Below are 57,671 nucleotides of genomic sequence, written 5' to 3' on the forward strand. Positions count from 1 at the left end.
AGCGGCACCACGACTCCGGGGCGTCACGAGCCGACGAAGGACGGCGTGGTGGGAGGCATTTCCGCAGATGGAGGCGCTGGGGAGGACGAGTGTGCCGCTTTGTGACACGGCATGGAACAGCACTTCGCCCACTAGATGCATGTAATTGCAAACGCAATCTACTATTCAGTAGTACGAGAGCGAGGGGCAATGAACATGGGGAACAGGCGGCTGATGGCCGCTTCGGCTCTGCTGATGACGGCGGCGCTGGTCACAGGCTGTGGAGAGGCCGAGGCAGTGCCTCCGGCGGGGCAGATGGTGGTGATCGCCGGGGACCGGCAGGGAATGTCATCCATCGTGGACGAGTCGAGCCGCGATCCGGAGATCGTCATCGCGTCGCTGCGCGAGCAGTTGATGGATCGTTTCGACCGGGACATGACGGTGTCCGTCATCCCGGCCGACGGGGATCCGCAGACGGCGCAGACCGAGATCTATGAGCTGGACACCGACAATCCGACCCAGCGCGCGGGGTCCCGGGAGAAGCGACTGGAGGACCTCAGCGAGAACCTGGCGGATCTCCAGGCTTCCTCCGGTGAGTCGGACGTCCTGAGCGCTCTCGACCTCGGAGGCCGACCTACCGCCGATTCCGAGAACAAGGTTCTCTACGTCTATGACAGCGGGGTGTCCACCGCCGGCCCCCTGGCCATGCAGAACGGACTGCTCGGCCCGCAGACCGACGTCGCCGAGATCGTGGGGCAGCTCCAGGACGCCGGCAACGTTCCGCACCTGGACGGCGTGGAGGTGCACTGGTGGGGCATGGGCCAGGTCCTGGACCCGCAGGCCACCGTGCCGGTGTGGGCCAGGACCAAGCTGCAGGAGCTGTGGACGGCCGTCGTCGAGGCCGGTGGAGGATCGGTCGTCTTCCACGACGACACCGTGCAAGCCACCGCCCCGTCCGGCGCCCTACCGGACGTCACCCCGGTGACGTTCAGCGACATGGTGGCGAAGCCGGTGTCCGTGGCTGTCCCCGAGTCCCAGGTCTCCTTCCACCCCGACACCGCGGACTTCGCCGACCCCGCGGCCGCAGAACAGACGCTCACCGAGCTGGTCTCCTCCCTGGAGTCGTCCTCGGCCAAGTCCCTGTGGGTGACGGGGTGCACGGCGAACCCCGAGGGTGTCTCTGCTGAGCAGATGCAGCGACTGTCCGAGCAACGGGCACGCACGATTGCCGAGTCGCTGAAGAGCGCCGGGCTGAACACAGAACTGCACGTGCAGGGCCTGGGCCCCGCATGTCCGGGGCGCACTCCGGAGGTCGCCGGGAACCCTGGCTTGGACGCGGCGCAGGCCAAGAACCGCCGGGTGCTGATCACCTCCACCGAGCTCTCCCCCGCAGCCCTCCAGGACTGACGGATCGCCTCCCTCCACCACGCATCAGACAGGGAACCGCCCTGTTGCGGAACCGTGACCACCCTCCGGCTTGATCAGGCTGAGCCGGTGAGCCACACCTACAACACGCCTTCGGCAACGACTCGGCGACCCCTGACAGGGAAAGGATCCCCGCGATGAGCACTGCTCCCCCTGACGAGTTGCGCGCCGACGCGGCCGGGTCCCACACCGTCCCCGGTCCGGACATCCCGGAGCGACCCAACCACGCCCAGTTCACCGACGCCTGTTTCCAGGACGGCCTCACGGACGCCGCTCGCGGCATTTTCGACAAGTACTCCTTCACGTCGCAGGCCCCCACCACCTTCGAGCACCGTTGCTCCAGCTGGCTGGGCTTCGCCCTGGGCAAGGCGATCGATCAGCGGCACGAGGACCTGTACACGGCTCGGGACATCACGGCCCGGGCCGAAGCCGATCTCGTGCGGGCGCAGGGCCGGCTCCGTCACACCGAGGAGGAGCTCGTCGAGGTCGAAGGCAGGATCGACGAGACCCGTGCCATCCTCGACGACCCCGGTCACCCCCTCTACGAGCCGCTCGCCGAGATGCTGTCCTCCACCGAACCAGTGGACCAGAAGGCCGCCAAGAAGTCGCGGAAGAACCTGCGCCCGGCGTTCCACACCGTGCGTCGCATCGCACTGTGGTTCTGGACCCGCCCGTACCTGTACACGCTCCTGTGGCTGGCCCTGGTCGGCGGCGAAGTCGGGCTCATCTACGGGGTCACCCAGCTCCTCGGCGACAGCCAGCTGACGGGGCAGCTGATGGCTTTGTCCGTGGCAGGGCTTGCGGTGGCGATCGCCTCGTTCGCCATTCCCCCGCTGCTGGACCCTCAGGCCCGCCGCTCCCACAAGACACTCGGCACGATCGCGGTGACCCTCTACGTGGTCACGATCGTGGCGCTGGGATGGTTGCGCTATCTCACCACCCGTCCCGATGTGCTGGACCTGGCTGAGGACGCGGCCGATCGATCCGTCGTGGACATCGTCCTGCCCTGGTTCGGCGATGCGCTGCTGTACTCGATGTGGACGGCTCTGCCCCTGGCGCTGACCCTCGCCATCACACTCCTCGAGAACCGCTGGCCCACGAAGCGGTCCACCGGCAACCACCCGAGCGAAGCCGAGCTGGACCGGCTTCGAGCAGAAAACGCGGAGCGGGCCGAGGCCGAGAAGCGAGCCTCGGAGACCGAGCACCAGCTGCAGCACCAGCGCGCCCAACTCATCACCCACCTCAGGGGGCTGCGGCTGCGCCGGCAGGTCCTCCAGGATTCGGTCGTCGCCCTCCGGGCCGAGGAGACGCACGCGAGGGCCACCCGGGAGAACGTCATGCTCAACGAGCTGGCCATCGACCAGCGGACCCGTGCCCACCTGCAGTCGTTGCCGGAGATGATCCGGGAAGGATTCCTGCGCTACCTCCAGGGTCTGGAGCAGGCCATGGCCGACCCCACCGTGACCGCTCACCTCCACGAGGCCGCGGAGACGTACATGGCCCGCTATGAGCGGGTTGCGGCGACCAAGGTGGCCGAGTACCTGACCTACCTGGACGAGAACCCGCTGGCACCGCCCGCCATGGCCGGGAACCGCTGAGCGCCGCCATGAACGACATCCTCTCGTCCGGCGTGAGCACCGCGATCCTGGTGGTCACAGCACTCCTCCTCCTGGCGTTGATCGTCCTCCTCGTGCGCTGGCTGGCCGCCCGCAACGGGGAGGATTCCGACACCGAGACCTCTCCCTGCCCCGCCTGCCCCGGCAATCTCGTCGACTGCTCGCACTGCGGGGGCCAGTGGCGGGAACGGCAGTGCGTCGAGTGCCGGCTGGGTCAGACCTGCACCCACTGCAACCTGTCGTGGGCCTACTACCTCAAGAACGAAAGGACAGCGTGATGGGTCGCTTCCTGGTGCCGTCCGGTCATCTGCTGGCGGGCGCTCCCCCCATGGCCTCCCGTGTGGGCTTCTGGCAACGCCGATCCGCTGTGCGCGCAGGCAAGCGCAGCGCGGCGACGACCGTGCCCGACACCGAAGGCCACCACCCGGCCACCCGCGCGATGGCAGCGGAGATCGCCGAGATCGAGGCGTGGATCCACACCTCGCTGATCAAGGCGGTGGAAGGTCTCGACCGACGGATCGCCCCCGCCGAAGCGCAGATCCGCCTGATCACGGACGACCTCCCGCCCGAGCCTTCCGCTGAGCCCCCCGTGGCCCGCGCCCCGATGACCGCCGCCGAGCAGGAGAATGTGCGCGAGCAGGAGAACATGCGCAGTCAGCAGAAAGAACGCCGCGCCGCTGCCCTCGAGGAACTGAACCAGCTTCAGCGGGAGGTCGCCGAACTCAGTCAGCAGCGCGAGCACCTGCACTCCACCGCGGCCGGCGTCCTCTTCTCCTGGATCGCCCGCTTCGACCGGCTGGCCGCATACCACCGTGCAGGGTTCGTCCGAGCGCTGACCCGCCGCTTCTTCGCCCCGCCGCTGACGGTCAAGGACCCCGGGAACCTGCCCATGCCCTCGTACCAGCCCAAGCATGCGTGGTTCGCGGGTGGGCAGCTCCCGGTGACCGTCACCGAGGTCCATCCCGAGCAGCAGCCCACGCTGCGTTGGGCCCACCTTCCCTGGAACCTGGACCGCCTGAATGTGCCGGCGTCCAGGAATCTTTGACCGGAACTGTCTCGTAGTGGAAGCAGAAGTACCCGCTGGTTCTCCTCACGAGGACGAACTGCACGTCCCGATCGAGCACTCACCATGTGCTCTTCGCCAAAGACAGGAACATTGGGGTGGTCCCCCCAAATGCGCTGACCAATACCGCTCACCAGGATTTCACTGAGCATGTGACGGACATGCTCACGACCAAGCGGCTGCGGCTACTGTTCTTGTCGTGCACACAAGCGTAGAGCGACCTGGTGGTGTCGATATAGGGACTGCCGCACCGATAGGTGACAGGCTGACCTACTTGTGCGGCAGCCCCATCCTCAACACTGCGCTACACAATGCGCACTCTGGTTCTGCTGAACAACCCGTCATGGCGGAGGGGCGCCCATTTCGATGGTCACAATTGTCTTACCGTAAACGCCGACACCGAAGAGCGCCTCACCGCGCGGATGCACCACAACCTGCCCTCAAAGGGGTGCCGTGCCGCAGTATGGATGAGGTCGAGGATCTTCAGAAGCGCTGGATCGAATACCACGAACCTGCACTCGCCATCCATGGCACGAAGCACAAATTCCAGCTCGTCCCACGAGAACTAACGTGACTACCCCGGGCTTCCTTGAAATTTTAACGGGAGTCGGGGCAGTCCCGACCTTTTCCTGGGCCCTGAGACCTGAGACCTGAGACCTCACTGACCACATAATGTGCATGCCTCCACCTTTTCAGTGTCTTGCCCGAGATGGAGGGGTCTGCCAGTGTGGAACGTCAGAGTTCCGGAGCGTCAACAACCGGGTCTTTCCGCCAAGGAGCCTTATCGCCGCGGGGGCGAAAAAAGTATTAAAGGTGACGAGAATGGCGGGGACTTGCACTCGTGCAGGTCAGTCTAAGCGCAAAATGTTGATTAACACCACGCCCGACGTAAGCAAAATTGATAACTATTTCACAAAGGATCCCATGACCGATCTGCCCTATTTCGAAGTGATCACCAGCGGCGTAGCCCTTGTGGCCCTGCTCGTCGCCTGGCACCAGCTGCGCGCCGCCCTGTATGTGCGACGGCGGGAATTTGAAGACATCTATGTCCAGAGGTACTGGCAGATTTCAGATAGGATGGATGTTACAACCCGCATGTCCACCTTTACGCAAACTCCCGCATGGACTGACGAAGACATGGAGGGCGTCAAGGGCAAACTGGTATGGGATTATTTGTCGCTTTGTGAGGACGAAGTCGATCTGCGTCGGGCTGGACACATCACAGATGAAACCTGGGCTATATGGCGAACGTCAATCTCAGGAGCGGCCGGACGCTTCCCCTACACAGCAATGTTCGAGGCCATGGAAGAACGCTTTGAAGCCCATGGGGTGCCAGAAAATGAAAGACCTTTCACCAATCTGAGAATGGCATGGAAGGCCGGAAATGATGTTGTAGATCCTCTTGAACTAGGCAGGATGCGCCGCTGGGGAGCAAGCCTGAGGCAATTTGGCGGCCCCACAGACCAAACCCTCGGGCGCTACTAGTTTCCATGGCACATCATCAACCAGTCCCCTGAAGACAACAGCGCACATCAAAGAGAACCGCAGGCCACAAATTTAAATTTGAGGAACTCATGAAAGGTCCATCTGCTCGACGTCGTAGTCCCGGGCACCGACGCCCGGCTCCAGAGCCTCTAGCGAGCGGGACAATTCGGAGATTTTCTTAATACTCACCCATAATGCTTCCCTCAAGGACACCAAATCGTAGCAGTACCCTGCAGGACGTTGACTGCTGCTCTCCAAATATCTATTGCAGGCGCGCGTCATGCGTGACAAATGCGGTTGAACGGGAGATTCCGGACGCACTTGCTCTCGGGCGAGACCAATTTGGTCACGAAGATCGAGGATGCTGGAGCTTACATACTGGAAGTCTTCCAGCCCTCCTGCCCCCGACATTAGTTGTGGGCCAACGATCGGCTCCACAGCTCTTTTTTCATGGATGACTGCTATCAGTTTTTGAAGCGCAAGCCTCTCCTTCACCCGCCTTTGCACCACATATGTACCGAAGGCTATGGCGACAGTGAGAGCTGCCCCAATGACGGTGACAAGAAGATCTGGCCAAAACGTGTTCCACATACGAGCATGATGGCATGCGTTCACCCCCGGGAGTGCCTCGCGACGCGATCAACGAAAGGTCGAGAGCGGATCCGCAAGACAGCTTGGGACTCACGCGGACAGGATCGTTGAGTCGAGAATAAATATGGAGCCACTCGAAATCCATCTTGCCCACTTGACCTGCCGTTCAGTTCAATGCGACTCCTCTGAGTTCCGCTCGGCCAACGAAGCATCAATAGTCGTAGCAGTGGCCTTGATTATCGATTTTGCGAGGAGATAGTTTCCGCTGCCACCAATTGCAGCCCCAAACCCCATGGGAGCGGCTCGCCCCAGAACGAGAATGCCGCGTTGCGTCCCGTACCGCGTCACGAAGTAGGGTCCGAGAATCTTGTTGGCCGAGCGAATCGCAGGCAGCGGCACAGCATCGGCTGCGAGCTTCCCCCAATGCAGCCCTGTGCGCTCGGCCACCTTGGTCACGATGGATGAGGAGCTTCCACCCAGCAGCACCATCATGACGAGCGCCTTTTGGTGCTCGAAATTGTCGATGTCCAAACCGCGTAGACGAGCCACCGACAGCACATGGGTGGCAGCAGCGGTGAGGAAGAAACTCGCGTCGCCCGCCGCGGCGGCCACGGATGCCGCAGTGCCCACGCCCGGAACGGTTGCAGTGGCTCCGATAGCTGCGCCGCTACTGGTGACGGAAGAGAGGAAAGTACGCTCCAGCTTTTTCAGCAGGACAGCATCATCGGCGTCAGGGTACTGCCGACGAAGGCGGTCGATCCGCAAGGCTACGAGTTTCTCAGCCTGCCCCAGTACAGTGTCGAGAGTCCGCATCAGCGCACCGCCGCCGTCTTCTGCGGAAGACATTTTCTTCGAATCGGACAAGACACATCACCGTCTTTCTATGGTGTGGCCACCATAGATCTATTTGCTCATGGAAAGCGGCTAAATGCGGCTTCCCGCGAGTCAGGCATCGTCTCAAGTGTCGATCGGGCCCAGGTCCAGCCGCATCCAGTCCAAATCTCGTGACTGGGCGTCCTTGCCGATGACCTGCAGGAATTCCTCCTGCCGCGGCTGGCCCAGAGCCATGCGATAGAGGCCCAGAGCGCGGCGCAGGTTCTTGTGCTTGACCCGTTCCCCGCTCAGCGGCGCCTGGGGGACGTAGCGCTCGATCTTCGCTCCGTCCTCGGTCTGGCACACCCAGAACGGGTAGATCTCGCTCTCCCCCTCCGGCCGCGCCTGCTCGCCGGCCGCGAAGAGTGCGTCCCATGGATTGTCCGCATCGGGATTCTCGAGGACAGATGCGGCGAACTCCTTCGCCACGTTCTTGCGCACGGCATGCCCCTTGTACCGGTGCACGCGTCCTTCGCGCTGCTCCATGTCGACCGGATTGTTGGGCAGGTTCCAGTGCACGACGGCGTGGCAGTACCGGTGGAAGTCCAGGCCCTCCTGGCCGATGCTCGTGGAGGCCAGCACGAACGGCCAGAACGGCGAGTTGAAGCCGTCCCGGAGGCTGGTGTCCGCGCGGACGCCCTGGTCGCTCTCCACGCGGCCGAAGCGGGCAGCAGCGTCCGCACGCAGGCGTCGGCGCTCCACCACGTGCGAATCTCCGTCAGCGACGATCTCGTCGAAGGAGATCGAACCGCCCGTCTGCGCGGCGTCCCACAGGGCGGCGGTCAGTCGCTCCAAGCGTTTCCGGACTGCGGCGTTCCCAATGCGCGAGGACTCGTCCATGACGTGGAAGTACTCGTCCAGCACGGCCTGCAGGTTGCCCTCCACGCAGGCCGCCAGCACGTTGCGCCACTGCGGCGCGGACGCGCCGGCCCATCCGCGGACCAGGGGTGCCACGCTGCGCCCGTCCAGCAGGGTCCGCATGGCCATTCCGACGAGAACGGAGTCCCACACCACGTCCGGGAACTTGCCCTCGGGCACGGTCTTGTAGAGGGCGCGGTAGGCCACTGTGGCAGGAGCGGCGAGCGCGAGGTCGGTCAGCACGTCGGCCAGGTCGTCGGGGCGAGCGCCGAGGCCGGCGAGGAACTCCTCGTCGACCTCCTTGGCCCGGGCGATGTGCAGGGCGAGAGCGGACTCCTTGCCGTCGTGCTCCTCACTGCCGCGGCTGTTGTAGTCGAGAGACTTCCAGCCCCACGAGAAGTGCTTCGGGGCCCGGGTCTTCTCGAGGAACAGCGGCGCCGCCCAGTACCACTGCTCGCTCCCTCGGCCCTCGGCGTGTCCTGGGGGCAACTCAGCCAGCAGGCTTTCGACCTTGGCCCGCACCACGGCGCGGATGTCGTCGAGCGGCGCCTGTGTCGTGCCGAGGTCCCGAGCGGCGACCACGGGGTCGCCCGCGGCGCCGAGCACGGTGAGGGGCAGCACGAGCGGCAGCATCGGCATGCTGGCGAGACGGCCGTCCGGGGACTTCCGCCAGCGCAGCAGGTAGCTGTGCCGGTCGGAGTAGGCGTGGGCGTCCTCGGGCCGGTGGTGCTTGCGCTCGACGTGGTAGCTGGTCATCGCCGCGATGGATTTCGGGGCGACGTTCCACGCCGAGAAGATTAGCCGCTTGGTCAGCCCTGTCGTCGTCGCCCGATGGAAGGGACTAGTCTCCGGCACGGTGTAGTACGGGAGGGAGGCGGGGATCCAGGGGACGTCGGCGAAGCCGTAGGCGTCCAGGTCGGACAGCAGCCACCGCAGCCGGCCGTTGGCGGGATCGACCGGGGCGTAGCGCTCGATCTCCTCGCCGCGCAGCCGCTGCGCGGCGGCGAGCGTCCGCTCCGCGAAACCGGTCGCGTCCGTCTCGACGTGCAGGAGCGCCTTCTGCTTGAGGTCGTAGCCGTCCATGAACTGCAGGACGTAGGGCGCCACCCGCCAGTACTCCAGGACGTCGCGGTGACTGCCCACCTCCTGGGCGACCTCGTGCAGCCGGCGCAGGGCACGGACGTCGTCGGCCGTGGGCCGCGCCGGCGGCAGCGGCTTCTCGACGAGCATGCCGTCCCGGTCCGGGGTTGCCGCCAGGCGCTCGGTACGGCACATCACCGCGCGCAGCAGCTCGGTGACGTGCGCGGCGGCAGCGGTGCCGTCCTCCACGTCGTCGGACAGGGCCGCGTCCCGCATCCTGCGGAGGCCGGTCTGCAGAGCGGTGACCGAGCCGACGTCGGTTGAGCCCTCCTCGGCCCGCTCCACCGCGAGCGCGTCCCGCGATGCCCCGGTGAGGAAGCGGTAGGTCTTGAGGAAGTCGCCGTAGTGATCGTCGCCCATGCCCTCCTCCGGGACCGAGTACATGCTGTAGGGCGTGGCCGAGAGCAACACCACGCGGGCGCTCTCGTGGTTGAACACGGCGTCGGCGAGCTCGGACATCTCCGTGTCCTCGTGCAGGAGACTCTTGAAGCGCTGGAACTCGTCGAGGATCACGAGATCCGGTTCGAGCGCGTCGACGGAGGCCTGCGCGACCAGCCGGCGCAGCTCCCCGATCAGGCGGTAGCGACGGTGCGAGAGCGGCCAGTCCGGATTGCCGGTCGCCGATGCGAACTCGGCGGCGGCCTCTTCGAACCGGTGGCCCAGTCCCGGGTCCCGGAGAACGGCGAGCCGGAAGCGCTCAAGGATCTCGGCGTCGATGGTATCGGGGTCGAAGCCGGCCACCTCGGCCGCGTAGTTCTGCGGCCGTTTCGTGCCGCGGAAGAGGGCGAGCCACTCTGACTGCTGCACCACGTGCTCGCCGAGGACCTGGGCGAGCATGTGCTGGACCAGCACCCGCTCCTCGCTGCGCCCGCCGGACTGGCTGATGTTGAAGGAAGTGCCCGGGGTGAGGCTCAGCAGGTTGACCTTGTTCACGGCGAGGTTGCGCACCTGCGTGGGGAGCATGGTCAGCCGGTCCACTTTGGAGATGCCGTAGTCGGCGACGTCCAGCGTCCGGATGTTCTGGGCGGCGATCTGCTGGCTGGAGCAGATGTAGACGATGTCGATCCGGTCGACGTCCGGCGACTCCCAGAGGTGGTCGATGGTCTTGGCGATGAGGCCACGGGCGACGAGCGTCTTGCCGAGGCCGACCTCATCGGCCACCAGGAAGCGGCGGCTGGAGTCCTCGTCCTCCCACAGCCGGCGATGGGCATACTCCACGGTGCGGCGCTGGAAGTCCTTGAGCCCGTTCAGCTCCCGTTCCACGTCGGGACGGCGCGGCCCTGCGCTCATGAGCTGGTCACCGCCTCGCGCACCACGGTGATGAGCTCCTCCAGCCCGTCCGGCAGCAGGTGCAGGGCCTCCACGGTCCTGAGCTCGCCGACGAGCCGGTCGATGCGGCCGAGCGCGTCGGCGTCGCCGTGCACGGCGGCCCGCATGAGGGGCTCGAACAGGACCACGTCGGCGCCGTGCCCGGTGCCGCCGGCCCCGAAGAACGCCGCCGCGCCGTTGGTGCCGCCGAAGCGCAGCGCCTGGGAGAGCGTGACGTCGCCGAGCAGGAACGCCAGGTAGCGCAGCACGTCCTCCGGGGTCTTCAGCAGCTCGGCGAGCACGCGCGCGGACCGGTCCTCCGGGGCGCCGTGCAGATCCGCGACCAGCACCGCGGAGCGCTCGACGACGACGCCCCCCGCCATCGTGCGACTGCGCACGCACAGCAATGGCGTGATCCGTGAGGCGTCGACTCGCGTCCACGTCAGCTCCTCACTCAGCGTCCGCTCCTGGGCGGGCAACGAGAGCAGGCGGACGGTCGTCGTGACGCCCTCCGGCTCCTCGACCGCGCCGCTGAGGGAGGCGTCCAGCATGTACGTGCCCTCGGCGTCCTCGGTGCAGTCGAGGCGCAGCCCCGCCCCGGCGAGCGCAGCATGGAAGCGCTCGAGCTCCCGCTCGGCTCGCTGCCGGGCGACCGCGGCCTCGTCCGGCGGCTTCGTGTCGTACGGCTGGCAAACCGCGGACAGGCCGAGGTTGCCGTGCGCGCCGGTCCAGATCTCGTCGATGAGCCCCTTGCGGCCCGTCAGCCGGACGCCGAACTCGGCGTTGCGGCCGAAGCCGCCGCGGGTGGCGTTGGCCGAGCCTGAGTACAGGGTGGTGCTGTGGCCCCGTTCCACGAGGTAGATCTTGGCGTGCAGTCCGGCCAGCCGGCCGGCCGCCGTGGGTCCTGCGCTGCGCTCCCCAGCCTCGTCCTCGGTGCCGTCCAGGTCCGCCGAGGGGTTTAGGACGAAGGTCTCGGCTCGGTCTCCCAGGTCGCCGAAAACGTCAAGGCTCTCGGCGCGGGAGAGCAGCCGGACCTCCCCGCACCGGGCGACGAGGTCAGTGAGCGAGCTGTCGAGGAAGGGGGAGATCACCAGGGCACGAGTGGCGCGGTCCTGGGCGTGGACGCCGCCGGTCACGTCGTCCCACAAGGACCGGGAGCGCACCGTGCGCTCGCCCGTGCGGGCCACCCACGTCGCGTCCTTGAACCCGGCCGGCGCTGAGAAGGACACCCCGCGCAGCGAATCGATCAGATCAGTGAGCTCCGCTGTCCGTTTGTTGCTCAGGCCGGGGGCCACGGCCCAGGAGGCGGTGGTGGCCAGGTAGTCCGCCAGCTCTCCGCCGGGCAGCAGGTTCTCCCGTGGGTCGTCGGACTCGTCGAGGACGAGGATGGTGTCCCAGGAGTTGTCGAAGGTGAGGTTGCGGCTGAGCACGAGCACCCGGTGGACACACTTCTCCTCGGCGTCGCGGAAGCGCAGCACCCAGACCTTGGGGTGGAACACGCCCCCGGTCTCGGGCACGGCCACCTGAACGAGGGAGTCCTCCAGGTAGGTCAGCATCGGCCGGTACTTGGCCGGCACCGAGATGCCGCCCGCCTGCACGAACACGGTCAGCCGGTCCGCGTAGCGGCGCACCGACTCCAGCAGCGCCACGGGATCGACGCCCTGGTCCGGGTCCCCGGGCCCTTCCTCGCTCCCCCGCTGGTCGATCGCGGCGAAGGTCAGCGGTACGAGCAGCAGGGCCACGAGGTCCAGGGAGTAGGTCGTGGTGACGGCGCGGTCCAGCTCCATCCCCGGCGGCGGCTCGAGCGCGTCGGTGAGGAGCTTGCGGTCCTCGGGTCCCAGACTCACGCGGGGACCTCCACGAGGGCGCCGGCCTGGATGTCGTCGAGAATCCGCCGGGCGGTCGGCCAGTTGTACTGCAACTGTGCCAGCGCCGACGCGCCGCTCCAGGCGTTGAGCGCGCTCGGGTTCACGAGCCGGGCGCGCGGGCCCTTGAGCGACCGCTCGCGGTGGGCGATGAGCTCGCGGGCGCCGTCGTCGTCGACGATCCCCGACCGGGAGACGACGAGCTCGTGCCACCGGTCCACGAACGTTCGCGTGGGGCGGCTGATGCGGGCACCTGCTCCGGAGAGCAGTCGCCAGAAGGCATCGAGGCTCCAGTTCCGCATACCGTCCGGGCCATCGACGGCGGCGCGCCACTCGACGAGATCCGCGCGGTACCGCTCGGTGCGCTCCGCGTCCTCAGAAGCCTCGGCAAGCTGGAGGTTGTAAAGCAGCGCGGCTCCGCGGTTGAGCACGGAGAACGCCCGGCCGTGCTCGACCCACTCGGCCATCGCGGCCGGGAACTCACCGGCCCGCGGGTGCTCCCAGACGAAGTCCTTGGCGGTCCCGACCTCGACCTCCTCGCGCAGGAACCAGGCGTAGAGACTCTCCGGGTGCGAGGTCATGATCCGCCCGCGCAGGTAGTCCGCCTCGGCAGGGGTGAGGGCGAAGCTCGTTCCCTGCGGCCAGTCCCGCGGACGGAGGAGGAGCGCGTGGGGATCGATGCCGGGGCGAAGCATCGAAGGCCCGTGCTCGTCGTCGGCCTCGCGCGGCGCCCGGCGGGTCTCGGCGGTGTGGGCGACCCCGTCCCGGAGCAGGCCGGCGATCGAGGCACGGCTGGTGGTGATGCCGTAGCTGCGCAGCGCCGCCCAATACATGGCCGAGGGCATCCGCCGCAGATCGGCCCGGGCCTGGCCGCCGATCAGCCCCTGCCGGTCGTCGCTGTCGGCCAGCACGTCGATGAGCCGGACCTCGCCCCGGCGCAGTTCCGCGACGGCCGTGTCGGCGTCCCTGGCCGCCATGGCGTCGGCGACGAGCCACGGGATGAACAGCAGGTACCGGGCTCGGGTGTGCAGGACCGAGGAGCCAGGGAACAGCTGTTGGGTGATGGCGTCGCGGATGCTGCCGACGCCGAGCTCGTCGACGGTGGTCCTGTCCCGGAACGCGTCGAGGACGGCCATGGCCTGGTCGCGCTGGCGGGAATCGGTGTCGAGCCAGGAGAGGAAGGAGGTCATGAGTGGCGCTCCTCGGACTGCATCCGCAGAAAAATGTCGTCAGCCAAGGGCATGCAGTGGTAGCGGCCCATCATGGACGTTCCTTTCCGGAGCAGACCTATTGCCGTGGTTCTTGCTGCGTCCCTGACCAGTGGGTGGTGAACGGCGAACTCCAGGAATGACGCGTCGGAGTGGATGCTCTGCACTTCCCCCACAGTTCGATAGGACGTCTCGACCACGTCGAGAGTGGACGGCAGACGAAGACCTGGAGCCACATTGAGAAATCCGTCGAGATAGACCTTGCCGTTCTCGGTCGTCTCGCCGATCACCAGCGTCTCGACGTTGTTGACGGTGACCGCCGCGATCCGCCGCCAAGTGGAAGTGCGACCAGTGCTCGGCATGGCGCTGACGCACCAATACTTCTTCTCCGTCATATCCGGCGCGGGGATCACCTGCCGGATGTATGCGGCGAGGACATTGAGGATGACTTCGTAGTGCGGATGGGCTGCCAGTGTCGCGAAGTTCTTGCCCGAGCGGTCGCGGCCCTCCGCCGCCATGCACCGGTCGGTGAAATCGGCATGCGGGTCGACACCGTCGAGCCACTCCTCCTGCTGCGGCCGAGTGATCAGCAGGTCCACGGCGGCGTCACCCATGGGAAGGCCGACCAGTGCAGAGTTCCGCAGCTTCACGGCCTCGCGCTCCTTGGACTGAACGACCTGGCGTTCCGTCGTGTCGAGGTGCTCAGCCGATACGGGCGCGAAATCGAGCGCGACGATCGGATAGGCCCACGACCGCACGTGTGTGCGGAAGCGTGTGAGGACGTTGCGGGCCTGCCCCACGTACTCGTAGCCGTCGGCGAAGTGCAGGACGTAGATCCCGCACCGAGAGGCGCCGGTGGAGAACACATTGCTCACCGCGGACAGGGAGTCGATGCCACGGACGTCGATGCGGGTCATGGGCAGGGTGGAAGCCACCCGTGTCACGGCTCGGTCGGATTCGTCCGATGTTCCACTCTCACATGCCCTCGAAGAAGTCCTCGTCGACGTCGACGATCTCGTAGGTCTGCTTCACCTGGACGCCCACCTTGTACTTCAGCATCAGCTTCACCAGCCGTGCGCCGTCGATGAGGATGGGCCGGGACGGGACCATCCCGGCATACTCTTTCGCCCCCTGGGTGAAGGTGCTCGTGGTGATGAAGATGCCTTTCGACGCACCGCGGCCGTGCAGAGCACCGACGAACGCCTGGATGGCCTCACGGCCGACGTTGTTGCCGTCGGCATAGCGCTTGGCCTGGACGTAGATCTGGTCCAAGCCCAGCGGGTCCTGGTCGATCACCCCGTCCACACCGCCGTCGCCGCTGCCGCCGATCCTCTGACCGCGGGCCTCCGCGCCGCCGTATCCCATCTTGAGAAGCACGCGCACGACGGCCTCCTCGAAGAAGTCGGGATGACTGTCTCTCAATCTCATGAGGAGCTCGTCCCCGACCTCTGTATTGAGCTGGTCGACGCCCTGGTCGATCTTTTCCAACGGATCGAGAGCCTCCACGTCCCGCACGACTACGGTTCCTGCATCTTCAGTGGACTCGGTTCGCCAGTACGGCATGAAGAAAGTGTTCGCGGTGCTGTAGTTCATCCCCTCGGGATGTTCCACGAGCCATGCCCGCCCTGCGTCATTGATGGCATAGTGCGCCCGCTTGGGGCGGTCGATCAGGCCGGCCTTGGAGAGGTGGCTCAACGTCCAGCCCATCCTCTGCGCGTAGCGCAGGCCACCGGTGTTGAGACGCTCGGCTCGGGCTGCGTCACTCAGCTGGGCTATTTCCGCGGCACGGTCGATGAGCTCTCTGCGGTGGTAGGTCTCACCGTCGCTGAGCACCTCAAGCATCGGCTTCAGGAACTCGGGCCAGGTTGGCACCTCAGTCTGCACAGAGTGGCCATTCATATCCACGGTGTTTCCCCTCTATCCCTCCGAAAACTCTCGGTGTGAGAACGTATCGACCGGCGTTGCCTCACGGCGACTCTCTCACGCCTGACGCCGAGCGGCGTGGCGACACCTGGCCATCAGCGGCTTGCTTGACCGCCGAGTCCTCAAGACGCGACGCTGGAAATGCCCCGAGGATCCAGCACATCAGTTCGAGACAGTTCCCCGATCCGCGAACTTCTGCATCGAGATGAGAATTGTCCGTCTCCATCCACGCTGAGCGGATGAGGTCTTGTCCCCCGAATGCGGGACTCCGTGGCTCGTGCGGGGGCCTCGGCGCTGCCGTTGGGTCGAATAAGTCAAAGCACGGTCCGGACGAATACCTCGTTGTCGTGTCACGTTGAGCGCAATCGACACAGATGCTTAAGACTCGAACTCATGAGAATTCCTTCCCGCCGCCTACCCGCTGCCGTGCTCCTGGCCTGTGTTCTAGGGGTGAGCGCGTGCGCCGGCGGCCCGGTGGACGACGGTCCCAGTCTTGACGAGCCTTCTCCCGCGAGCTCAAGCGCTTCCACCACCGCAGTCACCCCGACTCCCCCGCAGGGTTCAGCGAGCGCACTCGCCTCCCCCGCTGCTGACCCCTCTCCCTCGGGTCAGGCAGAGCTGGCGGTGGCGTTGCCGCAGACCTTCACGTCCCCGGACGGGTCATTGAGTTTCCAATACCCAGCGGGCTGGACTGTCGAAGTCCCCGAGGGCAACTCTGAGGAGATCAGTCAATGGAACCTCACCGACGCCGAGGGCCTGCAAGTGCTGTCCCTGACGGTGCGGCCGAATGAGGACATGTACAAGGTCAGCCCGCCGCTGACACCAACGGTCATTCCCCAGGGGCAGATCCCAGGAGCGGTGGATCAGATCGGCACGCCGACGGTCGCTGCGGTAGCGACTTCGCCCGGCCACAGTCGAGGGAGCGACGCCAGCGTGCTCTACGGGATGACCTCGGCCACCGGGGCTGACCCGGTCTTCGGCGACATCCGATGGGGCAACGGTTTCCTGCTGTCCTTCAGCGGGCACCAGATGCTGGGCCCGAACGATCAGGTGGATATGCCGGCTGAGGCCGAGAATTTCGCGGCGAGCACGCGGTTCCGCACCCAAATCCTGCCCGTCCTCCAGTCCCTCACCGCCACTCCTGTCCCCGGGAAGACAGGCGGAGAAGGTATTGCCGCTGCACCAGATCCAGCCGTCGGAGCTGCCTGTGCAGGGGTCCAGTACGCCTATGTGAACCTCCAAGGCGTCACGTGTCAGGAAGCCAAGGCAATCCTGCAGGTGGTTTCCGACACCGGCGAACCCATCGGTACTCGGGGCCGGCGCACCGCTGAGTACCACTGCTTCTGGTCCAGCGCGGGGGAACGAGACGCCGGACTGGCTGACGTGCTCTGCCGCGACCGAGCTGACGGCTCGGACCTGTTCGACGCCTATTACCGCTGATGCCTGACCTGGTGCAGGCCCCGGTGTCGCACGGTCTTGCACCAATCTCCGATGCCATGAGACTGAACAGTAGGTTTCTTCCCTAGACTGCTGATGGCCGCACCCCCCACCCCTGGAGATCGTCATGCCCGACCAAGTGCTGGACATCGCCCCCGGCGCGATCGTCGTCGTCCGGGACGAGCAGTGGCTGGTCTCCTCGGTGGAGCAGACGGCGGACGGCGACCTGCTGACGGTTCGGGGCGTGAGCGAGCTGGTCGAGGGCACAACCGCGCAGTTCTACACGAGCATCGACACAGTGACGACGACGGACCCGGCGAACACCCGCGTGGTCGCCGATGAGAGCTCGCACTACGTCCGGTCCCGCCTGTGGCTGGAGTCCACGCTGCGCAAGACCTCCCTGCCGATCTCGGACCCGCGCCCCGTGATGGCCCCCCAGGCGCTGGCGGACCCGCTGTCCTATCAGCGCGAGGCCGTCGTGAAGGCCCTGGAGCCGGACCGGCTGCGCAGCCGTCTCCTGATTGCGGACGCCGTGGGACTGGGCAAGACGCTCGAGATCGGCATGATCCTCTCCGAGCTGATGCGCCGCGGCCGGGGACGCCGCATCCTCATCGTCACGCCACGCCACGTGCTGGAGCAGATGCAGCACGAGATGTGGACGCGCTTCGCCATCCCGTTCGTGCGCCTGGACTCGGAGGGCGTCCAGCAGGTCAAGCAGAAGCTGCCGGCCACCCGGAACCCGTTCACGTACTTCGAGAAGGTCATCATCTCGATCGACACCCTCAAGCAGGACCGGTTCGTCCACGACCTGCGGCGGCACCACTGGGACGCGGTGGTCATCGACGAGTCGCACAACGTGACGAACCAGTCCACGCAGAACAACCAGCTAGCCCACACGCTGGCCCCGAACACGGAGGCCTTGATCCTGGCCTCGGCCACCCCGCACAACGGCCGCAACGAGTCCTTCGCGCAGCTGCTGACCTTGTTGGAGCCCACGAGCGTGGGCGCGGACGGCAGCATCAGCACGGCCGCGGTGGGCAACCTCATGATCCGCCGCCACCGCTACTCGGAGTCGGTCAAGAACGAGGTCGGCGACAAGTGGGCCGAGCGGAAGCCGCCCCGGCACGTCCTCGCGGAGCCCAGCCCGGAGGAACTGGAGGTCGCGCACGAGATCGCTGCCACCTGGACGCACCCGAAGGGCTCCGCCCCGGTCACGGGCGCGGGCTCCCGCCTCTTCCCGTGGACCTTGGCCAAGGCGTTCCTCTCCTCCCCGGTGGCCCTGGCGGAGACCATCGCCGCCCGACTGAACACCCTCGAGGGCAACGTCGCCGCCGGTGCCGAGCGCGAGGCCCTCGTCCGTCTCCGCGAGTTCAACGCCGCCTGTCTGTCCCAGGACGGCGGCACCCCGCGCTCCGGCAAGTACAACGAACTGCTGAACCAGTTGCGGGAGAAGAAGATCGGCCCGCGCTCCCCCGAGCGCGTGGTGGTCTTCGCCGAGCGCGTGCCGACCCTGCGCTGGCTGCGCGACAACCTCCTGCGGGACCTGAAGCTCAAGGACGACCAGGTCCGCATCCTCCACGGCGCGCTCACCGACGTGGAGCAGCAGGAAATCGTGGAGTCCTTCAAGCAGTCCACGAGCCCCATCCGCGTCCTGGTCACCGGCGACGTGGCCTCCGAGGGCGTGAACCTCCACCAGCAGTGCCACGAGCTGATCCACTTCGACATCCCGTGGTCGCTGATCCGCATCGAGCAGCGCAACGGCCGCATCGACCGCTACGGGCAGGAGCACCCGCCGCAGATCACCACCCTGCTCCTCGACCTGCAGGGCGTGGAGGGCTTCACGGGCGACGTGCGCGTGCTGACCCGTCTGATCGAGCGCGAGCGCGAGGCGCACGAGAAGCTCGGGGACGCCGCCTCACTGATGGGCGAGTACTCGGGCACCGCGGAGGAGGCCGCAATCATCGAGGTGCTGCGCGGCGCCAAGGACTTTGACGAGGCGGTCCCGGCCCCGGAGCAGGCGCTCGCGCAGCAGGAGGACTGGCTCTCCCTCCTGCTCCGAGCCGACACCCAGAAGGACACGCCGAAGAACGACGACGCCCTCCGGGCCGCGCCCTCCGGCGGGCGCCCAGCGCCGGTGCGCACCGCACTCTTCGGCTCGGACGTGGACTACCTGCTGGCCGGGCTGACGGAGCTCTACGGCGAGCCGAGCCGGGAGCGTGCCGGCGGCGGTGTGGGTCTGCGCATCGAGCACAACAACGCGGGACGGATCCAGCTGGTCTCCTTCGAGCCGAGCGCGGACCTGCGCCAGCGCCTGGCCGCGCTGCCCCAGTCCTACCTCAAGGAGCGGCGGGTGCTGGACCGGATGCAGCTGACCCCGGACCGTGCGACGGCGGAGGCCCGCCTGAGCGCGGCGCTCAACGACACGAACGGCAGCTCCTGGCCGGACACCCACTTCCTCTCGCCCATGCACCCGGTGCTGGACTGGGTGGCCGACCGGTCGCTGGCCCACCTGGGCCGGGAGGAGATCTTCGCGGTGCAGGGCGACGTCGCCGTCCCGACCGTCGTGGTGCAAGGCATCGTCACGAACCGCCGCGGCCAGAACATCGCGGTGGCGCACCTGACCGTGCAGTTCATGGGCGCGGTCCCCGTGCCGCAGGCCTACGACGACCCGGCGGACCTGTTCGGCGACCTGGGCCTGGGGCCGGAAACCGTCGGTGTGCCGGTGCAGGACCCGCAGCAGTACGGGCAGCTGATCCCGCAGGTCGTCGAAACGGCCCAGTCCTTCGTCGACGAGATGATGGCGCACAGCGCCCGGCAGCAGGCGGAGGAGCGGGCACAGGCGTGGGTGGACCGCATGGACCGGTGGGAGCACGGCGCCGAGGGGGTGGCGGCCCAGACGCAGCTGTTCCGCCGCTCCCGCTCCGCGGTGGAGGCGGAGCGCCGCCTGGCCCGGGAGATGCTCCCCGACCGGACCTACGTACGTCCACTGCTCGTCGTCGTGCCCACAGGAGGGAAGTGAGCCATGCCCACCAGTGATGCCCTGGTCGTTGTCAACGACTGGATCAGCGAGTTCTACTTCACGGCCGACGAGACCTCCGGGACCTTCCTGGCTGCGGCCAGGAACCTCGTCAAGCAGTGGAAGGAGGACGCCGAGGACTCCCCAGCGGAGCAGAGCCCGCTCGAGCGCTTCACCAGCTCCCGGCAGTCGCTCCTCTCCCAGCTGATCGACCTCCACGCCCGCGCCGCGGAGCTGGAGCCGAACGCCACGGACCGGCAGCGCCGTGAGGTGCTGGCCCGCTCGTCGGCGGCGGTCGCGGAGCGGCTCCGCACGGTGCTGGGCTTCGGAACAAACCCGAAACGCAGCACGGGAGCACTCCACCGGTATGCGGGGCTCGACCTAGCAGAGCCCACCGTCGCACTTATCGATGCCGTGGCCGCCGAGACCCCGGAGGAGCTGCTGACCAAGAACCGCGGCCTCCTCACCGAGGACGTGGTCCTCCACCCCGACGACGCCGCCCCGGGCGACCCCATCTCCTCCGTTGCCGAGCTGCTGTCTGCCCTGGTCTCCGAGGAGCAGCCGCCGCGCTACATGCTGGTGCTGGCCGGCCGCACCACCGTACTCACCAGCGAGGACGCCTGGCCGCAGGGCCGCTACCTGGCGATCGACCTGCAGACCGTCGCCGAGCGCGGCGACGCCCGGTCCGGAGGAGAGATCCAACGGGCGCTGGCGTGCCTGTCAGCGCCCTCCCTGGCACCGAACCCGACCGGGACGATCTGGTGGGACGCCCGGCGCGAGGAGTCGGTGCGCAACGCCGTGGGCGTGTCCAAGGACCTGCGCGACGGCGTGCGGGAGTCCATCGAGATCATCGCCAACGAGGTGGTGGCCCGGCGCAAGGCCCAGGGACTGCCGCCGCTGCCGGACGACCAGGCCCAGCCGCTCGCGGTGCAGTCGCTGCGCTACCTCTACCGCATCCTGTTCCTGCTGTACGCGGAGGCCAGCCCGGAGCTCGGCGTGGTGCCCACGGGCGATCCGGAGTACGCGGCCGGCTACTCGGTGGACCGCCTGCGCGAGCTGACCCTCAAGCCGCTGACCTCCCGCTCGGAGGGCGGCACGCACTTCTACGAGTCCCTCCAGGTGCTCTTCGACCTGGTGGAGACCGGTCATCCTCAGGAGGAGACGGCGCAGGAGCAGGCTGACGAAGCCGCGCGCGAGGGTCTGGTGTTCGAGCCGCTGCGCTCGGACCTCTTCCGCCCGAACCGCACGCAGTTCATCAACGAGGTGAAGCTCGGCAACAAGGCCCTCCAGCAGGTGCTGCAGCGCCTGCTCCTGACCAAGGAGCGCCGCGGCCGGGACCGCGGCTTCATCAGCTACGTGGCGCTGGGCATCAACCAGCTCGGCGCGGTCTACGAGTCCCTGATGAGCTACACCGGTTCCTTCGCCAACGGCACACTGGTGGAGGTCGCCCGGCGCGGTGACCCGTCCGACGGTTCGTGGGTGGTCCCGGAGGAGCGCCTGGACGAGGACCTGCGCGAGCACCTGGTGCTGGTCCACGACGAGCTGGGCCGCGAGGTGCCCCGCACCTACCGCCACGGCGAGTTCGTCTTCCGCCTCTCGGGGCGGCAGCGCCAGCAGTCGGCCTCCTACTACTCCCCCGCCGTGCTCACCGAGTTCACGGTCCAGCAGGGCCTGGCGGAGTTGCTGGCCGACGACCCGCCGTCCCACGAGATCCTGGGCATGTCCGTGTGCGAGCCGGCGCTGGGCTCCGGGGCGTTCGCCATCGAGGCCGTGCGGCAGCTGGCGAAGGCCTACCTGGACAAGCGCGAGGAGGAACTGGGCGAAAGGGTCGATCCCGAGGACTACGCCGCCGAGCTGCAGAAGGTCAAGGCCTACATCGCCCTGCACAACGTTTACGGCGTGGACCTGAACCCCACCGCCGTGGAGCTGGCCGAGGTCTCCTTGTGGCTGGACACCATGGCCCGCGGCCTCAAGGCACCGTGGTTCGGGCTGCGGCTGCGTGCTGGCAACTCCCTGGTCGGTGCCCGGCACGCGGTCTACGACGCCGGGGTGGTGCAGAAGTCGCTGCCGAAGCACCGCATGCAGGCCCCCGCCCGCCACGTCCCGCTGGAGCGCGGCGTGGCCGGTTCGGGCGGGATTTTCCACTTCCTGCTGCCCGCCGAGGGCTGGGGTGCGGCTGGCGTGAACAGCGAGATCAAGAAGGTGGCCCCCGCGGAAGCCAAGGCCCTGCGCGACTGGGCCGCCCGGGTCCAGAAGAAACCGTCCAAGACGCAGCTCAACGAGTTGCTCTCGCTGACGGAGCGGATCGACGACCTGTGGCAGCTGGCCCGCCGCCGCATGGTCGAGGCTGAGAAGCAGTCCCGCCGCTCGATCGACGTGTGGGGCGCCGCGTTGGAGCCGGGCGGGGCGGTGACCCGCGAGGAGATCGAGGCTTCCCTGCGCGACCCGAACTCCGCCTATCGCCGCCTGCGTCTGGTCATGGATGCCTGGTGCGCGATGTGGTTCTGGCCGGTCACCCAGGACCCGGACCGCCCGGCTCCGCCGGAGTTCGAGGAGTGGCTCGGGGTGCTCCGCCGGATCGTGGGGCAGAAGTTCGCCGGACGCCGCGGACGGCAGGACGAGCACTTCGGCCAGAGCGACTCCGAGTGGGAGACGCTCGAGGGCATCGAGGCGATGTTCCCGGCGGAGAACGCCGCGAGCATCGACCAGCTGCTCGAGGGGGTCCCGTGGCTGCGCACCGCGCAGGCGATCGCCAAGGAGCAGCGCTTCTTCCACTGGGAGCTGGACTTCGCGGCGGTGTTCGCCCGTGGCGGTTTCGATCTCCAGGTCGGCAACCCTCCGTGGGTGCGACCTGACTTGGATGTAGCCGCTCTCCTCGGTGAGAGCGATCCCTGGTGGACACTCACCGACAAGCCCTCCGAGGCAGCCAAAAAGGGCCGCAGGGCTTGGTCTCTGAAACTGCCCGGGGCATCGGAGGTTTTGTTGTTGGGCGCACGGGACGCCACGGGACTGTCTGAGTACGTAGGTGCCGTCAGTGAATATCCCGAGCTGGAGGGAACCCGCCCAGATCTGTACCGAGCCTTCATGTCTCAAACCTGGCGCCATGCTTCGGGGCAAGGACACACTGCCCTCATCCACCCCCCGAGCCACCTGACCGACGCCAAGGGATACACGCTTCGCCGTCACACCTACCGCCATCTGCGACGCCACTGGAATTTCTTGAATGAGCTCCAACTATTTAAAGAAGTCGACCACCACCAGACCTACGGCGTCAATGTGTACGGATTTGAGCGTTCTCCCGCATTCTTGAACGCAGTCTCGATGTACCACCCGTCCACTGCGACCGGCTCGCTGGCCCACAACGGCGACGGTTCGGAACCGGGTTTTAAGAACGAGGACGGAAAGTGGGATCTGCGTGCGCACGCGTCCCGTATCGAGCACGTTGACCGGGATGTGCTCAGCACCTGGCATGCGCTGATGGAATCCGGGTCCTCGGAAATACCCGTGGACGAGACCCGCATCGTTTTCACCGTTAATCACTCCGCCAGTGATGTACTCCAACGATTGACAGCGACGCACACGCTCCGCGAGTGCAATCCGCAGTTCAGCACTGGCTGGAACGAAACGAACGGACGCCGTGACGGCTACTTCGAATCTCGGTGGGGACCAGCCGCCTCATGGGACGACGTCATCCTGCAGGGCCCCTATTTCCACGTGGGCACTCCGTTCTATTCCTCCCGCAACGAGACCATGCGCGGCAACCATGACTATTCGCCGGTGGACCTTGAGTTACTACCCTCCGACGCTCTGCCGATCACCGAGTACAAGCCGATCCACGAGACAGATGTCGACGGGTCGGTGTCCACCGCTCGCTATGACCGCGACTACGGTTCCTGGGAGATTCCGGACCCATACCATCCTGGTGAAATACGGCGGGTTTCCGTGCGAAGCCAGTACCGCGTCATGTGGCGCACCATGGCCGCCACAACCGGAGAGCGCACACTGATTCCGGCCCTCTTCCCGCCTGGCCCCGCGACCGTGGACGCCGTCAGTTGCCAGGGATATTCAGCACATAAGCTCAGCACCCTTTCTCTGGCAACGGCAAGTATGAGTTCACTGCTCTCTGACTTTCTGATCAGATCCACCGTTGGAAAGCACATCCGGCGACCGGAGTCGACTCGCCTCCCTCGCATTCCCGACGGCCACCCACTGGCCTCAGCCGCCATCCTCCGGATTCTGCGACTGAACTGCCTCACCGAGGCTTATGCACCCCTTTGGGAAGAGTGCTGGGACCCGGCCATGGCGCAGGACTCCTGGACCGGCGGCCGAGAGCGCCCGAACCGGCCGCACCTGGGCGATGTCGCTGGTCAGTGGTGTGCTGAAACGCCGTTGCGCGTCGATGAGGACCGTCGTCGTGCGCTGGTGGAGATCGACGCGATCATGGCGCACGTGACCGGGGTGCCGATCGACGAGCTCTGCACGATCTACCGCACCCAGTTCGGGGTGCTCTACACCTACGACCGCGGGGAGGACAAGCGCGCCAAGATCTACGACGCGAACGGGCGTCTCATCCCCTCGGCGGTGCGCACCGCGTGGAACAAGGCGGGGCGGCCGGGAACCGGCCTGCGGGAGGCCGACCGGACGTACACGACCTCGTCCGGCCGGGAGGTCGTTGCGGCCGAGCCGTTCCGCATCCTCGACCGTGAGGCGGATCTGCGGGAGGCCTATGCGGTCTTCGCCGAACGCCTGGCGAGCACGGGCGGCCGGGCATGAGCGAGCTGCTGCCCACCCTGCAGGCGGAAGCCACCCAGTCCGCGCTGGTCGAGTACATCACCACGGCGATCGAGTTCTCGGACCAGTACGCCCGGGACGCCTTCAGCTCCTTCCTGCAGTACCCCGAGCACGGGATCTTCCGGGGCCCGTTCCTGCGCACGCGCCTGCCGTTCGCGGCGGACGAGAGCGACCCTTCGTTGGCGGTGTTGCCGGAATGGTTCACGCCGTACGCGCACCAGGCGGCGGCGTTCCGGCGGCTGACCACCTCGCCGGAGGTCACTGGGGACCGGGATCGGGCCGGGCTGCGGATCCCGGAGCCCACAATTGTCACGACCGGCACGGGCTCCGGCAAGACCGAGTCCTTCCTCTACTCGCTGCTGGACTACGCGGTGCGGGCCCGGAAGGCGGGTGTGCACGGGATCAAGGCGATCATCCTCTACCCCATGAACGCCCTGGCCAACGACCAGGCGGGACGCCTGGCACGGATGATCCACGAGGACCCCGCCCTGAAGGGCGTGACGGCCGCGCTGTACACCGGGGAGCACTCCGGGGCACCGCGCACGGCGATGAGCGCCGACGGGCTCATCGAGGACCGGCACACCATCCGTTCCTCCGTGCCGGACATCGTGCTCACCAACTACAAGATGCTGGACCAGCTGCTGCTGCGGAAGCCCGACCGGCCGCTGTGGGAGCACTCCGCCGAGTCGCTGCGCTACCTGGTGCTGGACGAGTTCCACACCTACAACGGCGCCCAGGGCACGGACGTCGCCCTGCTGATCCGGCGCCTACGGCTGCTCCTGGAGCGGCTGGCCCCGCAGCGCACGCACCTGGTCCCCGTGGCCACTTCCGCCACGCTGGGCGACGACCGGGACATCGCCCCCGTCGCCGAGTTCGCCACGACGATCTTCGGCGTGGACTTCGGCACGGACGCCGTGGTCACCGAACGGCGCGTGGGGCAGGAGACGCTGCAGGAGCAGGCCCGCGCCCGTCTGGACCTCGCCGGCCTGGAGGCCGAGGAGCGGCCGACCGCCGGGCAGCTGCAGCCCGTCCTCGATTTGCTCCCCGGCAGCAACGACGGTCTTCTGCCGGACTCGAGCGAACTGACGTCCGCCGTCGTCGACGTCCTGTGGACCGGCGCGGGCGGCGAGCGCGTGTCGGAGCTCCGGGGGACCGATGACGCCGCTGTCCGGGACCTGTTCCTCGCCCACCCCCTCGTGGGGCGGCTCCTGGAGCGCACCGCTACGGCGACGACCACGGCGGAGCTGGCCCAGGCACTGGTCCCCCACCTGGACGCGCTCGGCACCGGGGGACGGCTCGTCGAAGCGCTGTGCGCCGCGCTGTCCCATGTGCGGTCGCGGGCCGAGCGCAACAGCTTCCCGAACGTCGAGGCCCACCTGTGGACCCGCGAAGTCTCCCGCGTGGACCGGGCGGCCTCGCCCGTGCCGGCCTTCGCGTGGAGCGACGACCGCACCACGCACGACGGCAGCTTCCTGCCGGCGATCTACTGCCGCCACTGCGGCCGCTCCGGTTGGGGCCTGGCGCTGACCGGCATGGACGACCTGATCGTCAAGCCCCAGCGCATCCGTCAAGAGCACGTCCGGCGCACCGGGCGCTTCCGCACCCTCATCTCCGGGACCGGCGCGGACCCGGGCGACGACGACCGCCTGCGCTACCTGGACCCCGAGCGGCGGAGCCTGGAGAGCCGCCCGCCGTCAGACGAGACCGCCGACGTCGACAGCCTCCCCGTGCTCATGCACGTGGGGATCGAGGCGGAGGGACACTCCAAGGACGACACCTGCCCGGCGTGCCAGGAGAAGGATGGCATCCGGTTCGTCGGCGCCAGCACCGCGACGCTGCTGTCCGTGGCGCTGTCCAGCTTGTTCGGCACGGCAGGGCTGGACCCAAACGAGAAGAAGTCGCTGGTCTTCACCGACTCCGTCCAGGACGCCGCCCACCGGGCAGGCTTCGTGGAGGCGCGCTCCCACTCGCTGGCCCTGCGCTCGGCGATCGAGTCCTCGCTGGACGACCGGCCGCGGCCGGTGCGGGAGATCGCCGAGCGCATGATGGCCGCCGCCGGCTCCCCTGAGGACCGGTACCGGCTGCTGCACCCCTCGATCGCGGAGAACACCTCGGTGCGCGGGTACTGGGACGACACCCAGCCCGCCCGGCAGCGGCGGCGAGCGCAGGAAAACGTCGCCACGCGGCTCGAGTTCGACCTGGAGCTGGAGGCCGGCCTGGTCGGCTCCTACGGGCGCACCCTGGCCACCACGGGCACCGCGGCCGCCTCCGTGGACGTCTCGGCGGAGGACGCGCTCGCGGTCGGACAGCGGGTGCTGGAGCGGATCGCCCAGCAGATCAGCTCCGAGACCGTGAAGAGCGGCCCGGCGGGCGACCATCGCACCGAGCTGTGGGTCCGCGGGGTGCTCGAGCGCCTGCGGGCCGACGGGGCGATCGCGCACGAGTGGCTGGTGCCCTACCGCAGGAAGGGCGGGCTGCGGTACCAGATCTGGGGCGGCCGCCGACCCAAGGACGTCATGCCGGCCTTTCCTCCCGCGCGACGGTCCCCTCGCTTCCCAACCACGGGCCGGCTAAACGCCCGGAGCCTTTTCACCGATCCGAGCAACCGGCAGAGCTGGTTCGTGGACTGGACCGCACGGTGCCTGGGCACGGACTTCCGCACCGCCGGCCACCTCATGAAACCGCTGTTCACGGCGCTGACCGAGGCCGGTCTCACGGACACCGTCTCGGTGTCCGAGCACGGCCGCACCACCGCCGAGAGCTACGGGTTGCGGCCAGAGCGTGTGGTGATGGCGCGGGTCCCGGAACCGGCGCGCGCCCTGCGCTGCTCCGCCTGCGGGGAGACCGTCACGGGCGTTCCGACAACGCTGGAGGCCTTCACCGGTGGCCCGTGCACGGCCTACCGCTGCAAGGGCGGCCTGCGCTGGGCCGAGCTGCGGAAGAGCTACTACCGCAGCCTCTACACCGGGGACATGCGCCGGGTGATCGCCCGCGAACACACCTCCCTGCTGCAGACGGACACACGCCTCGAGTACGAGAACGCCTTCAAGGCGAGCGAGTCCACGCCGGGCGCCCCCAACGTCCTGGTGGCCACCCCCACGCTGGAGATGGGCATCGACATCGGCGATCTCTCGACGGTCGTCCTGGCCTCCATCCCGGACACCGTGGCCTCCTACCTCCAGCGCGTGGGACGCGCCGGGCGCCTGACCGGCAACTCCCTGGACCTGGCCTTCATGTCCACGCGCGGCCGGGGCTCGGCGTACATCGAGCCCGAGTTCATGGTCAACGGCTCGGTCCGTCCTCCGGCGGCCTATCTCTCCGCGGAGGAGATCCTCCACCGCCAGTACATCGCCTTCCTCATGGACCGCATGGCCGGCGACGACGGGATGCCCGTGCCCGCCCGCGGCGCCTCCGTCATGCGCTCGAGCACCCCCGGGACCTTCCTGGGCGAGATGCTCGCCGACGCACAGGCGCATGCGCAGGAGCGGCTCGACGAGTTCCTCTCCGCCTTCACGATCAGCGAGGACCCCCGCCGGGGCATCACCCGGGACGCCGCCGAAACCCTGCGCGGCTGGGCCACCTGGCCAGCGGACGGCCCCAGCGGACTCGAGTCCGCCGTCGGCAAGGCCGTCCAACGGTGGTTGCACGAGAAGGACGCCCTGCGCCACCGGCGCCAGAAGCTCACCGAGTTGCTCAAGGACATCGCCGAGGGCCGGCTCGTCATCACCGCCGACGACGACTCCACGGCCCAACAGCTCCGCGGCCAGCAGGAACTGCTCGACGCCCAGGAGCGCAAGCTCGGGGAGGTCGAGGACCCCGAGGCCCGCGCGCGGGAGGAGAAGCGCCTCGCCGGCGGCCAGATGCGGCTGCGCGCCGAGGAGTCCCGGATGAGCCACGAGCACTGGATCGGCGTGCTCGAGCGCTTCGGGCTGCTGCCGAACTTCACGCTTCTCGACGACGCCGTGAGCCTGGACGTCACCCTGATCTACCAGGACGACGACAACCAGTGGCAGCACATCCCGGCCGACTACGAGCGCTCGGGCTTCACCGCTCTCACCGAGCTCGCGCCCGGCAACCACTTCTACGCCGGCGGCCACGAGCTCACGATCGACGCCGTGGACCTCGGCACCGACGGCGCCGGCGTGGGCCACCGGGCCTTCTGCCCCGACTGCGGGCACAGCCAGGACATCTCCGCCGCGGAGCGGCCGACCGTCTGCCCCCGGTGCGGGCACCCGGGCATCGCCGACGAGGGGCAGCACCTGCGCGTCGTCGAACTGACCAAGGTGTACTCAACGATGGAGCTGCACCGGGCCAAGATCGGCGACTCCTCCGAGGACCGCACCAGCCTGCACTTCGAGACCCTGACCGTGCCCGACTTCACCGCCGCCGAGACCCGCGCCCGCTGGTCGATCGAGGGCACCGGCGTGGGCACCGCCTTCCACCGCGGCACCCGGCTGACCCGGCTCAACGTGGGCCGTCCCCGGGAGGGAGCGCGCGAAGCCGTGCTCGGCGGGCAGAAGCAGCGCATCGGTGGTTTCACGATCTGCGCCGAGTGCGGTCACCTGGACGAGGACCTGCAGACCAACACGCCGCAGGAGCACCAGGCCTGGTGCTCCCAGCGCCGAGCCGAGAACCCCGAGGCCGTGTCCGCCGTGCTCTCCCGGGAGCTCGTCACCGAGACCGTGCTGATCAGCCTGCCGCCCTCCATCGGCGAGGACAGCACCGGACGCTCGCTATGGAGCTTCTACGCCGCCCTAATGCTGGGGCTGCGGGAACGCTTCGGCGGGGAGATCGGCCATCTGCAGATGGAGGTCGTGCCGGACACCGCCCGCCGCAACGCCGCCTCCCTGCTGCTGTTCGACTCCGTGCCCGGCGGCACCGGCTACCTGGCGGAGCTGGCCTCACCCCAGTCGCTGTGGAGCCTGTTCCGCGCAGCCCTCGAGCGACTGGTCGACTGCCCCTGCCGGAACGAGGAGCGGTCCGCGTGCTTCCGGTGCCTCATGCCGCACGTGCGGGCCAGCCACCGGGAGAGCCTCGGCCGGGCCCGCGCCGTCGAGATTCTCACCACGGTGCTCGACTCGTCCGCGCCGTCGGAGGAGATGACCTGGCGGGTCGCGGAGGGGGACGCTCCCGTGGAGGACGACTTCGAGTCGCACCTGGAGTCACGCTTCCGCCGCGTCTTCCGCGCCGCCGTGGCGGAGATCCCCGGTGCTCAGGTCGTGGACACCGTCGGCGACGGCGGCGCGGGCTTCTCCGCCGTCGTCGGGGACGTCAAGTACTCCTACACCCCGCAGGTCACCCTGGAGCACACCCAGCCCGACGCCGTGCTCAGCTGGCCCGGCCAGCACGGCATCCGCGGTGTCGCGATCTACCTGGACGGCAAGGCCTTCCATGCCACCGCTCAGCACAACCGGGTCGGCGACGACGCCCGGAAACGGGCCGGGCTCCGCGAGCAGGGCTATCTGGTCTTCGCAGTGACGGACCGGGATCTGACCGCGTTCGAGGCCCAGCGCCGGGGGGACGCCGCCGAGGACAGCGTGCTCGACGGCCTCCTGACCCCCCGATATGCCGACACGGTGATCGCGCAGGGGGTGATGGACACCGAGGACCTGGACTACGTCTGCGCGAATCCCGTCGCGCAGCTGCTGACGCTCATCGAGAGCCCAGCGCGAAACCCGCTCAAGCGGCAGCAGATGGTCTCCCAGTTCCTGAATCTGCTCCTCTTCGACGGGACGCCCCGGCAGGTCAGCACCGAGGACCTCGGACGCCAGACGCTCGGCGTCCTGGACGCCCCGGAGGGCGGGCCGCGGCCCGACGTTCCGGCGGGACCGGCCGCACCGGGATTCGTCCGCCGCCTCGGCCCGCTGGTCCTCCTGGGCACGGTCGAGGCACCCGTCAACCGGCTGGCGATCGCGCTGGACGACCGGGAGGAGGCGCTGCGCTCCGAGGAGTTCGACCTCGCCTGGCGGAGATGGCTCGCCCTCGCCAACCTGCGCCAGTCCCTGGAACCGGCCTCGACCACGCACATCGAGACGCGCAGCTCCCTGTCGGAGTGGATCGACGAGCACGCGGTCGAACGGGACTCGTGGGTGGACCTCCTGGTCCAGGCGGGGCAGCAGCCGGTCGGCGGACCGGACCGTCGTTCCACCGGCTCTCCTGGCTCTCCGAAACCCTCGGGCGCGGTGGATGTCGTCCCCGTGCCGAACACCGTCCGGTTGAGCTCCGAGTGGACGGACCTCATGGACGACGCCCTCACGCCCGAGGAGCGGCAGGTGCTCGAGATCGCCGGACGAGAGGGCATGCCCCTGCCCGAGGTCGGCGAGGAGATCGCCGGCATCCCGGTGGACCTGGCGTGGCCGGGCCTCGGCATCGCCTGGCTCAGCGAGGCGGCCAATGTCGAGGAGTTCGCCCGCGAAGCCCCCGGAACGTGGACGGTGCTCGGACCCGATGTCCGGAGCGCCCAGCATGTCCTCCAGCAGCTGCCGGGGACCGACGAGCAAGGAATGGTGAACCCGTGACAGCCCAGCCCAAGCAGCTCATCATGGACCGAGGCTTCCCGTCGAGCTACGACCGGTCGATCGCCGGCAAGGTCACCGCGACCATCGAGAAGCTCTTCAAGGACACCAGCACCAACGGTCTGCACGTCGAGCCGATCCAGAACTGCGCCGACAAGCGGGTGCGCACCGCGCGGGTGGACGACTTCCACCGCATGGTGCTCTTCGATCTGGGCGCCTGGATGCTGCTCTACGGCGTCTACCCGCACGATCGCGCCTACGTCGTCGCCGCCAAGGCCTACGCCCGGGTGAACCCCACGAGCGGTGCGGCCGAGATCCGCCAGGCCGAGGGCTCCGACGCGAACGCCAAGGACCGGTACACCGACTCGGAGCTCAAGGCACTCGTGGAGGCCCGCGCCGCCGACCTGCTCGCCGAGCGGCAGAGCGCCGACCTCAAGCCGCCGATGCCGGCGGCCGAGGAAGCCCGCCCGGATCCCTCGGTCCTGAGCGTCAATCCGCTGGCCGGCTACACGGCAGAGCAACTGACCGACGAGCTCGGCATCGACGGCCCCGTGGCCGAGTACGCGGTGGGCGCCCCGTCCGAGGAGGAGCTGCTCACCGCCCTGGGGCGCGTCGGCGGCTGGCAGGGCGATGCCCTGATGGACCTGGCCAGCGGTACGTCGCTGGACGAGGTGCGCGCAACGTACTCGATCGCTCAGGGCAGCGAGCCGACCGGCGGCACGGAGATCGGCATGCCGTCCGGGACCGAGGCAGTGGTCCGCGCCGCCACCGCCGAGCGGGCCGCTTCCCAGTTCCACCTCATCGAGGACGACGAGGCCCTCGCGCGGGCGCTGGCCAGTGGGAACTTCGACGCATGGCGTCTGTTCCTGCACCCCGACCAGCAGGAGTACGTGGACAAGGAGACCTCCGGCCCGTTCCGGCTCTCCGGCGGCGCCGGCACCGGCAAGACCGTGGTCCTGGTCCATCGCGCAGTGCGTCTGGCTCGCCAGAACCCCCAGGCACGGATCCTCGTCGTGACCTTCACCCGCAACCTCGTGGAGATGATCCGCGAGCAGGTCCGATCCCTGGGGCCGGACGTGCGGATGGCCGCAGGTCTCGGACAGCCCGGCATCAGCGTGCTCACCCTGGACCAAGTGGCCCACCGCGTGCTGGAGGATGCCGCCGGTTCCGAACGGCTTCCCTCCGCCATGAAGTCGGTGCTCGGATGGGGCATCCGGCGCATGCCCGACTACCGCAGCGCCGGCGCCTACGGAGCCAGTCCGTGGGAGGAGGCGATCGACGCAGCCGGCGCCGAGCTGCCCGAGAACCTCCGCAGCGTCCACTTCTTCCAGTCGGAGTACCAGGAGATCGTCCTGCCGGGGCAGATCACCGAAGAGATCGGCTACCTGCGGGCTCCGCGCCCGGGACGGGGGACCCGCCTCGGCCGTAACCAGCGCCGCGCCGTCTGGCAGGCCATCTCCCAGTACCGGGACGATGGTCTGGCCGCCCAGGCAATCGACTGGGACGAGGCCGCCGCCGTAGCCGCTGCGCTGCTTACCGGTGACTCCGGCGCGCCCCTGGCCGATCACGTGCTCATCGACGAGGGTCAGGACTTCACCCCCACGCGGTGGAAGCTGGCCCGGGCCGTCGTGGCCGAGAGACCGGATGACCTGTTCATCGCCGAAGACTCGAACCAGCGCATCTACGGCAATCGCATCGTGCTCGGGCACTACGGGATCAAGATCGTGGGCCGCTCCCGGCGCCTGCGGCTGAACTACCGCACCACGGAGCAGAACCTGCAGCTCGCCCTGAAAGTGCTCGCCGGGGGCTCCTATGATCTCGACGAGACCGAAGGCGACCACGAGGTGCACGCTACGGAGCGCGACCGCGACCGGTACATTTCTAGCCGCAGCGGCCCTCGGCCGCTCCTACTGCCAGCCGAGGACCTGGGGCAGGAGTACGACCGGGTGGCCGAGCTGCTCAAGACCTGGACCACCGAAGTGGAGGACAGCGGGCTGAAGGCCGGCACGCTGGGTGTCCTTACCCGCACCAAGAAGGAGCGCGACGCCTTCGTACGAGCGATGGGCGAGCGCGGCGTGGCTGTCGCGCCCGTGGACACCCGCGACGCCCCCAAGGGGACGCCAGCCGTCATGACACTGCACCGGGCCAAGGGCACCGAGTTCTCCCGCGTGGTGCTCTTCGGCGTGAGCGAGGGGTCAATTCCCAAGTTTTTCGCCGGTAGCACCTATGACGACCAGGCCCGGGAGCAGAGTAGTCTGCGGGAGCGCTCACTGCTGTACGTAGGCGCCACGCGGGCACGGGACATACTGGCGATCTCGTGGTGCAAGAAGGCGAGCCCTTACCTGCCGTCCATTGACTGAGTCTGCATAGCGCCAAAACGTACAACACTGCTGTTGTGCAACTCGCATTTCCACCCGAGGGAGCAATGGCCCACCGTTGCGCAGCGTAGAGAGACAACGAAGCCAGAAGTGATTGCCTCATACATCATGTTCACATGAAGTTCACACCTTAACTTTCGCCAATGTCCGTGCGAACCTCCCACCCGGACGGACTAGAGTGACGCACAGCACAGACAGCCAGTCGCGAGGGAGACCATTGTGAGCGAACTCAGCTCGTCCGAAGTACAGGAATGGCTTTTAGGTGACTGGCGCGCCTCATCCAGCAGAATTTGCCTCATTGAAGGATTTAGCGGAATAGGTAAGACCACCCTAGCGCAGAGCGTTGCCAAATCATGGTCACCCCATAGTTTGGTAGTTTCAATCGAAGAATCAGCAAACACCCTTGACGACGTTTTGTTCGAAGTTGCGTCAAACTTAGAAGAAAGGGGCTGCAAGACGATTGCCGACGCTAGCGAAGGAGACTACCGAGCTGGCCTTATAGCACATTTAAATAGCGATGAGCTAATAATTTTTGATCATATTGAGAATGCGTTTGACCAAGAACGCAAACAACTAAATGCGGAAATAATAGAATATTTGAAACGCATTGAAAAACGTCCCGGCGTGGGGAAAATTCTCCTTCTTTCATCTCTCCGGCTCGACCTTCAAGACCAACTTCCCCATCTACAAGTCACCCGCATGGCGCCCTTCTCAAACCAGGAGGCAAAAACATTCCTAAATGATGCACTTCAAAAATCCGGTCATGCAACCAACATTCCCGCCAGCGAAATACCCGAGGTTGTCGAATGGCTTGGATGCAATCCCCGCGCCATGAAGGCATTCATCGCATGCCTAGATTCTCACGATTTTGAGGAGCTCAAACAAGACGAACCAGATACGTGGGCCCTCCGGCATCTACCAGCTACAGATCAGCTGATCAAAAGACTGGAAGTCATTTTCCTCAAAATGACCATAGATAAATTAAGTCCTGAAGCAAGAACGCTCCTGGAATCAGCATCCGTCCTGCGCAAGCCATTCAAGGCGGACACCCTTCAATCTATTACGCCAAATGGAATAGGGATTGAAATGGCTAGAATGGAATTGTCGAGGCTGTTTATACTTGAAAAACAGCGCGGAATGTTGACACTTAATCCAGTATCACGCCATTTGGCTTACGCATCTTTAAGGCAGAACCCCCGCCGATTAACTAGATGCCATTCGACGGCTGGGGATTACTACAAGAAACGGGCTGCAAACACCACGGGCGCTCGCGGAACAATTATCGCCGGTAAAGCGTTTGTAGAAGCAAGGCACCACTTTCGCATTAGCGAACGCATGCGCGATTTGGAAGACCTGGCTGGGGATTTTCGCCGGATAATTGCCCCCAACTACGCAAAAACCACCGAGATTCCCACATCAAAGGATGACTTAAATGAATACATTCTTGTCATTCAATCGGTTCTTAGTACCGAGCGGGGTGGCTACCATGCCCTTAGGCTGAAATTCGCGGAGGCATTGATTTCCAGGAATCAACCTGGAGATAGGGTTCTAGCACTGCGAAACCTGACAATCGCCACAGAACGATCGCGCGCCTTGAGAGCATGGGTGAGGCGCGTCGACCTAGCCGCCGAACTCGATGGGGTACTAGGCCGACGGCGCATCGTTGACGAAGCCTTCGATAGATTGCCAGTGCAGGATGCATGCGAAGTTGCCATTAAAACCGCGGAAAAATTTGTGTACTCCGAATTGAAGCAGGAGGCGATTGACGTAGTTCATAAGGCGCTTCGCGCATCCTCAAAAGAACAACTGCAGCGCCTCACTACAGCTCTTTCATTTGTCAGACTTCAATTTGGCCAACCGAAAGAAGCCATTAAAGATCTTATCGACGGATACGAGAGGTTGGGAGATGAACCTTTTCGCGCGTATAAGCTATTTGAAGAAGGAATATTTATATCCCTTCAACAGCGCGATATTGACTCTTTGAATCGATTTAGGAACCTCGTTCTGGCACGCGGAATTAACGATCATCAGGTTGCGCTTGTCGACATGCTTTCACGCCAATCCTGCGGTGACTATTCTGGGGCTGCCCGCTTCGGTAAGGGACATGAGGAATATCCCTCGGTTGTCTTTCAACTTGCCTTTTCACTGCTTTGCTCAGGGGACGCTCAGGGAGCAGTAAAAACTTTGTCCCAATCTGGTAATTTGTCAGCAAACAACAATGATGTAAAGTGTTGGCTTTTCGCCCTGATTTATTTATGCCTGGACAATGAGGAGAAGGCCGAAAAATACCTAAACCATTGTCGCAAAAATCGCGTCCCTATGACACACGAGCGCGTAGATATTAAGGTCCTTAAGCTATGGAATGAAATTCCGAGGCGGATTCAGCCTTATCCCGCTTTTTACTTTCCCACCTTGCCTCCAATACTGACCGGATTAGATCACGACCTGAGGCGCACAGATGTCGGCGGATCCGCTTTGGAATTTTTGAGTTTGTCAGACTTCGAGTTCACACGGCATCCGCATCAAGAATTGCAAGAACATGCTCAGGCAAATAGTTTATTGCCTTCCCAGCCATCGATTGCCGTGCATGTTAGTAATAACCAACAAGTAGGAGATTATCAAATGGGTGATACGTACAATGTGGAAAATGGTGGCGTGGTAGGAAAAAACGCCTTTAATGCCGGGAATGTCAACATGAACGCGCATCAACAAGCCTTTTCGCTAACCAGCCCCGAATTACTTGAGGAAGTTCGCCGTGTTATTGACGTGACGCAATCAAATGGAAATGCTGATTCTGGACATCTGTCTACACTGTATGGGGCGGTTGAATCTATTGAAAATGGGGACGAAAAGGGCGTGCGCGACCGATTGAGAAGTGGCGGCAAGTGGCTCGCGGCACAGTCTTCGATGGTTGGAACCGGCTTGCTCACCGCGATTATGCAAGATGTCTTAGGAATTCAGGCTTAGATACAAGGGGACATCACGCGGCTGACACGGGTTCGGTTTCATAAAGCTGAGAATTGCCGACGCCAAAGACCGCCAGGGTCGCCAGCAGCGCTCAAAGCGGGTCACAGTCGTTGAAGAACTGGGCTGCGAAGAACGGCGCGAAGAGGGCGTAGAAGTTCCAGACGAACCACAAGGTGGCGTCGCCGATGTTGACGGTCACCACGTCGCGCCAGCGGCGGACGGACCGCGCCGGGCGGTGTTGCCGAGAGCGTGGAAACGGTGGAACGTCGCCTCGCCAGACAGTGTGATGTGCGACCAGCGCCCATTGACGGTGTCTGGTTCGGTCTGGGTCCGCCGCTGGTAGCGCCCCGCCGCGATACTTGTTCGCTGTCGCACGCGAAAGAGCCCGGCGATCCCGTGGATTTCGCCCTGCAGCATTAGCATGTAAAGACATCGGGTTCACACCGCTGAGGGTCAACAACAGTGCTCATCGCTGGGTCACTCTGTTGGAACCTCCGTGGGTTTGTCCAAAGTCTGGCAACCGAGCTGGACGCTGAACCCACCCGGGAGGATTCGACATGCCCAAAGCTCCCATCGACGGTATCGACACCGACGATGCCAATGACGCCGACCGGAAAGTCGTCGAGGATGAACGAGCCAAGCTCAAGGACTTCGTCACGGGGCTGAGCCCGGACGACATCAAGTCGGGCGGATGGTTCACCAAACTCAGCGCTCAGGCCCTGAGCTCCTACACCGACAAGGTCGACTGGCAGTACTTTCAGGAGCGGTACGAGGGCGTGCCCGCGGACGCCATCGTCGATCAGCGGATCAAGATGGCGACCCGATACGCCGCTCTCGAAGGCGGGATCTCCGCCGGCGCCTACTCGGCGGCCATCATCGCCACCCTCGGGAGCCTTGGTGGCGCCTCGGCGGCGACTGTCCCGGCCGCCGTCACGACCATGATGGTCGATGTCGTGTACATCACCCGGCTTCAGCTCCGCCTGGCCTACGACGTCGCGGTCCTCTACCGGGTTCCGCTCGACCTGTCCGACCCGAATGACTTGTGGAAGCTCATTCGGGTGGCCTTCACGATCAAGAGCGGGGAAGCCGTGAGTGGGGGCGTGGTCAAGGCGGTCCCGGCCGTCATGCGGCCGGTGATCAAGCGCTTCTATTCCAAAGGAGTTCTGGCCGCTGGGAAGGGGCTTCCGGTGGTCGGCAAGTTCCTTCTGCAGCGCAACGTCATCAAGATCGGCATTCCGCTCGTTGGCGTTCCGCTCGCGGTGGTGCTGAACCGCTACACGACGTTGGTCGCGGGGCGGCACGCGCAAGCTGTCTTCCGGAACGAGGCGCGGGTGATCGAACTCGCCGGGAATCTGAGCGAGCGGAGTCGGCACCCGCAGCTGATGCTGTGGGTCGCGTGGCTCGTCATCAACGCGGACCGCAAGATCGACGACGACGAGGCCCTGTTGATCCGTCACCTGGTGAGGCTGGTCCGGGATCAACATCAGGTGGTCGATGAGCAGCTCGCTCGCCTCGTAGATGTCGACCCCGCCGAGGTCTGGCGACGCCTGGATGCCGAGCAAGGGGATCTGAGCGACATTGTCGACGTGGCCGAGCGGGTGGCAACCGTGGACGGTGCCGTCAACACGCGCGAGAAAGCGGTCATCTCCGAGCTTCAAGATCGGTGCGACCGAGTCCGAGGGTCCATCCGACATATGGTTCGCCCATGACCCGCCCCGACCCCGCCGTCCTGCTGGCCGACCTGCGCCAGGAGGGGGACCTGCTCGCGGAGCTGCTTCGCTCTCTTTCCGCCGAGGACTGGGCCCTCCCCACCCCGGCGGAGGGGTGGACCATCCGCCACCAGGTCGCCCATCTCACCTGGACGGAGCGGACCGTGCTCAGCGCGATCGAGGACCCCGCGGTCTTCGCCCGGCTGCGGGAGCGGTTCCGGGAGGAGGCCGACGTCGTCGACCGCGGCGCCCAGGAGGGTGCGGCACGACCCCCGGCCGAGATCCTGGCGTCCTGGCAGGAGAGCCGGCGCCGCGTGCTCGAGCGGCTCGCCGCCGTGCCGGAGGGCGAGCGCATCCCGTGGATCGGCCCGCCCATGGGCGCGCCCATGATGGCCAGCGCCCGGATCATGGAGACCTTCGCCCACGGCCAGGACGTCCGCGACGCTCTCGGAGTGTCCCCGGTGGCCTCGCACCGGTTGCGGCACGTCGCTCACCTGGGCGTGGCCACCCGCGACTACACCTTCAAGCAGCGCCGGCTGGACCCGCCGGCCGAGCCGTTCCGCGTCGAGCTCACCCATGAGGACGAGACCTGGACCTGGGGACCGGCCGAGGCGGGTCAGCGCGTCCACGGCCCGGCCCTGGACTTCGCCCTGCTCGCCACCCGGCGCCGGCACCGCCAGGACGGGAGGTTTGTTGCGGAAGGCCCTGACGCCGACGCCTGGCTCGACATCGTCCAGGCCTTCGCCGGCCGACCGGGTCCGGGGCGGGCCCCGCTGTCGCAGACGGAATGAGGCACCGGCAACGCTCCCAGGAGCACATCGGCTTAGGTTGCCCCACACGAGGAGCCGCACGGCACGTCGCCCGCGCCGTGCGCGGCACAGGCTTCAGAGACTGATCTGCACAAAGTCACAATCCGGGTTGACTGAGTCTTGTCAAAATCCCCACATCCCGGCCCACCTGGGCAGACGTCCTTCATACTGGATGTTCGTCCATGCTCTGCATCACACCTGGGGGATCACCATGTCCGAGCCTGATCGCACGTCGCGCTTCTCGTCGGGGATCTCCCGTCGCCGCGCCCTGGGCCTCGCGTCCGCACTCGGGCTGACGCCGCTGGCCGTCACCGCAGGCGCTTCGGGCAGCGCGGCGTCGTCCGGCGCACCGAACGCCTCCGCCGCTGCTTCCGCGGCGGCATCCGCCCCCGGCCGCGCCCCGGGGCGGGCCCCACTGACCACCGATGCCAAGAACCGGGTCGTGCTGCTGGGCACCAGCGGCGGCCCGCCGTGGTGGAACGACTCCCACCGCGAGGGCGTGGCCTCCGCGGTCGTGGTCGGCGACAAGTACTACCTCATCGACGCCGGGGACGGGGTCGGCAAGCAGATCAAGAAGGCCAAGCTGGGCACCTGGGACAAGGACATGCGCGGCCCCCTCGACGCCCTGGAAGCCGTGTTCCTCACCCACCTGCACTCGGACCACATCTCCGACCTCTACAACATCTTCGGCACCGGCCTGCAGAACGGGGTCACCGTGCCCGACCGGGTGCTGCAGGTCTTCGGCCCCGGCAACCGCGGGGCGCTTCCGGTCAACTACAAGGGCGAGCAGATCCCGCCCGATCAGGTCGTCAACCCGGCCAACCCGACCCCGGGCACCCGGGAGACGATCGAGGCGATGATGAAGACCTTCGCCACGGATTTCAACGACCGGATCATCGACTCCGGCTACCCCCCGCCCCGGGAGTTCTTCGTCGGCCGCGACATCGCCCTGCCGGCCGAGCTGGCCGACGACCCCAACGGTGACCCGCACCCGCGGATGCGCCCCATCGACGTCTACGAGGACGACCGGGTCAAGGTCACCGCCACCCTGGTCCAGCACGCCCCGGTCTTCCCGGCGTTTGCCTACCGCTTCGACACCGACACCGGCTCCGTGACCTTCTCCGGGGACACCAGCCCGAGCGAGAACCTCGTGGAACTGGCGCAGGGCTCGGACATCCTCGTGCATGAGGCCATCGCCGAGGAGTGGGTCGGCCAGCACCACCCCGCCCCGCGCGACGCGGCCTCCGAGGCCGAGTACCAGCACCTGATCGGAGCGCACACCACCATCGAGGACGTCGGAGGCGTGGCCGAACGCGCCGGGGTGAAGACCCTGGTGCTCAACCACCTCGTGCCCGGCAACTGGCCGGTTGAGAAGTGGGAGAAGGCCGGGGAGAACTTCTCCGGGGAACTGATCATCAGCGAGGACTTCGACGCCATCCCCATCGGCTGACCGGAACACCACACTGGGCGGATCGTCCGCCGCTATCCCGGAGCCCGCACCACCGGCTCCGGGAGCTGGCGGGTCCCCGACGTCGACGACGCGCCGCACGTCGGCGCCACACTTCCTCGGCATCGGTGCTCCCCCTGGAGGAGGGAGGGCTGATTGGTAACACTGTGGCCATGGGGACATCACAGCGCACGACGGGAAAACCGACGACCCACAGCGAGGGCACGGTTCGTGCAGAGGCTTCGCCGGCCCTGTTCTGGGCCTGGAAACAGCAGCGCATCTGGTCGCGCACGTCCGACCGGCTGAAGAAGCAGCTGGACCTCTTCAGAGCCGCCGCCCTGCTGCTGGGGATCCTCGCCGCCGTCCTGGCGGTCGCGGCGACGCAGGTGATGGGCGATCAGCCGGTGCTCGGACGAAGCCTCGGGGCGGGGACGGCAATCAGTGCCGGTCTGGCCACGCTGGTCCAGCGCGGCGTGACCACCGACCGGATTCGGTCCTGGACGAGGGCCCGGTCGGTCTCCGAGGCCCTCAAGACCGAGGTGTACTCCTACCTCGCCGGCGGCACCCGGTACACCGACTCGGGCCAGCGGGACCGGATCCTGCACCAGCGGTCCCGGGACCTCGTCAACAAGGTGGAGGGTCTCCTGGGACTGACGGTCGCGGTCGCCCCGGACGAGAAGCGGGTCCCTGCTGTGACGGGCATCGAGGACTACATCACCGACCGGGTCGAGCAGCAGATCGAGGGCTACTACCGGCGCAAGGCCGCGATCTACATGCGCCGGGTCTGGTGGTTGCGGGCAACGGCGAGCGCGCTCGGCGCCGTCGCCGTCGCCCTCTCCGCCGTGGCCACCTGGTTCGAGCTGCCGCCCGTGTCCGCCTGGGTGCCGGTGGCCACGACCATCGGGACGGCCGTGGTGGCTCACATCGCCGCGAGCCGCTACGACCACCTGATCATCGAGTTCCAGCGCACCGCCTACCGCCTGGAGCTGCTCCAGCAGGCCCGTGCGTGCACGCCCGGCGACGACGCGACGTTCGTCGACGACTGCGAGGACGCCATCTCCGTGGAGAACCAGGGGTGGATGGCGCGCTGGAACGACGATTGAGGCCGTCCGCCCGATCGGGCGGCAGGAACGGTCAGCTGCCGCCGGGGTGCCGCGCCGAGGACCAGCGCGCCAGTCCCTGCACGACGAGCGTGGCGATGGTCCCGGGCCGGTGGGTCGCCGACAGCTGCCGGCGGTCGTGCTCGCTCAGTCCGTCATCGCCCGCGTCGTGGCGTGCCTGCTCGGTGAGAGCGGCCAGTGCCTCGGCGACCTCGTCGTCGTCGCTCCCGGCCGGGAACCCGTCCGGCGCCCATGCCAGGTCGTCGTGGCCGAGGGCGCGGACGACGGCCGCCGCCGCTCCCCCGAACCCCGCCGAGACGTACAGGGGCTGGTCTGCAGCCACGGAGCACAGGGCCTCCTCCACGATTCCGGGCATGGCTCCCTGGAAGCCTAGTAGCTTCCCGCCCACGAGCACCCGTGCATCGGTCTCGGCCGTGACGTGCGTCCGCATGGCCGACAGCGCCGCGGCGCGGTCCTGCGCGGACAGCTCGGCGGGGAGCTCGCCCTCCTGCCGGGCCTTCTCCCGTTCCAGCACGGTCATGGGCTGCCCGTCGAGGCCCAGCAGCACGAGCTCCGCCGACGTCCCGAGCCGGCGGTCCATGGCGTCGACATCGGCGTCGGACATCGTGGCGTGCTCGCTGAGCGGGGCGCAGATGGTCAGGGCCTGCCGGTTGTCGCTGTACTTGAGGACTTCGTCCAGCAGCACCTGGGTGAAGCCCTCGGCCCGGGGCCAGCCCCCGTAGGTGATGCTGCCACCGGCGAGGAACACCGCCCGCGCGATCTCCGCGACGGCCTGCTCGCAGTGGGCCTCGGTCAGACCGAGCTGGGAGAGGTCACTGCTGTTCGACACCGACAGGGCGATGTGCAGGCCCTTCAACGCGTCACGCGAGACGAGCGGATTCTTGCTCATGACGGCAGTTCCCCGCCCCGGGAGGCGAACGTCCTGGGGGTGAAGATCTCGACCTCGTCGGCGAAGCCGGCCAGCCGGCACATGTCCACCAGCACGTCGTGCTCACGGGGTCCCAGCGGCGGGTCCGGGTGGATGATCCAGATCTGCCGGTCGTCCGGTCTCTCCGCCTTGTGCTTCTGCAGCCACGGACCGGTGGTGACGGGCTCCGGCGAGTGCACCGGCAGCCAGTCGAAGCCGCCGTCCCGCAGGTAGACGCTCTGGTACTCCCACAGCCTGTGCTTGAGGGCCTCGGCCACGATCCGGTTGAGGGCGCGGACGATCCCGGGCCGGGGGTCGTCCACGAGGCAGGCCACCGTGGGCACGTGGTCCATGAGGAAGGAGCCGCGCTCCTCCCCATCCCGCAGGGCGTGGAGGCCGACGACGGGGACGTCGTGCTCCTTGGCGGCCAGCACCTCGCGCTGGGTCCACTCCCGCTCCGCGTACCGGTCCGTGCGCACCATGAGCAGAGCACCTCGTCCCGCCGCCGTCAGGAGCCGTTTGCGCCAGTCCGTGCCCGGTTGCAGGTCCGTGGCGTCGAAGAACCTGCTGAGGTGCGTCTCGGCGATCACGGCCTGGACCTCGTCGTAGATCCGTGCTCCCTCGGGCTCCGCCGCGAGGTCCCCGTGCTTGGTGTGGCTGACGAAGACGGTGATCTGCTCGGACTGCTCCGAGGCGGGCGTCATGGCCTGGGCGATGCCCTGCGAGAGCTCACGGCAGAGCACGTCGGGATCATGCACGCTCCGCCGGTCGAGAGTCTGCGCCCACCCACCGGTTCCGTAGAGCTCCGTGTGGGCGAGATCGACGCCGTCGGTGCGCACCGGGAAGACTCCGACGTCGGACCGACGGCCTGCGTCGAAGATGGCCCGCAAGTACTCCCGCCACTCCTCGTGCGCGGCGAAGGCCCTGAGCAGGTGAACGCCCAGAACCGGCACCACAGCGATGAACTGCGCTCGCGGCAATCCGTACGGCCACGGCTCCGTGATCCCCAGGGGGCGAGGCGGCCCGGTCTTGGACGCCCACCCCGTGCTGCGGTTGTACACCTCGACGGCGCCTCCGGCGAGACCGGAGAAGATGCGGCTGTGGAAATGATCCATCAGCGCATCCGACACGGTCCGACCGTCCCGGTCGCCGGGATGCCAGACGACGAAGATCTCCAGGATGGGAGGCAACGGCATGAACCCACCGTACGTCGCTGTCGAGCGATTCGGCGGACATGGCGAAACCTTACTGCGACGTGGGCGGATACCGGCAGGGTGGTGACAGCGGCAGGACGGATCTGAGGAGGAGGCCGAAGTGGGCGGCCTCCACAACATCTTCATCAGCCACCGCCACCAGGACGACGCCCTGGTGGCGGCGCTCAAGGAACTGATCTCGTCCCCCCGGTGCCGCCTCAGGGACTTCTCCGTCATCGCGCCGCTCGCCCTGGGCGCGCTCGCGGACGAGCAGATCATGGCGGTCCTGGCGCCGCGCATCGCACGGGCCGGAAAGGTGCTCGTGATCGTCCATCCGAAGACGCGTTTCCACCGGTGGGTCGACTGGGAGATCGAGCACGCCCGCATCTACCGGTCGAAACGCATCATCGGGGTCTGGGCCCCGGGTGCCTCAGGATGCGACCTCCCCGCACCCCTCGACCGCCATGCGCACGCCGTCGTGGAGTGGAACGCGCAGGAGGTCGTCGCCGCCTTGGAGGGGCGGGACAACTGGCCACGCAGCGCCCGGCCCTGACACTGATGCACCGAATGGAGAGCCGAGAATCCGGTGTTTGTTGGCGGAACGAAGCCGACGATGCTCGGCCCGCCTCATACCATCCACAGTGAGGCACGAATCTCCGGATCACGCTTGTTGTCCGACTTCTGCTGCTCCACGGCCCTGATCGTGAAGTTGCCGTTCTCGTCGGGCACCACATGCGCGTTGGGCAGAAACGTCGACGTCTCAGCGCTCACCCAGCTCCCGTTCTTCTGCTTGCGGTCGGTGCTCATCTGGACGAGGCACCCACCTGGAACGTTCATCGCCTTGGTGCTTTTTATCCAGCTCGAGCTCTGCGCCTTGAACAACAGATGGAACTGGTCAGGATTGCCATGCGTCTCGAGGTTCTTGTCGTTCTTCTGGACGTCTTCGGTCTTGGTGATCATCAACTTCCCCATATGACCGAAATCCATGGAGAGCATGTTGCCCTTGAAAAGGAAGAAGAAAAGGACGGTCAGTATTACAACTACTGACACGATGCCGATTGGCGCGATACTTTCTATCTGGCCCATATCAAGACCCCCTCAGTCGGCGGGCAGGACCCGAACACCGTGAAGCTGCACAGTGGCGCAACGGCCCATCACCCTGGTTCCGCCCCATGCCACCAGCCTACTCGCGGGGCCTCAGCGGGGAACATCAGGACAGGCACATCGACGTTTTGAGAAGTCGGTCGCCTCCCACGAAGACGGCGCAAGAGACTCACCGCCTTCGTGCGCGCACCCGGACACGCCCGCGCCTCGGCCCCCTGCCGCTCCTCCCTCATACGGAAAACTGTTCATCGTTTTCGGTCTCGACGGCTGAACACATATGGCGTCCCATCGGTATGAAGCCCATGGCTCCAACGAGAAGACGTTTTCTCCCCTCGGCAAGAGAAGCTGCTGGCCTCGCTGAACGACGGAGCCAGGGAACTGAGGACTTCAATCGCCCACGACCGAGAGTGGTCTGGCGCCTCAGCCCTGTGCGGCCGGCCCCACCGTCGCGTCCAGCGGCCGGTCCTCCCGCATCCGGGTGGTCAGCTCCGTGAAGAACGCCCTCAGCCGGGCCACCGCCTCCGGACCGGAACCCTCACGCAGCAGCTGCAGCATGTCCTGCCAGCCCTCGACCCAGAGCGGCACCAGGTGGCCTGAGGGGTAGAGCGTGATCCGCCGCAGCGAGCGCAGCATGACCTGCTCCGCCATGGCGGTCAGTTCGTCGTTGTCGGCGGCCGCCAGCAGCACGCGCACGGCGTCGATCAGACCGGTGCGGGACTCCTCGACGTGGTACTGCCCCACCTCTTGGGTGAAGCGGGTGACGGTGTCGGCGAGCGCGTCGAGCCGGCCGTCGTCGAGGTGGGGCACGGCGCGCTCGAGCGCGGCCACGGTGACGACCCCGAGCACGTCCATCAGCTCGATCGCCTGCCGCTGGGTGAGCACGGCGACGTGCCGGCGCTTGTTGGCGGTGCTGACCACCAGGCCCTCGCCGATGAGCTCGGTGATGGCCTCGCGCACCGGCGTGATGCTCACGTCCAGGCGTGCGGCGATCTCGGCGTCACGGATCGGGGCGCCGGGAGCGAGCGCGCCGGAGAGGATCTCCTCCCGCAGGTGCTCCGCGACCGCTTCTCGCCGGGTGGCCGGCATCTCGAACGCCACAGTTGTCGTGTCCCTCCGTCTCGCCGGTCCGGACGTCGCCGCTGCTGCCGCAACAACAACGGGCGGTCGGCCGGTGCTGCCCCCAGCGTAGCCACCGGGGAGCAAGAAACATTCGGGCACCCCCTAGAAACAATGCATTGTGCAGTCTAGCGTCAGTGTGACCTGCATCACTCAGAACGAGCGGTGCCGGAATCGTTCCGTCGATGAGGAGACCAACATGTCCCTGGACCACGCCACCCTCGCCTTTCTGGCCGCCTCCGCCGAGGCCGCCGGGCCCGACGCCAAGCCCATGTGGCAGATGAGCCCCGCCGAGGCCCGCACCACCGCCGCCGCCATGAACGAGATGTTCGGGACGGGCCCCGAGATGCACCGCACCGAGGACCACGTCCTGGACGCCTCCGACGGCGGCAGCTTCCGCGTCCGGGTGCACGTGCCGCGGGAGTCCCCGACCGGCGTGTTCGTCTACCTCCACGGCGGCGGCTGGGTCTTGCAGGACATCGACGGCTACGACACCCTGGGCCGGCAGCTGGCCGAGAAGTCGGGCTGCGCCGTCGTCCTCGTGGACTACCGCAAGGCCCCGGAGCATCCCTTCCCCGCCGCGGTGGAGGACTCCTGGACCGCAATGACCTGGGCGGGCGAGCACCTGGCGGAGATCGCCGGGGCGCAGGTCCCGCTCTACGTCGGCGGGGACAGCGCCGGCGGCAACCTCTCGGCCGTCATGGCCCTGCGGGCGCGGGAGAACGGCGGGCCGGCGATCGCCAAGCAGGTGCTGATCTACCCGGTCACCGACGCCGACTTCACCCGCCCCTCCTACACCGAGGAGGAGAACCAGACGCTGCTGACCACCGAGTTCATGACCTGGTTCTGGGACCAGTACGTGCCCGACGCCGACCAGCGCAAACACCCGGACGCCGCGCCGTTCCACGCGGAGGACCTCTCCGGGCTGCCCCCGGCCCTGGTCATCACCGCCGCCCACGACGTGCTGCGGGACGAGGGCGAGGCCTACGCCGAGAAGCTCCAGGAGGCGGGAGTGGAGGTCCACCAGCGCCGCTGGGAGGGCCAGATGCACGGCTTCTTCTCCATGGTCAACGTGCTGCCGGCCAGCGCCGAGGCCCTGGACTTCGTGGTGGAGTCGATCGCCACGGACGTCCAGGCCGAGCTGGAGGAGGCGGGCGAGCGATGAGCACGGTGCGCGAGCTGGACGTCGTCGTCGTCGGCGCCGGGTTCTCCGGCCTCTACCTCCTCCACCGCCTGCGCGAGCAGGGACGGTCCGTGGCCGTCGTCGAGAAGGGCGACGGCGTGGGCGGCACGTGGTACTGGAACCGCTACCCCGGGGCCCGGTGCGACGTGGAGAGCCCCTACTACTCCTACTCCTTCTCCCGGGAGCTGGAGCAGGAGTGGGAGTGGACCGAGCGCTACCCCACCCAGCCCGAGATCCTGCGCTACCTCAACCACGTGGCCGACCGCTTCGACCTGCGCCGCGACATCCAGCTCGACACCGAGGTGGTCTCCGCCGTCTACGACGACGCCACGGCACGGTGGGCCGTCACCACCCGCTCGACCGCCGACGGCGCGGAGGAGACGATCAGCGCCCGGTACTGCATCATGGCCACCGGCTGCCTCTCGGCCGGGCGCGTGCCGGACTTCGAGGGCCTGGCCGACTTCACCGGGGAGGTCTACCACACCGGCTCCTGGCCGCACGAGGGCGTGGACTTCACCGGCAAGCGCGTCGCGGTGATCGGCACCGGATCCTCGGGCATCCAGTCGATCCCCGAGATCGCCCGGCAGGCCGAGCACCTGACGGTCTTCCAGCGCACCCCGAACTTCAGCGTCCCGGCGCGCAACCAGCCGCTGGACCCGCAGGAGTGGGCGCAGATCAAGGCCGACTACCCGCGGATCCGGCAGATCGCCCGGCAGACCCCGACCGGGCTGCCGTTCCCGCCCAGCACCGCCTCCGCGCTGGAGACCGACCCGGCGGAGCAGCGCAAGGTCATGGAGGAGCACTGGACGCTGGGCGGGTTCCGCCTCGGGCAGTGCTTCTCGGACCTGGCGATCAGCAAGGAGGCCAACGACGTCGTGGCCCAGTACATCCGCGAGCGCATCGACGAGATCGTCGAGGACCCACAGGTCGCGGAGCTGCTCAAGCCCTACGACCACCCCGTGGGCACCAAGCGGATCTGCGTGGACACCGACTACTACACGACCTTCAACCGGGAGAACGTCTCCCTGGTCGACGTCCGGCCCGCGCCGATCACCCGGCTCACCGAGCGGGGGCTGAGCACCACGGAGCGGGAGTACGAGGTCGACGCGATCGTCTTCGCCACCGGCTTCGACGCCATGACCGGGGCCCTGAACCGGATCGATATCCGGGGCACGGAGGGGCTCGCCCTGGCCGAGAAGTGGGCCGCCGGCCCGCGGACCTATCTCGGGCTGGCCACCGCCGGTTTCCCGAACCTGTTCCTGGTCACCGGTCCCGGCAGCCCGTCGGTGCTCAGCAACATGGTGACCTCGATCGAGCAGCACGTCGACTGGATCACCGACCACATCCGCTACCTCGAGGACCAGGGCCTCACCCGCTCCGAGGCCTCTCCCGAGGCGGAGGACGCGTGGGTGCAGCATGTCAACGACGCCGCGGACATGACCCTGTTCCCGCAGGCGAACTCCTGGTACCTGGGCGCGAACGTGCCCGGCAAGCCGCGGGTGTTCATGCCCTACGTGGGCGGGGTCGGCGCCTACCGCGCCAAGTGCGACGAGGTCGCCTCCCGGCAGTACGAGGGCTTCAGCGTCGCCTGACCGGTTGAACAACCGGATGGAGGGCTCCGGTGCTGCGGCACCGGAGCCCTCCGCATGCCGGCAGGCCGGGGCTCCGGGCGCATCCCCCTATCGGCAGCCTGAGGCTCGTGGGACGCCAGGAGAGCGAGATCGACGCGCCGCAACCTCATTTCTTTCTTTTTGCGAATTTCCGACAGAACAATGGAGATTGCCGGGGGAGATTGGTTGTCCAGACCCTTGAAGTAGGGGCCGGTCCCGTCGGCGATCTAATGTTCTGTGGACCTTTCCCGGCAAACGGTCGTGCCCTGCCACGGGTGGCACCACTCGGCACTCGGCTCCAGGGCAGGGGCATGCTTGCCCGTCGGCACGACCTGGGCAGAGCCCCAGGTCAAGACCACTTTCGTCTCGAGTTGAGCCTCCCGGGGGATCCCCATGGGCGCGCCTCACCGGGCCACGGCGTCCGGGCGCGGAGGTGCCCTGCCGGATCAGCACTAAAGCCGAGACACGCCCGTGATCTAAACGAGACTTTCTCGTTACTTTTCGATTAGTGTTCTCTCCGTGCCGATCGCCTCATCGATCGGCATCCCCGTGCACATCGCCGAATTCTGCCGGTGCCCGGGGCCCCCATAGAACATCGCTCGGCAGAAGCGGGGGAACCATGAACGGCCCCTCCCCCGGGGCCTAGGGGTTAAGTCGTCAGGGCCCCCACCCTGCGACCGGGTGTCTCCCACCCGCATCCGACAGCTCACCTCGCAGGCAAGAGGGAGGACATCACTCATGCCCGTTTTCCAGTCCCGCATGCCCCGCCACCGCGCCCAGAGCTCGTTCCGCCTCGGGCGCACCGCCATCCTGGCGGTCGCCGGCGGCGCCCTGGCGCTCAGCAGCGTGGCCCCGGCCCAGGCCGCCCCCGCCGCAGCCCCCCAGCAGGTCCTCAGCACCCAGTCCCAGTCCGGCAAGGCCGCGACCATCGCCGCCGCGGCCAGGAACCAGCTCGGCGTGCGCCAGGACTGCACCGCCCTGGTCACCAAGGCCCTGCGCGCGGCCGGAGTCAACCACCACGGGTGGCCGGACTCCTACCTGAAGCTCGGCACCCGGGTCTCCGCCGCCCAGGCCCGGCCCGGCGACCTGGTCTACTACGCCAACGGCGGCATGGGCTTCGCCCACATCGCCGTGTACATCGGCGGCGGCAAGGCCGTCCACGGCGGCTGGAACGGCAACCAGACGGTCATCCAGACCGTCAACGTCGGCTCCGGCCCCGTCTACCTCCGCGTGCGCTGACCCTGCACCCGTGAGCGGGAGTGCGGTTCCCGGCCGTCCCGGCGGGAACCGCACTCCCGAATCCCCCGGGGCACGACCTCGGGACGTGGGACACCTCGCGGCGATGCGCACGGTGAGAATCCATCCGGGCACCGCCCTTCCCAGCCCTGATCTCTGACTCCTATGCTCGAGGCGGATCCGCCGGAGGATCGATCGCCAACTCGACGAGGAGTGGAACGGCATGCGACAACTCGCGCACCGGCTCGACCGGCTGGGCACCGAGACCGCCTTCAGCGTCGCCCAGGCCGCTGCCGCATGGACGGCGAAGGGGAACCGCGTGTACCCCTTCCACCTCGGCGACATCAACATCCCGACGGCCCCGCACATCATCGAGGCGATGGACCGGGCCATCGCCGACGGCCACACGGGCTACTGTCCCGGTCCCGGCATCCCGCAGCTGCGCGAGGCCCTCGCCGAGGACATCGGCTCGCGCCGTGGCATCGGCCTCACTCCCGAGAACATCGTCGTGATGACGGGCGGCAAGCCCGTCATTACGAAGTTCCTGCAGGCGGTCATGAACCCCGGCGACGAGGTGCTCTATCCGAATCCCGGCTTCCCGATCTATGAGTCGCAGATCGAGTACCTCGGGGGCACGTCGGTGCCGTACCGCTACCTCCCCACGGAGGACGGCTTCGCGATCGACCTCGATCAGGTGCGCGCGTCGATCACCCCGAGCACGGTCGCCATCATCTACAACGACCTGCAGAACCCCATTTCGGCCGAGTCGACGGCGGCCGAGCGCGAGGCAGTCGCGCAGCTCGCCCAGGAGCACGATCTCTGGGTGCTCTCCGACGAGGCCTACTTCGAGACGCGCTACGAGGGGGTCTCGAGCTCGATCGCCTCGCTCCCCGGCATGGCCGAGCGCACCGTCATCCTCTACACGTTCAGCAAAAAGTTCGCCATGACCGGCTCACGCCTCGGCTGCGCCGTCGCGCCGCCCGGGATCGCCACGGTGCTCGGCACGCTCAACACCAACGACGAGTCCTGCACTACGCACTACGTGCAGTGGGCCGGCATCGAAGCACTCCGCGGCCCCCAGGAGCCCGCGCAGCAGATGCTCGACGTCCTGCGCGAGCGCCGGGACGCCGCCTGCGAGCTCGTGAACGCCACCCCCGGCATGCACGTGGCCGTACCGCAGTCGACGTTCTACCTGTTCCCCGACGTCACCCGGACCATGGAACGCATGGGCTACACGGCGGTCGGTGACTTCGCGACGGCGGCCCTGCACGAGACCGGCGTCTCCTTCTGCACGCGGGAGCACTTCGGCCGGCGCCAGCCCGGCGAGGAGCGGCAGTACATCCGGCTCGCCTACTCGGGCCTCGACGTCGCCGACATCCGCGACGGCCTCGGCCGCCTGCGCGAGTGGATCGAGGCGGCATGAGCCGGGTCGTCGTCACGGGACGGATTCCCGACGCCGCGATCGAGAAGCTCCGCGCCGCCCACGAGGTCGAGATGTGGCCTGATCCGGAGCCGATCGGCCGCGAGGAGCTCCTGCGCCGGGTGGCCGGCGCCGATGCCGTCGTGAGCCTGCTCACCGAGCGCATCGACGCCGAGCTGCTCGACGCCGCCGGCCCGCAGCTTCACGTGGTCGCGAACGTCGCCGTCGGCTACGACAACATCGACGTGCCCGCCTGCAGCGAACGGGGCGTCGTGGCCACCAACACCCCCGGCGTGCTCACGGACGCCACCGCCGACATCGCCTTCGGCCTCATCCTCATGGCGACCCGCCGGCTCGGTGAGGGGGAACGGCTCATCCGCTCCGGCCAGGACTGGAAGTGGGGCATGTTCTTCCTGCTCGGCAGCGGCCTGCAGGGCAAGACCCTCGGCGTCGTCGGCATGGGCGGCATCGGTCAGGCGACCGCGCGCCGGGCCAAGGCCTTCGGCATGGAGATCGTCTACCAGTCGCGCAGCGAGATCGATCCCGGGATCGCCGCCGAGCTGGGCGCCCGGCGGGTCGAGCTCGACGAGCTGCTGAGCGTCTCCGACGTCGTGTCGCTGCACTGCCCCTACGGGCCCGCCACGCACCACCTGATCGGCGCCGAGCAGCTGGCGGCGATGAAGGACTCGGCGTACCTCGTCAACACCGCGCGCGGACCGATCGTCGACGAGGCGGCGCTCGCGTCCGCGCTGCGCGAGTGCCGGATCGCGGGCGCCGGACTGGACGTCTACGAGGACGAGCCCCGGGTGCATCCCGAGCTGCTGGAGCTCGAGAACGTGGTGCTCCTGCCGCACCTGGGCTCCGCCACCGTGGAAACGCGCACCGCGATGGCGGTGCTCGCCGCCGAGAACGTGCTCGCCGTGCTCGGCGGGCAACGGCCGCCGTCACCGATCGGGTAGCAGCAGGGCCGGCCGTCAAGGTCGCCGCTCGCTCCCAGGCCCGGTGGGCGGTCCGTCACCATGCCGCCCGCCTCGCCCCGACGGAAGGATGCGATCGAGGACCCCGTGGCCCTCCCCGGGCTGTCGGAGGGCTGCGCCGTGACCCCGCCGTCGTCGTCCGGGGGTTCTCGGAGATCCCTCTCCAGCAGACGTCGCCGCGCTTTCTGCCACTCCTTGCCGCATTCGCAGTATCTTGGCAGATTAAGCACCATGTAATCTGACAAGATAGTGATTATCCGGGGAAAAGTGTCAGATTGGAGAGTTCCGTTGCGACCAGTTGGCCTTGAACGCCGTACCGAGCTGGAGTCCATGGTCGCCGCGCTGCTCGCCTCGGAGCAGGACGGCGCACTGCTGTCTACCGAGGAGACCGCTGCCGTCGACCTCAAGGAAGAGGCAGGGCGGCGCAACGGGCCACAGCTCGAGCCCGGCCTCGCTCAGAATCCGGAGGCCGCCACGAAACTGGCAGACGAAGTAGCGTGCCTCGCCAACTCGCCGGGGGGAGGCGCGTTGATCCTCGGCGTCGAGGACCGCACCGGCCAGGTCCTCGGCACGGAGCTCGATGTCGACTGGCTGCGCCAACGCATCAATCGTGCCGTCAGTGTCGCGCCGGACATCGTCGTCCAGTACGTGGCCGGTCAGAGAGTGCTGATCCTCTACGTCGCCGAATCCCCGGAACCGATCCATGACACCGGCGACCGCCTGCGCTGGCGGGTGGGAGACGAATGCGCCCGGATCGACCGATCCGAGTGGTGGCAGCACCGGGAGAGGGCTCGAGAAACCGACCCCATGGCCGCACCCTCGGGAGCGACGCCTGACGATATCACCCAAGGAGCTCTCCGACTGGTGCGCAGCCACACAGGGGCGGATCCGATGGAGACCGACGAGGACCTGCTGCGCCGCCTGGGGGCCGTACGCAGTGACAACAGACTCTCGCAGGCGGGGCGCCTGCTGTTCACCCCGGCCGCGCGTCCGCTCATCGAACTGACCGTTCTCGACGTCCACGGCGGCAACGTGATCAATCGCGTGGTGCCCGACTCCTCCTCGTCGTTGCTCGAACAGCTGGACAATGTCGAGAAAGCGCTCGAGACGCTCAACGACTTCGTCGTCCACACCGACTCCTTCGCTGCGGAGTCCGTGCGCAAGGTCCCGCCGAACGCGGTGCGCGAGGCCGTGCTCAACGGACTGATCCACCGCGACTGGAACCGGCCCGAGCTGACCGATGTCCGGTGGATCGAGCACGACAGCACGCTTGTGGTGCGCAACCCTGGTTGCTTCACCGGGGGCATCTCTGCGGACAACGTCCTCAGCAACCGCCACGCGCGCTATCCGGCCCTCGCAGACCTCTTCCGCGCCATGGGGTTGGTGGAGAAACAGGGACTCGGGGTCGACCGCATGTACCAAGCGATGATCTCGTTGGGGCACCGACCGCCCATCATCGCCGAGGAGGCCGGGGACCGCGTCACGTGCACCCTCGTCGGCGGGCCTCCTGTACGCCCCGTCATGGAGCTGGTGGGCAGGATCCGGCCCACGGCGCGGCAGAAGGACTACCGGATCGCGATCATCGTCGACGCCCTGCTGCACCGCCCCTTCCTCGCCCTGCGGGACGTCGCCGACGCCCTGCAATCGGATGCCGCCTCCGCGGACGTGGCGCTCCAGGCCGCGACCCAGTCGACGGTCGACGGGGAAGCGCTCATCCGGACCTACAAGGACGTGTGGGTCTTCGGCCGCTCCTCGTGGCGGCTCGTTGCCGTTCGCCGTGCGTCCACGTCCGGCCCGGAGGTCCTGCCTCATGCCTCGACGGACTCCCATCGGTTGCGCGCCGTGGTGGACGCCTGGCTCGGCGCGCACCCCGCCATCACCAGCGGCGACCTGACGGAACTGACCGGCGTCGCCCGGGGAACGGCACAACGGGCGCTGCAGGACCTCGAGGGGACGGATCTGCGGAAGGTGGGTGGTGGCCGTTCCACGCGCTACGAACCTGTGCCGTGATCCCGTCGACCACGAATCGCCACCGCCCGCCGATTCGCACGCCCGGGTCCGGCACGAGTGGGATCTGCCCGCTCCCGGCATGGACAGTTGTCCCCCCGGCTATCGGAGATCCCCGACGTCGTCTGCGCGCGACGACCTCGGCGCCCGGCAACGAGATCGTGGAACTCCTGCGCGCCGTGCTCCTCGGCGGACCAGGCGGTGACGGCAGAGGACTTCGCGGCCGGGTCCTGGACGACCTGGTCTCGGCCGCCAGTGACAGTCCACGACCCGGCAGGAACCGGACCGTGCCGACCGGATCTTCGAAACAGGGGTGAAGCAAGGGGTGGCCTCTGCCCACCGAGCATCCCCCTGGCGGGGCCGTGCGTTGGCTTTTGTGACGTTGGGACCCTCGTGGCGGCGAGGAAGCGGGGCGGACAGCGCGACCGATGCGTCAGGCGCTCTTGAGCCAGGCGTGGAGGGCGTCGCGAATGACGTCGCTGGCCGTGGAGTTCTCGGACAGGGCTCGCTGCTTCACCGCAGCATCGAGCTCCGGGTCCAGGCGGACAGGGACGACCCGAGCCGCGGCGGAGCCGATCGGCTTGCGTCCACCGGAGCGGCGGAGCGTGTCCGGGTCGTATCCGGCCTCGGCCTCGCGAGCGAGCCGGTCGATCTCTTCCTCGGGAAGGGGGCGGCCCTAGGAGGTCCGCGGTTCGTGGGTCATGGTTGTCCTCCTCATGGCAACAGGTCGAAATACTGGGGTCTGGCCTTCATGGCGTGGATGACGAGCTCGGCGCCGTTGTCCACGGGCACCTCCCTCACGAGGTGCCACGGAGCCAGTCCTCGAACCGGGTCGGGGCGCTCGTGACGTTGCCCCGGGGCAGGAGTCCCCCGTTGCCGAGAGCGGTGAAGGGCACAGGCACCCGGAGGATCTTCCGGCGTCCTCCTCGACGCTGGGCGACTGCACGGGCGAGTTCCGCCATGTCGCGGACCTCGGGGCCGGCGATGGCGGCGTCGTCGGATGCCGCGGTGCTGCCGGGCTCCAGGGCGCGGTCGGCGACGAACGCGGCGGCCTCGTCGGCCGCCAGCGGCTGGGAGCGCATCCCGGGCACCACCGAGAGCGGGCCGATGCGCAGCTGCGACAGCAGGGTCTCGGCCAGTTCGTACCACTGCGCCGAGGCCACGACCGTGACCGGGACCGGGCCGGCACGGTAGGTCCGCTCCTGAGCGGCCTTGCCCTCGTAGTAGCCCATCCACCGGTGCACCTCCGGTTCCCGGGCGTTGAGGATCGTGACGCACACGATCCGGGACACCCCTGCCCGCTGTGCCGCCGCCAGCACGTTGCGTGCGGTGGTGGTGAAGAAGTCGACGGCGCGCCGGCGGGACAGCGTCGCCAGGTGGAGGCAGTCCACCACGGTGGAGACCCCGTCGAACGCGGCGTCCAGACCGTGGCCCGAGTAGACGTCGATGCCCTGTCCGCGCGAAACCTCGACGACGTCGACGCCTCGCTTACGCAGGTGCGTCACCACCCGTGCGCCCAGCTGCCCGGTCGCGCCGAGGACCGCCACCTTCCGGCTCTCACCCTCACCCGTGTTCGTCATCGTCGACCGCCCTCTTCCCGTCCGCCCGCGCTTCGGTCCTGATGGCACTGATTGTCCTCACCCGCCGGCCCCGCCGCGACTGTCATTTTCATAGCTGTCGTCGACTTCCTGCCACGTTGCTGGAAGCATGGATTCATGATCAGCAACGTGGCCGTCATCGTGTTCGGCGAGATCTCCCCCTTCGAGCTCGGGGTGGCCTGCGAGGCCTGGGCGATCGACCGCTCCGCCGACGGCCTGCCGGTCATGGACTTCGCCGTGTGCAGCCCCGACGGGCGACCGGTCCGCACGATCGCCGGCTTCGACGTGGCGGTCCACCACGGGCTCGACCGGGTGGCCGAGGCGGACCTCGTGGTCCTCCCGGCGATGTCCCGGGACCGGGATGTCCCGACAGACGTGATCCACGCGCTGCGCGCGGCCCACGACCGCGGCGCCCGGATCCTCTCCATCTGCTCGGGCGCCTTCGTCCTGGGGGCCGCCGGTCTGCTCGACGGCCGCCGCTGCACCACCCACTGGATGCACACCGCGGAGCTGGCGGAGCGGTTCCCCGCCGCCCAGGTGGTGCCCGAAGTCCTCTACGTCGAGGACGGCAGCATCCTCACCAGCGCCGGCACCGCGGCGGGCCTCGACGCCTGCCTCCACCTGTGGCGCCAGGAGTTCGGTTCGGCGGCCGCCAACACCGTGGCACGGCGCATGGTCGTGCCGCCGCAGCGCCAGGGTGGACAGGCCCAGTTCATCAAGGACCCCGTCCCCGAGCACCGGGCCGAGACGCTGGACCCGCTGCTCACCTGGATCGTAGGGCACCTCGACGAACCGCTCGACGTCGACGCCCTGGCCCGGCGCGCCGCCATGTCCCCGCGCACCTTCGCCCGCCGGTTCCGCGACGAGACGGGCACCACGCCGCACGCCTGGATCACCGCACGGCGCCTGCACCGGGCCGAGCAGCTCCTCGAGGAGACCGACCTGCCCGTCGAGCGCATCGCCGCGGACGTGGGCTTCGGCAACGCGGCCACGCTGCGCCACCACTTCACCCGGATCCGCCGGCTCAGCCCGCAGCAGTACCGCCGCCGCTTCGCGACGACCTCCTGACCACCGCTTTCTGAGCACCTCGGCGACGAGAGCGCGGCCGACGAACTCCGTCATGGCCGCGATCGCGAGCAAGCATTCCGCTCATTCGGGACTCCGCGGCAGAGCGCCGACAGACTTGGCAGAAAATAACCGGAAGTGGTCATTTCTGCCACTCGTGGCACAGGCTCCGGGCGACGAGGCTTGTCAGCGTGAGGGTGAGCCGGATCGGCCGGCACACCGCAGGCAAGGAGCTCATCATGATCTCGTTCGTGTTCCTGGTGCTGGCCGCAGCCGCTGTGCTGTCGGTGTACACAGTGATCGGCCGCCTGGCCGTCCCCCCGGAGGAGCGGGTGCTGTGGCGCGACCTCGGGTGGGACGGCTGGGTCCGTACACTGCGACGCAGCCTGGCCTTCCTGGGCGACGTGGCCCCGCGCGTGGACGCCGGTCACCCGGCAAGATCATCGAACGTCGTCGCCCCGTCGTCGGGCCGGCAGGCCGCCGTGGCTGACGACATCCCGATGAACGCACGGCCCCTGTCCGGGCCCGCAACCTGCTCGTGAGGTGCGGCTGGGAGGTGTCCTCGTCCGGCAGGCAGGTCCAGCGCCTGCTGCCGGACGAGGGCATTACCCCCTCAGGCGCTACAGCAACCGGCTGCAGAACACCGTGGGCAGCGGTGTGAACCCTTCGGCCGCGTAGGCGGCACGGGCTGATGTGCCTCAGGGCGTCCAGCCGAGGACCGCTTCCCCGAG

General features: G+C 67.5%; 37 protein-coding genes, 1 pseudogene and 1 riboswitch (1 of these 39 cut by a window edge). Of the genes and pseudogenes, 24 read left to right on the top strand and 14 right to left on the bottom strand.

The window, feature by feature from the left end:
• The first annotated feature begins 213 nt into the window (after positions 1 to 213).
• From Q0817_RS06180 to Q0817_RS06200, 5 genes are all read left to right on the top strand, one after another.
• Entirely contained in the window at positions 214 to 1,386 is a 1,173-nt protein-coding gene (locus Q0817_RS06180) for a hypothetical protein (protein ID WP_298585284.1), read from the top strand.
• A gap of 155 nt (positions 1,387 to 1,541) precedes the next feature.
• On the top strand, positions 1,542 to 3,002 hold the full coding sequence (locus tag Q0817_RS06185; RefSeq protein WP_298585285.1) for a hypothetical protein: 1,461 nt from the start codon (positions 1,542 to 1,544) through the stop codon (positions 3,000 to 3,002).
• A gap of 8 nt (positions 3,003 to 3,010) precedes the next feature.
• Positions 3,011 to 3,298, top strand: a complete 288-nt coding sequence (locus Q0817_RS06190) for a hypothetical protein (protein ID WP_298585286.1) — start codon at positions 3,011 to 3,013, stop codon at positions 3,296 to 3,298.
• The gene (locus Q0817_RS06195; RefSeq protein ID WP_298585287.1) at positions 3,298 to 4,065 is read left to right on the top strand and encodes a hypothetical protein; all 768 of its coding nucleotides are present in this window, start codon (positions 3,298 to 3,300) and stop codon (positions 4,063 to 4,065) included. The genes Q0817_RS06190 and Q0817_RS06195 overlap by 1 nt, the downstream gene beginning before the upstream one ends.
• Before the next feature lie 942 nt (positions 4,066 to 5,007).
• The gene (locus Q0817_RS06200; RefSeq protein ID WP_298585288.1) at positions 5,008 to 5,568 is read left to right on the top strand and encodes a hypothetical protein; all 561 of its coding nucleotides are present in this window, start codon (positions 5,008 to 5,010) and stop codon (positions 5,566 to 5,568) included.
• Positions 5,569 to 5,655: 87 nt separating this feature from the next.
• Here the strand turns inward: Q0817_RS06200 and Q0817_RS06205 are convergent, their stop codons facing one another.
• The 7 genes from Q0817_RS06205 to Q0817_RS06235 all read right to left on the bottom strand — a co-directional run bounded on the left by Q0817_RS06205 (position 5,656) and on the right by Q0817_RS06235 (position 15,295).
• A complete protein-coding gene (locus tag Q0817_RS06205; protein WP_298585289.1) occupies positions 5,656 to 6,159 on the bottom strand; it encodes a hypothetical protein in 504 nt (167 codons plus the stop codon).
• Positions 6,160 to 6,330: 171 nt separating this feature from the next.
• A complete protein-coding gene (locus tag Q0817_RS06210) occupies positions 6,331 to 7,023 on the bottom strand; it encodes a hypothetical protein (RefSeq protein WP_298585290.1) in 693 nt (230 codons plus the stop codon).
• Positions 7,024 to 7,116: 93 nt separating this feature from the next.
• Positions 7,117 to 10,320, bottom strand: a complete 3,204-nt coding sequence (locus Q0817_RS06215) for a DEAD/DEAH box helicase (protein WP_298585291.1) — start codon at positions 10,318 to 10,320, stop codon at positions 7,117 to 7,119.
• Positions 10,317 to 12,185, bottom strand: coding sequence for a phospholipase D family protein (locus tag Q0817_RS06220; protein WP_298585292.1), 1,869 nt, complete (start codon positions 12,183 to 12,185; stop codon positions 10,317 to 10,319). Before Q0817_RS06220 ends, Q0817_RS06215 begins: the two co-directional genes overlap by 4 nt.
• Entirely contained in the window at positions 12,182 to 13,393 is a 1,212-nt protein-coding gene (locus Q0817_RS06225) for a DUF6361 family protein (RefSeq protein WP_298585293.1), read from the bottom strand. The genes Q0817_RS06220 and Q0817_RS06225 overlap by 4 nt, the downstream gene beginning before the upstream one ends.
• A complete protein-coding gene (locus Q0817_RS06230) occupies positions 13,390 to 14,328 on the bottom strand; it encodes a GIY-YIG nuclease family protein (protein WP_298585294.1) in 939 nt (312 codons plus the stop codon). Before Q0817_RS06230 ends, Q0817_RS06225 begins: the two co-directional genes overlap by 4 nt.
• 58 nt (positions 14,329 to 14,386) lie before the next feature.
• Positions 14,387 to 15,295, bottom strand: coding sequence for a restriction endonuclease (locus Q0817_RS06235; protein ID WP_298585295.1), 909 nt, complete (start codon positions 15,293 to 15,295; stop codon positions 14,387 to 14,389).
• Positions 15,296 to 15,958: 663 nt separating this feature from the next.
• Here Q0817_RS06235 and Q0817_RS06240 point away from each other — a divergent pair.
• The 10 genes from Q0817_RS06240 to Q0817_RS06285 all read left to right on the top strand — a co-directional run bounded on the left by Q0817_RS06240 (position 15,959) and on the right by Q0817_RS06285 (position 41,506).
• Positions 15,959 to 16,774 (top strand): hypothetical protein, encoded by an 816-nt coding sequence (locus Q0817_RS06240; protein ID WP_298585296.1) that lies wholly within the window; start codon positions 15,959 to 15,961, stop codon positions 16,772 to 16,774.
• Positions 16,775 to 16,898: 124 nt separating this feature from the next.
• Positions 16,899 to 19,790: a helicase-related protein gene (locus tag Q0817_RS06245; RefSeq protein ID WP_298585297.1), complete on the top strand. Its 2,892-nt coding sequence runs from the start codon at positions 16,899 to 16,901 to the stop codon at positions 19,788 to 19,790.
• Between the two features lie 3 nt (positions 19,791 to 19,793).
• On the top strand, positions 19,794 to 24,560 hold the full coding sequence (locus Q0817_RS06250; RefSeq protein ID WP_298585298.1) for an Eco57I restriction-modification methylase domain-containing protein: 4,767 nt from the start codon (positions 19,794 to 19,796) through the stop codon (positions 24,558 to 24,560).
• Positions 24,557 to 31,096, top strand: coding sequence for a DEAD/DEAH box helicase (locus Q0817_RS06255; protein ID WP_298585299.1), 6,540 nt, complete (start codon positions 24,557 to 24,559; stop codon positions 31,094 to 31,096). Before Q0817_RS06250 ends, Q0817_RS06255 begins: the two co-directional genes overlap by 4 nt.
• The gene (locus Q0817_RS06260; protein ID WP_298585300.1) at positions 31,093 to 33,453 is read left to right on the top strand and encodes a UvrD-helicase domain-containing protein; all 2,361 of its coding nucleotides are present in this window, start codon (positions 31,093 to 31,095) and stop codon (positions 33,451 to 33,453) included. The genes Q0817_RS06255 and Q0817_RS06260 overlap by 4 nt, the downstream gene beginning before the upstream one ends.
• Positions 33,454 to 33,690: 237 nt before the next feature.
• Positions 33,691 to 36,438, top strand: coding sequence for an ATP-binding protein (locus Q0817_RS06265; RefSeq protein WP_298585301.1), 2,748 nt, complete (start codon positions 33,691 to 33,693; stop codon positions 36,436 to 36,438).
• Between the two features lie 557 nt (positions 36,439 to 36,995).
• Positions 36,996 to 38,147: a hypothetical protein gene (locus tag Q0817_RS06270; protein WP_298585302.1), complete on the top strand. Its 1,152-nt coding sequence runs from the start codon at positions 36,996 to 36,998 to the stop codon at positions 38,145 to 38,147.
• Positions 38,144 to 38,938, top strand: coding sequence for a TIGR03084 family metal-binding protein (locus tag Q0817_RS06275; RefSeq protein WP_298585303.1), 795 nt, complete (start codon positions 38,144 to 38,146; stop codon positions 38,936 to 38,938). The genes Q0817_RS06270 and Q0817_RS06275 overlap by 4 nt, the downstream gene beginning before the upstream one ends.
• Positions 38,939 to 39,167: 229 nt before the next feature.
• Positions 39,168 to 40,406 carry an MBL fold metallo-hydrolase gene (locus tag Q0817_RS06280; RefSeq protein WP_298585304.1) on the top strand — a complete coding sequence of 413 codons (1,239 nt, stop codon included), beginning with the start codon at positions 39,168 to 39,170 and terminating at the stop codon, positions 40,404 to 40,406.
• 170 nt (positions 40,407 to 40,576) lie between these two features.
• Positions 40,577 to 41,506 (top strand): DUF4231 domain-containing protein, encoded by a 930-nt coding sequence (locus Q0817_RS06285; protein ID WP_298585305.1) that lies wholly within the window; start codon positions 40,577 to 40,579, stop codon positions 41,504 to 41,506.
• 31 nt (positions 41,507 to 41,537) lie between these two features.
• On the opposite strand, the gene Q0817_RS06290 is transcribed toward Q0817_RS06285, so the two are convergent.
• Both Q0817_RS06290 and Q0817_RS06295 read right to left on the bottom strand, forming a co-directional pair.
• On the bottom strand, positions 41,538 to 42,413 hold the full coding sequence (locus Q0817_RS06290; RefSeq protein WP_298585306.1) for a hypothetical protein: 876 nt from the start codon (positions 42,411 to 42,413) through the stop codon (positions 41,538 to 41,540).
• Positions 42,410 to 43,627 (bottom strand): hypothetical protein, encoded by a 1,218-nt coding sequence (locus Q0817_RS06295; RefSeq protein ID WP_298585307.1) that lies wholly within the window; start codon positions 43,625 to 43,627, stop codon positions 42,410 to 42,412. Before Q0817_RS06295 ends, Q0817_RS06290 begins: the two co-directional genes overlap by 4 nt.
• 118 nt (positions 43,628 to 43,745) lie before the next feature.
• On the opposite strand from Q0817_RS06295, the gene Q0817_RS06300 reads away from it, so the two are divergent.
• Positions 43,746 to 44,177: a TIR domain-containing protein gene (locus Q0817_RS06300; RefSeq protein WP_298585308.1), complete on the top strand. Its 432-nt coding sequence runs from the start codon at positions 43,746 to 43,748 to the stop codon at positions 44,175 to 44,177.
• A gap of 74 nt (positions 44,178 to 44,251) precedes the next feature.
• Here the strand turns inward: Q0817_RS06300 and Q0817_RS06305 are convergent, their stop codons facing one another.
• Both Q0817_RS06305 and Q0817_RS06310 read right to left on the bottom strand, forming a co-directional pair.
• Positions 44,252 to 44,710, bottom strand: a complete 459-nt coding sequence (locus tag Q0817_RS06305; RefSeq protein WP_298585309.1) for a hypothetical protein — start codon at positions 44,708 to 44,710, stop codon at positions 44,252 to 44,254.
• A 438-nt stretch (positions 44,711 to 45,148) separates the two neighbouring features.
• Entirely contained in the window at positions 45,149 to 45,826 is a 678-nt protein-coding gene (locus Q0817_RS06310; RefSeq protein ID WP_298585310.1) for a GntR family transcriptional regulator, read from the bottom strand.
• A gap of 217 nt (positions 45,827 to 46,043) precedes the next feature.
• Between Q0817_RS06310 and Q0817_RS06315 the strand changes: the two genes are divergently transcribed.
• The 6 genes and pseudogenes from Q0817_RS06315 to Q0817_RS06340 all read left to right on the top strand — a co-directional run bounded on the left by Q0817_RS06315 (position 46,044) and on the right by Q0817_RS06340 (position 54,280).
• Positions 46,044 to 47,009 carry an alpha/beta hydrolase gene (locus tag Q0817_RS06315; protein WP_298585311.1) on the top strand — a complete coding sequence of 322 codons (966 nt, stop codon included), beginning with the start codon at positions 46,044 to 46,046 and terminating at the stop codon, positions 47,007 to 47,009.
• Positions 47,006 to 48,619, top strand: a complete 1,614-nt coding sequence (locus Q0817_RS06320) for an NAD(P)/FAD-dependent oxidoreductase (RefSeq protein WP_298585312.1) — start codon at positions 47,006 to 47,008, stop codon at positions 48,617 to 48,619. Before Q0817_RS06315 ends, Q0817_RS06320 begins: the two co-directional genes overlap by 4 nt.
• 565 nt (positions 48,620 to 49,184) lie before the next feature.
• Positions 49,185 to 49,370: riboswitch (cyclic di-AMP (ydaO/yuaA leader) on the top strand.
• 176 nt (positions 49,371 to 49,546) lie between these two features.
• A pseudogene (locus Q0817_RS06325) lies at positions 49,547 to 49,876 on the top strand (NlpC/P60 family protein); the annotation flags it as partial.
• Between the two features lie 220 nt (positions 49,877 to 50,096).
• Positions 50,097 to 51,296 (top strand): pyridoxal phosphate-dependent aminotransferase, encoded by a 1,200-nt coding sequence (locus tag Q0817_RS06330; protein ID WP_298585313.1) that lies wholly within the window; start codon positions 50,097 to 50,099, stop codon positions 51,294 to 51,296.
• A complete protein-coding gene (locus Q0817_RS06335; protein WP_298585314.1) occupies positions 51,293 to 52,252 on the top strand; it encodes a D-glycerate dehydrogenase in 960 nt (319 codons plus the stop codon). The genes Q0817_RS06330 and Q0817_RS06335 overlap by 4 nt, the downstream gene beginning before the upstream one ends.
• Positions 52,253 to 52,600: 348 nt before the next feature.
• On the top strand, positions 52,601 to 54,280 hold the full coding sequence (locus Q0817_RS06340) for a DUF5635 domain-containing protein (protein ID WP_298585315.1): 1,680 nt from the start codon (positions 52,601 to 52,603) through the stop codon (positions 54,278 to 54,280).
• Between the two features lie 430 nt (positions 54,281 to 54,710).
• Here the strand turns inward: Q0817_RS06340 and Q0817_RS20065 are convergent, their stop codons facing one another.
• Together Q0817_RS20065 and Q0817_RS06350 are read right to left on the bottom strand one after the other, a co-directional pair.
• On the bottom strand, positions 54,711 to 54,929 hold the full coding sequence (locus Q0817_RS20065; protein WP_366139861.1) for a ribbon-helix-helix protein, CopG family: 219 nt from the start codon (positions 54,927 to 54,929) through the stop codon (positions 54,711 to 54,713).
• A gap of 145 nt (positions 54,930 to 55,074) precedes the next feature.
• Positions 55,075 to 55,857: an SDR family oxidoreductase gene (locus Q0817_RS06350; RefSeq protein ID WP_298585316.1), complete on the bottom strand. Its 783-nt coding sequence runs from the start codon at positions 55,855 to 55,857 to the stop codon at positions 55,075 to 55,077.
• Between the two features lie 135 nt (positions 55,858 to 55,992).
• On the opposite strand from Q0817_RS06350, the gene Q0817_RS06355 reads away from it, so the two are divergent.
• Complete coding sequence (locus Q0817_RS06355; protein WP_298585317.1) at positions 55,993 to 56,943, top strand: helix-turn-helix domain-containing protein; 951 nt, start codon at positions 55,993 to 55,995, stop codon at positions 56,941 to 56,943.
• A 236-nt stretch (positions 56,944 to 57,179) separates the two neighbouring features.
• Complete coding sequence (locus Q0817_RS06360) at positions 57,180 to 57,482, top strand: hypothetical protein (RefSeq protein ID WP_298585318.1); 303 nt, start codon at positions 57,180 to 57,182, stop codon at positions 57,480 to 57,482.
• Between the two features lie 156 nt (positions 57,483 to 57,638).
• Here the strand turns inward: Q0817_RS06360 and Q0817_RS06365 are convergent, their stop codons facing one another.
• Positions 57,639 to 57,671, bottom strand: the 3' portion of a protein-coding gene (locus Q0817_RS06365) for a hypothetical protein (protein WP_298585319.1). Its footprint extends 237 nt past the window's final position; the window shows 33 of its 270 coding nt (coding positions 238-270); the start codon falls outside the window, past its right edge — the gene reads right to left on this strand; its stop codon occupies positions 57,639 to 57,641.

This window comes from uncultured Kocuria sp. (genome assembly GCF_947500125.1).
In the GTDB taxonomy this organism is placed as follows: Bacteria; Actinomycetota; Actinomycetes; order Actinomycetales; family Micrococcaceae; genus Kocuria.

What these genes read in the sequence shown, in the direction of transcription:
- Q0817_RS06295 (WP_298585307.1), bottom strand. Translation starts at nt 43,627, where the DNA reads ATGCCGTTGCCTCCCATCCTGGAGATCTTCGTCGTCTGGCATCCCGGC.
- Q0817_RS06350 (WP_298585316.1), bottom strand. Translation starts at nt 55,857, where the DNA reads ATGACGAACACGGGTGAGGGTGAGAGCCGGAAGGTGGCGGTCCTCGGC.
- Q0817_RS06185 (WP_298585285.1), top strand. Translation starts at nt 1,542, where the DNA reads ATGAGCACTGCTCCCCCTGACGAGTTGCGCGCCGACGCGGCCGGGTCC.
- Q0817_RS06275 (WP_298585303.1), top strand. Translation starts at nt 38,144, where the DNA reads ATGACCCGCCCCGACCCCGCCGTCCTGCTGGCCGACCTGCGCCAGGAG.
- Q0817_RS06330 (WP_298585313.1), top strand. Translation starts at nt 50,097, where the DNA reads ATGCGACAACTCGCGCACCGGCTCGACCGGCTGGGCACCGAGACCGCC.
- Q0817_RS06340 (WP_298585315.1), top strand. Translation starts at nt 52,601, where the DNA reads ATGGTCGCCGCGCTGCTCGCCTCGGAGCAGGACGGCGCACTGCTGTCT.
- Q0817_RS06190 (WP_298585286.1), top strand. Translation starts at nt 3,011, where the DNA reads ATGAACGACATCCTCTCGTCCGGCGTGAGCACCGCGATCCTGGTGGTC.
- Q0817_RS06335 (WP_298585314.1), top strand. Translation starts at nt 51,293, where the DNA reads ATGAGCCGGGTCGTCGTCACGGGACGGATTCCCGACGCCGCGATCGAG.
- Q0817_RS06360 (WP_298585318.1), top strand. Translation starts at nt 57,180, where the DNA reads ATGATCTCGTTCGTGTTCCTGGTGCTGGCCGCAGCCGCTGTGCTGTCG.
- Q0817_RS06255 (WP_298585299.1), top strand. Translation starts at nt 24,557, where the DNA reads ATGAGCGAGCTGCTGCCCACCCTGCAGGCGGAAGCCACCCAGTCCGCG.
- Q0817_RS06250 (WP_298585298.1), top strand. Translation starts at nt 19,794, where the DNA reads ATGCCCACCAGTGATGCCCTGGTCGTTGTCAACGACTGGATCAGCGAG.
- Q0817_RS06305 (WP_298585309.1), bottom strand. Translation starts at nt 44,710, where the DNA reads ATGGGCCAGATAGAAAGTATCGCGCCAATCGGCATCGTGTCAGTAGTT.
- Q0817_RS06205 (WP_298585289.1), bottom strand. Translation starts at nt 6,159, where the DNA reads ATGTGGAACACGTTTTGGCCAGATCTTCTTGTCACCGTCATTGGGGCA.
- Q0817_RS06245 (WP_298585297.1), top strand. Translation starts at nt 16,899, where the DNA reads ATGCCCGACCAAGTGCTGGACATCGCCCCCGGCGCGATCGTCGTCGTC.
- Q0817_RS06225 (WP_298585293.1), bottom strand. Translation starts at nt 13,393, where the DNA reads ATGACCTCCTTCCTCTCCTGGCTCGACACCGATTCCCGCCAGCGCGAC.
- Q0817_RS06180 (WP_298585284.1), top strand. Translation starts at nt 214, where the DNA reads ATGGCCGCTTCGGCTCTGCTGATGACGGCGGCGCTGGTCACAGGCTGT.
- Q0817_RS06195 (WP_298585287.1), top strand. Translation starts at nt 3,298, where the DNA reads ATGGGTCGCTTCCTGGTGCCGTCCGGTCATCTGCTGGCGGGCGCTCCC.
- Q0817_RS06355 (WP_298585317.1), top strand. Translation starts at nt 55,993, where the DNA reads ATGATCAGCAACGTGGCCGTCATCGTGTTCGGCGAGATCTCCCCCTTC.
- Q0817_RS06285 (WP_298585305.1), top strand. Translation starts at nt 40,577, where the DNA reads ATGGGGACATCACAGCGCACGACGGGAAAACCGACGACCCACAGCGAG.
- Q0817_RS06230 (WP_298585294.1), bottom strand. Translation starts at nt 14,328, where the DNA reads ATGACCCGCATCGACGTCCGTGGCATCGACTCCCTGTCCGCGGTGAGC.
- Q0817_RS06315 (WP_298585311.1), top strand. Translation starts at nt 46,044, where the DNA reads ATGTCCCTGGACCACGCCACCCTCGCCTTTCTGGCCGCCTCCGCCGAG.
- Q0817_RS06215 (WP_298585291.1), bottom strand. Translation starts at nt 10,320, where the DNA reads ATGAGCGCAGGGCCGCGCCGTCCCGACGTGGAACGGGAGCTGAACGGG.
- Q0817_RS06200 (WP_298585288.1), top strand. Translation starts at nt 5,008, where the DNA reads ATGACCGATCTGCCCTATTTCGAAGTGATCACCAGCGGCGTAGCCCTT.
- Q0817_RS06280 (WP_298585304.1), top strand. Translation starts at nt 39,168, where the DNA reads ATGTCCGAGCCTGATCGCACGTCGCGCTTCTCGTCGGGGATCTCCCGT.
- Q0817_RS06270 (WP_298585302.1), top strand. Translation starts at nt 36,996, where the DNA reads ATGCCCAAAGCTCCCATCGACGGTATCGACACCGACGATGCCAATGAC.
- Q0817_RS06290 (WP_298585306.1), bottom strand. Translation starts at nt 42,413, where the DNA reads ATGAGCAAGAATCCGCTCGTCTCGCGTGACGCGTTGAAGGGCCTGCAC.
- Q0817_RS06320 (WP_298585312.1), top strand. Translation starts at nt 47,006, where the DNA reads ATGAGCACGGTGCGCGAGCTGGACGTCGTCGTCGTCGGCGCCGGGTTC.